Origin of the sequence: Nocardioides sp. zg-DK7169, from assembly GCF_013155365.1 — a bacterium.
Lineage (GTDB): Bacteria > Actinomycetota > Actinomycetes > Propionibacteriales > Nocardioidaceae > Nocardioides.
In genome coordinates, this window is sequence record NZ_JABJRA010000013.1 from 1 (window position 1) to 55,695 (window position 55,695).

Below are 55,695 nucleotides of genomic sequence, written 5' to 3' on the forward strand. Positions count from 1 at the left end.
CGCCTCCTCGGCGGCGGCCCGGGCGGCGCCGGCGGCGGCATCGCGGGCCGCGCGGGCCTGCTCGGCGCTGGCGCTGGCGCGGTCCTCGGCCTCCGCGGCGCGCCCGGCGCTGACCTCGGCGACCGTGGCCGTGGCGGCGTAGGCCTCGGCGCGCTGGTCGAGCGCCTCCTGGGCGTTGCGGACCACGGTGGTGGTCTCGAGCACCGAGGCGATGCCGTCGGACTCCGTGAGCGCCGCGAGGGCGCTCAGCTCGGGGGCGAGCTGGTAGGAGGAGACCAGCGCGTCGGCGTACACGCGGCGCTGGCGCTCGCTGAGGGCCTCGGCCTGCCCGGCCTGGCGCCGCGCCTCGCGCAGCTCGCGCCGTGCCTCTCCCGCGGCCCAGCGCGCGCCGTTGTAGGCCTCGGACGCCTGCGCGGCCGCATCCGCCGCGCTGCGCAGCCGGGCGTCGGCCAGCGCGAGCTGCGCGCGGGTGGCGGCGAGGTCGCCGACCCGGTCGCGTACGGCGGCCTGCGCCCGGTCGACCTGCTCGCGGCTGACCTCCGGCGCGCCGGGGCGCGACGGGGTCGCCTCGTCGGCGACGGCGAGGGGTGAGGAGCCCGGCACGGCGAGGCAGGCGAGCGCAAGGGACACGGCCACCGGTCCGAGCAGCCTGCGGCGCCCCTGGGGACGGATCGTGGTGCGCACAAGCTGCCTCTCGCCGGCCGACAACGCGACACCCCGGGCGTCTTCCTCTCCGTCCGGGGCGTCTCAGCCGTCACGCTAGACAACTTTGGTCACAAGCGCCACATCTTCGTTGACTTTTTCCGAACCGGGCGGCGTGTCGCCTTGACGAATTACATGCTTGTCATTCACGCCTCGGCGTCCCAGACGCACGACGCCCCCGGTCCCGTCGTGCTGACGGGCCGGGGGCGGCGAGGTGGCCCTGCTCAGTGGGAGGAGGAGGCGGGGACCGCGGAGGAGGGTGCGGAGGTGACCACGTTCGGGCGCAGCCCACCGCGCTCGAAGCGCTGGCCGGTCGCGAGCCCGCCCACCCAGAAGGCGACCAGCGCGATCACGATGCCGCCGGCGACGTCGGCGACGTAGTGCCAGCCGAAGTAGATGGTGGCCACGACCGTGACCGCGAAGTTCACCCAGGCGATGATCCGCAGCGCCTTGTTGCGCACCGTGTACTGGATCATCAGCGCCCACAGCAGCGTGACGCCGGTGTGCAGGCTGGCGAAGCCGGCGACGCCCTGGGCCTCGCCGGTCCCCCACCGCACGCCCTGGCGCGCGTTGACCAGCGAGATCATCAGGTCGGTCGTGCCGGTGCGGGTCAGGTCGGTGTAGAGGAACGGGTACTCCAGGCCCGGCCCGATGGTGGGCAGCAGGTAGTAGGTGACCGTGCCGAGCGCCCAGATGATGCCCTGGGAGGTCACGAACCACCACCCGAAGGAGATGTTGCGTGACCACACCAGCCACACGGTCACGAGGATCGCGACCAGCGGGATGAACCACAGGTAGATCGTGGACAGGAAGTGCGCCGTGAAGAAGGTGCCGAGCACCTCGTGGAGGACCGGCCCGGGCTCGTGGCCGAAGAACAGCACGCGGTCCAGCATGTGCAGCTCGCGGTCGTACATCGCCGGGTTGACCTCGGGCAGGAACGACTTCAGGTTGCGGTAGCAGACGTAGATCACGTAGAAGCACACGATGCCGACGCCCACCAGGGTGAGCCGCTCGCGGGTCCAGTGGGTGCGCCAGCGCTCGCGGAAGATCGCGGGCATCTGGGCGGGCTTGCCCTTGGAGACCCACACCGTGCGCGGCAGCAGGTCGAGCAGGAGCGCGCCGCCGAGCAGCAGCGGCAGCCGCAGCCAGGAGGGTCCCAGGAAGCTGCCCTCGGGGTCGATGAGCGGCCGGTCCAGTGACACCGCGGTGACCACCGCCCAGGCGCCCATGAAGACGGCGATCACGACGAGCAGGAGATAGGAGCGGCGATACACGCCCGCAGTCTAGGAGACACCGCCCCATGGCGGCCCGTCCGGCTCAGCCGGGGATCGCCGCGACCCGGCCCGGGTCGACACGCAGGCGCACCGCCTCCCCCGGAGCGGGGGGCCGCTCCAGACCGGCCACCGCGTCGACCTCGCCCACGCCCGCGACGTCGACGACGAGACGCACCTGCCCCGGGGTGTCGCGGGCGGCGCGCACGGTGCCGGCGAGCGCACCGGCGGGGTCGACGCTCAGCGCGGAGCGGCGTACGGCGAGCGCGGGCGCGTCCGGCAGGCCTGCGGCCTCGACCACCAGCGCCGCCGCCGGCCCGGTGAGCACCCGGGCGTAGCCGAGGAAGAGCGCGGTGGCGGTGTCCGCGGGCGAGCGCCAGACCTGGCCGATCGCGCCCTCCTGGACCAGGCGGCCCTCGCGCAGCACCGCCAGCCGGTCGGCGACCGCGAAGGCCTCCTCGTGGTCGTGGGTGACCAGCAGCGCCGTGGTGCCGGCGGCGCGCAGGATCTCGCGCAGGTCGCCGGCCAGCCGCTCGCGCAGGCCGGCGTCGAGGGCGGAGAGCGGCTCGTCGAGCAGCAGCAGCCGCGGCTCGACGGCCAGCGAGCGGGCCAGCGCGACCCGTTGCCGCTCGCCGCCCGAGAGGGTGCCGGGGAGCCGCTCGCCGTACCCGCTCAGGCCGACGAGCTCGAGCAGCTCCTCGACCCGGCGGGCCGCCTGGGCGCGCGGGACCCGGCGCAGCCGCAGCGCGTAGCCGACGTTGCGCGCGACGCTGAGGTGGTGGAAGAGCTGGCCGTCTTGGAACATCAGCGCGAAACCGCGCCGGTGGGTGGGCACACCGGCCAGGTCGCGGCCGTCCCAGACCACCGCGCCGCCGGTGACGTCCTCGAGGCCGGCGACGGCGCGCAGCAGCGTCGACTTGCCGCTCCCGGAGGGGCCGAGCACGGCCAGGACCTGGCCGTCGGGCAGGTCGAGGGACACCTCCTCCACGGCGGGCACGCCGTCGTAGGAGATGGAGACCTCACGCAGGGACAGCACTAGAACGCTCCTACCGAGCCCACGCGCAGCCGTTCGACGGCCAGCATCACCAGGGCGGTGGTGGCGGCCAGGACGACGGAGGCGGCGAGGGCCATGCCGTAGTTCATCGCACCCGGGTGGCCGATGAGGCGGAAGATCACGACCGGCACCGTGGGCCGGTCCTCGCGGGCCAGGAAGGAGGTCGCACCGAACTCCCCCAGCGAGACCGCGAAGGCGAAGCCGGCCGCGGCGAGCAGCGGCTTCCACACGACGGGCAGGTCGACGGTGACCAGGGTGCGCAGCGGCCCGGCGCCGAGCGAGGCGGCGGCCTGGCGCTGCCGGTCGTCGATGCCCGCGAGCACCGGCGCCAGCGTGCGCACCACCAGCGGCAGCGCGACCAGTGCCTGGGCGATCGGCACCAGCAGCGCCGAGTCGCGCAGGTCGACCGGCCCGCGCCCGAGGGTCACCAGGAAGCCGAAGCCGACGGTCACCGCCGAGACGCCCAGCGGCAGCATGAAGAAGGCGTCCAGGGCGCCGCGCACGCGCCGCTCCGCGCGGCCTCGCGAGCGGCGGGTCACCACCAGGGCGACCAGCCCGCCCAGGAGCAGCGCCATCCAGGTGGCGTCGACCGCGACCCGCACCGAGTTGGCCAGTGCCTCGGTGACCGGCACCAGCAGCGCCTGCTCGGACCCGGCGGTCCCCAGCGCACGGTAGTTGCCCAGGCTCCAGGCGCCGTCCACGCGCAGCGAGCCGGCGACCAAGGTGGCGATCGGCGCCCCGACGTACACCAGCAGCACGGCGGTGGCGCCGAGCCACGGCCAGTCGCCGCGCCGGACCGGGCGCGGACGGGCGACGACGCGCGACGCGCCGCCGGGCACCGCGCGCAGCCGGGCCGAGAGCGCGAGCAGCACGCTCACGACCACCAGCTGGAGGATCGACAGCGCCGCCGCCGCCTGGAGGTCGAGCAGGTTGGTGGTGAGCAGGTAGATCTCCGTCTCCACCGTCGACCAGCGCAGCCCGCCGAGGGTGAGCACCACCCCGAAGCCGGAGGCGCAGAACAGGAAGACGACGCTGGCCGCCGAGACGATCGCCGGGCGCAGCGCGGGCAGGGTGACGGTGCGGAACACCTGGCGCGGGCTGGCGCCCAGCGCCGCCGCGGCCTCACCGGGGCGCGGGTCGAGGGACTCCCAGGCCCCGCCGACGACCCGGATCACCACCGAGACGTTGAAGAACGCCAGACCGAGCACGATCGCGACCGCGCTCTCCTCCAGGCCGAGGAAGCCGAGCGGCCCGCTCTCGCGGAGCAGCTGCTTGAACGCCACGCCCACGACCACCGTCGGCAGCACGAACGGCACCAGCAGCAGCGCCCGCAGGAGCCGGCGCAGCGGGAGGTCGAGGCGGTACAGGACGTACGCCGCGGGGAGGCCGAGCAGCACCGCGAGGGCGGTCGCGGCGCTCGCCGACCACGCGGTGAACCAGAGCACCCGGTGCACCCGCGGGCGCCCGAGCACCTCCAGCACCGCCCCGGGGTCGACGACGCCGTCCACGACCAGGCCGCGCGCCAGCATGCCGCTGACCGGCACCACGAAGAACAGCCCGAGGGCCAGCACCGGCACGACGGCCAGCGCCGCGAGGGTCAGCAGCCGACCGAGGCCGGCGCGGCCCCGCGGGGCTTGCCGGCCCCGCGGGGCGCCCGGGCCGCTCGGGACACGCACGACGCCCACCTCAGCGGGAGACGAGGTCGTTCCAGTCCCGCAGCCAGTCGTCGCGGTTCGCGTCGATGTCCGCCGGGTCGACCTCCCAGGTCTGCTCCGGGCGCGGCGCGTGCTTCGCCCAGGCGGCGGGGAGCTCGACCTGGGAGGAGACCGGGAAGACGTACATGCTCTCGGGCAGCGCGGCCTGCACCTCGTCGCTGAGCAGGAAGTCGACGACCTGCTCGGCCCCCTCGGGGTTGTCCGCGCCGGCCAGCACCCCGGCGTACTCCACCTGCTCGAAGCAGGTGTCGAGCAGCGCGCTGGTCGAGGACGTGCCGCCGGAGACCGTGAACGCCGGCGAGGAGTCGTAGGACAGCACGATCGGCCGGTCGCCCTTGCCGCCGCCCTGGGTGAACTCCGCCTGGTAGGCGTCCGACCAGCCGCCGGTCAGCCGGGCGCCGTTGCCCAGCAGCTCACGCCAGTAGTCGGGCCACTCCTCGCCGAAGCGCGCGATCGTGGTCAGCAGGAAGGCCATCCCCGGCGAGCTGGTGGCGGCGCCGGGCAGCACCAGCTGGTCGCGGTAGGCCGGCCTGGTCAGGTCCTCGAGGGTGCGCGGCGGGGCCTGGTCGCGCTCGGCGTACCAGGTGTCGTCGACGTTGAGGCAGACCGCGCCGGTGTCGACCGGGGTGAGCAGGTCGTCCTCGTCGCCGGGCAGCTCGTGGGCCTCGGCGCCCTCCGGCAGCTCGGGGGCGTAGGAGGCGAAGACGCCCTCGGCCAGCGCGCGCGAGGCGAACGTGTTGTCGACGCCGAACGCGACGTCGCCGGTGGGGTCGTCCTTGGTGAGGACGAGCTTGTTGGTGAGCGTGCCCGCGTCGCCGGAGGGGCGGACCTCCAGGCTCAGCCCGGTGCGCTCCTCGAAGTCGGACACGAGCTCGTCGGGCAGGCTGAAGGAGTCGTGCGTGACGAGCACGACCGGGTCGTTCCCCGCGGACGCCTCGTCCTCGGAGGAGGACCCGGTCAGCGAGCAGCCGCCGAGCACGGAGGTCGCGAGGACGGCCAGTCCCGTGAGGACGGCCGAGCGGGCATGGGTGGACAGCACCATCGGTGACTCCCTTCGCCGGTGTTAACCGGAGCAGGTTCGGAGGGTCTGCGGCTGGTCCGCACTCTCAGCACGCTCCCGGTCGGGACGTGCTCCCCTGTCTTCTCGCCGCCACCCTAGCCCGGTCCGCGTCCCGGCCGCGTGGACGGTCCGGCGAGCGGTGCGGAGCCCCGGCCGGACGGGCGGGCGTCTGTGTGAGACTCGAAGGCGTGGAGATCCGCTCGTTCGGCATCGACGACCTCGACCCGCGCACGGCGTACGCCGTGTGGCGTCTGCGCCAGGACGTCTTCGTGGTCGAGCAGGAGTGCCCCTACCCCGACCTCGACGGCCGCGACCTCGAGCCCGGGACCCGGCACGTGCTGCTGCTCGAGGAGGGCCCCGGCGCGACCGGGCGCCTCGTCGGCTACCTGCGCCTGCTCGACGACGGCGCCCACGCCCGGATCGGGCGGGTGGTGCTCACCCCGGAGGTCCGCGGTCGCGGCCTCGCCGACGGGCTGATGCGCGCCGCGCTCGAGGAGGTCGGCGACCGACCCTGCGTCCTGGACGCCCAGTCCCCGCTCGCCGGCTGGTACGCCACCTTCGGCTTCGCCGTCAGCGGCCCGGAGTTCCTCGAGGACGACATCCCCCACACCCCCATGCGCCGCGAGCCCCCGCCCGCCACCTGACCGCGACTCGGCGGGTCAGGAGGGCACGGCGGTGAAGCGGACGCCGTCGGGGTCCTCGGAGACGGTCGCGGTGGCCTGGCCGCGGGCGACGAGCAGGTCGAGGTGCGCCTTGGTCTCCATGGCGGCCATCCCCCGGCTGAAGCCGTCGAGGGTCTCGAACTGGTGCTCGTGGCGGGTCCAGGGCAGCTCGGCGGCGACCTGGCGCGCGGTGCGCGGGCCGGTCGCGAGCGCGGCCAGGCTCGCGGCGAGGCGCTCCTCGTGGTGCTCGAGCAGCTCGTCCACCCGGGCATGGGTGGACGGCGCGACCGGGCCGTGCGCGGGCAGCAGCTGCAGGTCCGGCAGCGCGCGGACCTTGGCGAGGGAGGCCATGAAGTCCCCCAACGGCTGGTCCGCGGGCGGCACCGTGAAGCCGATGGACGGGGTGATCGTGGGCAGCACGTGGTCGCCGGCGAACAGCATCCCGGCGCCGGTCTCGGCGAACACGAAGTGCCCGGGCGTGTGCCCGGGCGTGTGGACGGCGCGGACGCTGCGGGTGCCGAGGTCGATGTCGTGGTCGCCGTCGAGCCAGGTGTCGGGGTAGCGCCACAGGCCCAGGTCGAGGTCGGGCCGCTCGCCGTCCCCGACGTTCCACTCCTCGGCGATGTCCTGCGCCCCGGCGGTCCTGAGCACGGCGAGGAAGGGGCTCTCCTCGAGGTCGGGGTCGTTCAGCAGGTCCAGCGCCGGCTTCTCCCCGGCGCCGAGCGACACGTGCGCACCGTGCTCGGCACCCAGCACCGAGGCCATCGTGTAGTGGTCGCGGTGCACGTGGGTCACCAGGAACCGGCTGATGTCGCCGAAGCCGTAGCCGACCTCGCGCAGGCACCGCTCGAGCAACTCGCGCGCGACCGGGATCGCCCAGCCGCCGTCGATGAGGGTGAGGCCGTCGCCGCTCTCCACGACGTACACGTTGACGGCCTTGAGCCCGTCCATCGGCAGGGGCAGCGGGATCCGGTGGATCCCGTCCGCGACGCGCCACGCCCCCTCGGCGGACCAGTGGGTCCCGGAGTCCGGGGAGATCGCACGGGCGGTGGGGGTGGAGGAGGAGGTCACGTTCCGCACCCTAGGAGAGTCCCGTCGATTCCAGGTCGGGCAGTCCCAGATCCAGGTTCGGCTCCTGGATGCCGCCGTCGACCTCGAGGAGCTTGCCGGTGACGTACTGCCCGGCGCGCGAGGCGAGGTAGAGCACCGCCGCCGCGATGTCCTCGGGGTCGCCGACCCGGCCCAGCGGCGTCCGGGTCTCCAGCTGCTCCATCAGCTCGGGCTGGCCGGCGACGTAGTCCAGGGCGCTGGTGTGGATCGAACCCACGAAGATCCCGTTGACCCGCACCCGCGGCGCGAGGTCGGTGGCGGCCAGCCGGGTCCAGTGCGCGAGCGCGGCCTTGGCGGTGCCGTAGGCGAGGTAGCCGCGTCCGGCGGTGCGCCCCAGCATCGAGGAGATGGTCACGATCGACTGCTGCCCGTGGCGCTCGCTGGGGCCACCGGGCTCGCCGGAGCGCAGCATCAGCGGCACCGCCGCCCGGCTGAGGGCGTGCGCGGTGGCGACGTTGAACCGGAAGGCGTCCTCCAGGAACCGCTCGCTGGTCTCCAGGAATCCGCGCGGGAAGGTGCCGCCGACGTTGTTGACGACCGTGTCGAGGCGGCCCAGCTCGTCGTACGCCGTCTGCGCGAGCCCGGCCACGGCGTCGAGGTCGCTGAGGTCGGCGGCCACGACGACGCAGCGGCGCCCGGTGGCGCGAACCGCCGCGGCGACCTCGTCGAGCTGGCTCTCGGTGCGCGCGGAGATCAGCACGTCGGCCCCGGCCTCGGCGAGGGCGACGGCCGTGGCGGCGCCCAGGCCGCGCCCGGCGCCGGTGACGATCGCGACCTGGTCGGTGACCGCGAAACGGTCCAGGATGCTCATGCCGGGCACCCTAGTGGCGCAGATCACTCGCCGTCCCGGCTCTCGCCCAATGCCTCCGAGCGGCCCGGCTCAGCCGCGGACGGCGACGATCTGCTCGTGCAGCCGGCGCGGCCACTCCCCCGCCTGGGCCGGCGTGGCCGCCACGACCAGCTCGCTCCCGGCGACCAGCGACGCGATCCGCTCCGCGGTCTCCAGCGGGTGCGACGGGTCCTCGGTCCACGCCAGCACCGTCGTCGGTACGCCGACCTCCGCGACCGCCTCCGGCGCCGGCAGGTCGCTCAGCGCGGCGCCCCGCAGCAGCGAGGGCAGCAGGTCCGCGCGCACGTCCGGCACCGTCTCCGGCGCGTCCACGGTGGCGGGCGGCCGCGGTGCGGCGCGGCCGGCCTCGACGAACGCCACCATCCCCTCGCGCTCCACCAGCTCGGCGGCGGCGCGGTAGTCGGCCGCCTTCGCGACCCGGGTCTCCCAGGCCGTCGGCGGCACCACCAGCGTCAGCGCGGAGAAGCGCTGCGGCTCGCGGGTGATCGCGTGCAGCAGCGTGGCGCAGCCCATCGAGGGGCCGACACCGTGCACCGGCTCGCCCGGGAACACCTCCTCGAGGATCCGCAGCAGGTCGTCGGCGAGCACCTCCCAGCGGTAGTCCTCCGGCACCGCGCGCCCGGTGGAGCGGCCGTGCCCGCGGGCGTCGTAGCGCAGCAACCGGGTGCCGCTCAGCCCGACACCGAGGTCGAGGTCGAGCAGCCGGTCGCGGTACCGGCTCGAGGTCAGCCCGTGCAGCTGGACCACGGGCTCGCCGCCCTCGTCGCTGAGCTCCCAGTCCAGCGCGGCGCCGGGGACGGTGAAGGTGGGCAACGCGGCGGCTCCTGGCTGGGGACGGGCCCCTAGAGTACGGCCATGCGGCTGACGAACGTGGCGCACCTGAGACTCCCGTTCGGCCGCCTTCTGGGTTACGACCTCGGCGTCGAACCGCAGCCACGCGCGCTGCCGATCTCCTTCGACCAGCGCCGGCACGTCGGCGAGGGCGACCGCGCCGGCTCGTGGATGGCGCTCTCCTTCCGCCTGCCCGGCCCGCGCGACCTCGCCGACGTGGAGGCCGCCTGGCGTGCGGTCCTGCACCGACACGGGACCCTGCGCTCGGTCTTCTCCGCCGGCCCCGACGGCCCGCACCTGCACGCGGCGAGGCTCGGGCAGGGCCGATGGGTGGAGCACCCGATCGCCCCCGGCCAGGCGGTCAACGACGCACTGCGCGAGGTGCTGGACGCCGCCTGCACGCCGTACGCCGCCCCGGCGCACCGGCTCTGCCTGCTGGAGACCGCCGACGGCCCCACGGTGGTCGTCGGCGCCGACCACTCCCACGTCGACATGTGGTCGATGCTGGTGGTCGCCCGCGACCTGCTCGCCGCACTCGACGCCCGCCGGCGCGGCACGGAGCCCTTCGCGGGCTGGCCGGACGCCCCGCCGTTCGCCGAGCACACCGCGGCGCTGCGGGCCGGCCCCCGGGCCCCGCAGGAGATACGCCGCCGCTGGGCCGAGGTGCTCGAGGCCGGCGGCGGGGTGATGCCGCGGTTCCCGATGTCGCTGGGTGAGGGCGAGGGGCCCCAGCGCGAGCGGGTCGAGGTGCGCGACGTCCTCGACGTCGACGACGCGGCCGCGTTCGGGGTGTCGGCCGCCGAGACCGGCGTCTCCACGCTGGGCCTGGTGGTCTCGGCGATGACCCAGGTGACCCGGGTGCTCGCTGATGAGCCGCTGCGCGCGGTGTTCCCGGTGCACAGCCGCTACGACCCGACCTGGCACGACTCGGTCGGCTGGTTCATCACCAACTCCGTCCTCACCTGCGAGGACCCGCACCCGAAGGCCGCCGCCGCGGCGGTCAAGGAGGCGGTCTCGCTCGGCTCGTGGCCGCTGGAGGACGTGCTCGCCCCCTGGGGCGGGATGCCGGAGGCACCCGGCATGTTCGCGATCTCCTGGCTCGACCTGCGCCGACTGCCGGTCCGGGTGGACGCGAAGGGCCTCGAGGCGCAGTACGTCGGGGCGTCGATCCTCACCGACGGCGTGATGCTGTGGTTCGTCCTGGACGAGTCGGGCCTGCACCTGCGCTGCCGCTACCCCGACACCGACGAGGCCCGCCGCAACGTCGGGCGGTGGCTGGACCGCCTCGTCGCCGAGCTGCGCAGCCGGGCCCGGGAGTCGGTGGGCGGGGTGCTGCGGGTCTCCGGGCGCCGGTTCCGGGTGCAGCGAGCCGGGCGCGGCGACGTCGCGGCACTGGTCGCGCTGCTGGCCGACGACCCGATCGGCGCCACCCGCGAGAGCGGCGACCCGGTGGACTACGAGGCGGCCTTCGACGCGATCGCGCGCGACCCCGCGCAGTACCTCGCGGTGGTCCGCGACGACGAGGACGCGGTGGTCGCCACCATGCAGCTCAGCATCGTGCCGGGCCTGTCGCGCTCCGGCGCTACCCGGCTGCAGGTCGAGGGCGTGCGGGTGGGCGCCACGGCGCAGGGGCTCGGGCTCGGCACCGCGATGCTCGAGTGGGCCCACGACCACGGCCGCGCCCGCGGGGCGACCCTGGCCCAGCTGACGAGCGACGCCGAGCGCGACGGCGCCCGGCGCTTCTACGAGCGGATGGGTTACCTACCCAGCCACGTGGGGTTCAAGAGAGAGCTGTGAGCCCGGCGCCCCGGGGTCGCGGACCGTGCAGCGGGTGCCGCCCGGCGCGTAGATCGTGGGCATGCACTGGTTGCAGTGGATGCAGATGCCCGCGGCGGCGTCCCCGGCTTGGATCCGGTTGACCAGGTCGGGCTCGCGCAGGACCGCGCGGCCCATCGCGACGTACTCGAAGCCCAGCTCCATCGCGCGCTGCATCGTGTCGCGGCGGTTGATCCCGCCGAGCAGCATCAGCGGCGTGGACAGCGCCTCGCGGAAGCGCAGCGCCTTGTCCAGGAAGTAGGCCTCCTGGAACGGGATCTGCTTGAGGAACGCGCGCCCGACCGGCGTCTGCATGCCCAGGCGCACCGGCAGCGGCATCGTCGCGGCGAACTCCCGGAGCGGGACGTCGCCGCGGAACAGGTACATCGGGTTCATCAGCGAGCTGCCGCCGCTGAGCTGCATCGCATCCAGGGTGCCGTCGGACTCCAGCAGCTGCGCGACCTCCAGCCCCGTGTCCAGGGTGACCCCGCCCTTGAAGCCGTCGGAGAGGCTGAGCTTGGCGGTGACCGCGACCTCGTCGCCGACCTCCTCGCGCACCGCGCGGGCCACCTGGCGCGCGAGCCGGGCGCGATTCTCCAGCATGCCGCCCCAGCGGTCCTTGCGGCGGTTCAGCCCGGGCGCGAGGAAGGAGGAGATCAGGTAGCTGTGCGCCATGTGCAGCTCGAGGACGTCGAACCCGGCGCGCACCAGGGTCCGCGCGGCGGTGACGTACGCCCCCGTGACCCGGGTCAGGTCGGCCTCGCTGGCCGCGCGCACCATCTGCATCGACAGCGGGCTGGGCATCGGGCTCGCGGCGATCGCGTGCACCTTGTTGGAGCGCCCGTTGGCGACCGGGCCGGCGTGGCCGACCTGGGCGGCGATCGCGGCGCCGGTCTCGTGGACCGCGTCGGTCAGCCTCCTCAGGCCGGCCAGCGTGTCCGGCCCGACCACGATCTGCTCGTGGTGGGTGCGCCCCTCGGGGGCGACGGCGAGGTAGGCGACGGTCGTCAGCCCGATCCCCCCGCGCGCCGGGGCGAGGTGGTAGTCGATCAGCTCGTCGGTGACCTGGCCGTGGGGCGTACGCCCCTCGAAGGTCGCCGCCTTGACCGTACGGTTGCGGAGGGTGACCGGCCCCAGGGTGGCCGGTGCGAAGACGTCGGGAGCACTCACGATCGTGAACGATAACGTGTTCTAGTGCTGGTGGAGAGGCTCCGCGCGGCCGGATGCGTGTACGCCGAGGAGGAGGCCGCCGTCCTGCGGGAGGCCGCCGCCGGTGACGACGCCGCGCTGGAGCGGATGCTGGCCGAGCGGCTGGCCGGGCGCCCGCTGGAGACCGTGGTCGGCTGGACCGAGTTCGACGGGGTCCACGTGGCACTCGACCCGGGCGTGTTCGTCCCCCGCCGTCGCACGTCGTACGTCGCGCGTCTCGGCGCCGCGGGGCTGCCGACGGGCGCGCTCGTGGTGGACCTGTGCTGCGGCTCGGGCGCCCTCGGCGCGGCGATCGCGCGCCGGGTGCCCGCCGCGGTGGTGCACGCCGCCGACCTCGACCCGGTCGCGGTGGCCTGCGCCCGGCGCAACCTGCCGGCGCAGCGGGTCCACCACGGGGACCTGTACGCCGCCCTCCCCGACGCCCTGCGCGGCCGAGTCGACCTGCTCGCGGTGAACGCGCCGTACGTGCCGAGCGACCAGATCGGGCTGATGCCGCCGGAGGCGCGCCTGCACGAGCCGCGCACCGCCCTGGACGGCGGCCCCGACGGGCTCGACCTGCACCGGCGCGTCGCCGGGGGCGCACCGGCCTGGCTCGCGCCCGGGGGCCGGGTGCTGCTGGAGACGAGCACCGCGCAGGCGCCGCGCACCGCCGCGCTGCTCACCGCCGCCGGGCTGACCACCCAGGTGCGCACCGACGACGCGCTGGGCGCGGTGGTCGCCGAGGGCCGCCTGCCGGACTGACCCGGGCGGCTCGGCACTCCGCGCTCAGCGGGCCAGGTGCGGCGCCGCGCGCCCCGCGATCAGCGGGAGGTCGAGGTAGGTGCGGATGCCGGGCTCCGCGGCGCAGACGTAGGGGATCGCGCTGACGCAGTGGTGGGCCGTGGAGACCACGCCGGGGTTGCGGACCAGGCCCGCGGCCACCGACTCGGGCTGGAGCCCGTGCAGGGTCATCCGCACCGCGGGGTCGCCGGAGACCTCGATCTCGAAGCGCTCGCCCTCGGGCCCGAAGCCCCAGGGTCCGTCGGGGCCCTCGAGGTGCTCCTCCCCCATCAGCCAGTTGACCGCGGCGGTGACGACCGGCTCGCCGTCGACCACGGCCTCCCAGCGGAACCGGCGTCCCGCGACCCGACCGGGGTCGATCCTGCCGATCGGGCTGTCGATCGGCGCGGTCGCGACGGCGTTCTCCACCGTCGTGCGGACCTCGTCGGCGCGGAAGCCGAGCTCCGCCACGACCATGCGCACCGAGGACTTGAAGCCGCCGCCGAGCAGCTTGGCCATCGGGCTGGACTCGGCCTCCTCGACGGTGCCGCCGAAGCCCATCACGTGGCGCACCACGTCGGGGGCGTCGTAGGTGCGGATGTCGCTGAACTCCTCGGCGCGCACGTGGGTGACCGACCCGGTGACGGCGGAGAGCATCAGCGGGAACCGCTCGGTGATGCCGCCGGGGTGGATGCCGGTGCCGTGCAGGGTGCTGCCGCCCGCGGCGCAGGCCTCGCGCAGGGTGCCGGTGCGCGCGGGGTCGGGGTAGACCCAGCCGACCGGGGTGACGACGTCGGCCCCCGAGCGCAGCAGCGCGGCGACCTCCGCCTCGTCGGGGACCAGCGGGGCGTAGACGACGCAGTCGGCCCCGATCGCGAGCACCTCCTCGAGCGTGGCCACCGCCGTCACGCCGACCGGGTCCAGCCCGGCGAGCTCGCCGACGTCGCGCCCGGCCTTGTCCGGGCTGTGCACCCAGGCGCCGGCCAGCTCCAGCTCGGGATGGGCGAGCACCCCCTGGATGGCGGCGCGGCCGACGCCGCCGGTGGCCCACTGCACGACACGGAGGCGGCGCTGCTGTCCCATGGGCGCTCAGTCAGTCAGCACCGCGTGCGCGTGTCAACGGTGCCGGGTGAGAGGCTGGGGCCCGTGGACCTCCCCACCGCATCCGACGTCGACCAGGCCGCGACCCGCATCGCCGGCGTGGTCACCCGCACCCCTCTCCAGCACAGCGCCCGGCTGTCCGCGCTGCTCGGCCTCGAGGTCTGGCTCAAGCGCGAGGACCTCCAGCCGGTCCGCTCCTACAAGCTGCGTGGCGCCTACAACCTCATCGAGCAGCTCTCCGACGAGGCGCGCGCCCGCGGCGTCACCTGTGCCAGCGCCGGCAACCACGCCCAGGGCGTCGCCCTCGCGTGCGCCCGCGCCGGCGTCCACGCCCGCGTGCACCTGCCCCGCACCACGCCGCGCCAGAAGCGCGAGCGGATCAAGGTGCTCGGCGGCAGCCACGTCGAGATCGTGATCGTCGGCGACAGCTACGACGACGCCGCCGCGGCCAGCGCGGCGTACGCCGAGGCGACGGGGGCGACCCAGGTCCCCGCCTTCGACGACCCGCGCACCATCGCCGGGCAGGGCACCGTCGCCCGCGAGATCCTCGAGCAGCTCGGCGGCGAACCGGACGCGGTCGTCGTCCCGGTCGGCGGCGGCGGGCTGCTGGCCGGCATGCTGACCTACCTGGCCGACCGCGCCCCCGGCGTCCGCGTCATCGGCGCCGAGCCCGCCGCCGCGGCCTGCGTCGCCGCGGCGCTGGCGGCCGGCGAGCCGGTCGAGCTGGACGCGGCGGGCCTGGACGGCTTCGTCGACGGCGCCGCGGTGCGCCGCTCCGGTGAGTGGACGTTCGAGGTCGTGCGGCAGATCGGCCCGGAGCTGGTCCGAGTGCCCGAAGGGCTCGTGGCGGTCGAGATGCTCGACCTCTACCAGTCCGACGGGATCATCGCCGAGCCCGCCGGCGCGCTCTCCTCGGCCACGCTGCGACTTTCCGAGTCCGACGGCGGCGTGCGCCTCGAGCCCGGCTCGACGGTCGTGGTCATCGTCTCGGGCGGCAACAACGACGTCTCGCGCTACGCCGAGGTCGTCGAGCGGGCGCTGGTCTACGAGGGCCTCAAGCACTACTTCCTGGTGGAGTTCCCCCAGGAGCCCGGCGCGCTGCGCCGTTTCCTCGACGAGGTGCTCGGCCCCGACGACGACATCACGCTGTTCGAGTACGTCAAGCGCTCCAACCGCGAGACCGGTCCGGCGCTCGTCGGCATCGAGCTCCAGCACGCCGCCGACCTCGCCGGCCTGCTCGCCCGCATGGAGCGCTCCCCGATCCGCTTCGAGGTCGTCGAGCCCGACAGCCCGCTCTTCCGCTTCGTCCAGTAGCCCGCGACCCGCCGACTCGGCTCTTGTGGCGCGCCGAGTCGGCGCTCGTGGCGCGCCGAGTCGGCGCTCGTGGCGCGCCGAGTCGGCGCTCGTGGCGCGGAACCGGCCCCGCCGTCCGCACGGTACGACGGGGCCGGGGCGTGCCTCAGCGGGTGGGCAGCAGGGCGCCCAGGTCGCCGAGCGCGGCGCTGGAGCCGCCGAGGGTGGTGGAGAGCTGCTTGCCCCACAGGAAGAACCGGTGCACGGGGTAGTCCACGTCCACGCCGATCCCGCCGTGCAGGTGCTGCACCCGGTGCACGACGTCGAGGCCGGCCTGGGTGCGCCACCAGGTGGCCACCATCGCGGAGCGGTCGGCGAGCATCCGCACCGCGTCGTCGCCGCCTCCCCCGGCCGGCCCGGTCGCCTCGGCGAGGTCACCCAGGTCCGAGAGCGCCTGCCACAGCGTCACGCGCATCGCGTCGACGTCGATCCAGCAGTCGGCGAGCTGGTGCTGCACCGCCTGGAAGGTGCCGAGCGGTCGGCCGAACTGCTCGCGCTCGGAGAGGTACGACGCGGCGAGGTGCATCGCGCCCTGCGCGACACCCAGCTGGACCGCAGCCAGCGCCACGCGGGTCAGGCGCAGCAGGTCGGCCAGCGCCGTCCCCCCGGGGGTCCCGACCGGCTCGGCGACCGCGCCGTCGAGGGTGAGCTCGGCGGCCAGGTCGTGGGAGGTGACCGCGGACAGCTCGATGCCGACGCCGGCGCCGTCGAGCGGCACCAGGAACAGCCCCGGGCCCTGCGGCGTCGCGGCCGAGACCAGCACGGCCTCGGCGCCCTGCACGCTGGGCACGACGGCCTTGGTGCCGGTCAGCGTCCAGCTGCCGTCAGCGCCGCCAGCGCCGGGAGTGGCGGCACACGCGGGCGCGGCCGGGTCCCCGGCGTACTCCTCCAGGGCGACGGTGAGGCGCGACGCGCCCTCGCAGAACCCGGGGAGCAGGCGCTTGCGCTGCTCCTCGGTGCCGTGCTCGGCGATCGCGAGCGCCGCCACGCCGGCGGCCCACAGCGGGACCGGGGCGACGGTGCGGCCCTGCTCCTCGAGCAGCAGCGCGAGCGCCCACGGGCCCATGCCCGCGCCGCCGTGCTCCTCGGGCAGCGCGATGCCGAGCAGGCCGGTCTCGGCCAGCGCGGCCCAGAGCTCCTCGTCGACGCGCGTCGGGGCGGTCTCGATCTCGCGGACGCGGTCCGTGCTCGCCTTGCCGGCGAACACGGTGCTCGCCAGCTCGGCCACGGTGGCCAGGTCCTCGTCGAGGTTGAAGTCCATGTCTGTGCTCCTGTCCTGGTCCGGGTCTCAGCGCTTCGCGCGCGGCATGCCGAGGCCCTGCATGGCGACCATGTCGCGCAGCACCTCGTTGACCCCGCCGCCGAAGGTGTTCACGATGCCTTGGCGCGAGAGCTGCTCGACCTGGCCGGAGAGCACGGCCGCGGGCTGCCCGGGACGCACCCGGCCGGCCGCGCCGAGCACCTGGCTCAGGGTGCGCTGGACGTCGATGTGGGTCTCGGTGCCGTAGGCCTTGGCCGCGCCGGCGGTGGCGCCACTGAGGGTGCCGTCCTCGACCGCGGCGGTCATCCGCCAGTTCATCAGGCGCATCGCCTCGAGCCGGGCCCAGGTGCGCGCCATCTCCGAGCGCACCCACGCGACCTCGCTGAGGCCGTTGTCCTGCGCCCAGCCCCAGACGTCCTCCCAGAGCTGGATCATCCGGCCGCCGAGGGCGGCCAGCGCCACGCGCTCGTGGTTGAGCTGGGCGGTGATCAGGCGCCAGCCGCCGTTGACCTCGCCCACCACCTCGGTGTCGGGGACCCGGATGCCGGAGTAGTACGTCGCGGTGACGCTCATCCCGCCGACCGCGCGGATCGGGCTCCAGGTGTAGCCCGGGTCGTCGCACGGCGTGATCAGGATCGAGATGCCGCGGTGCTTGGGCGCCTCGGGGTCGGTGCGGCAGGCCAGCCACACGTAGTCGGCGGTGTTGCCGCCGGTGGTGAAGATCTTCTGCCCGTCGACGACCCACTCGCCGGTCGCGTCGTCGCGCAGCGCGCGGGTGCGCACCGAGGCGAGGTCGGTGCCGGCCTCGGGCTCGGTGTAGCCGATCGCGAAGACGATGTCGCCGGTGAGCATGCCCGGCAGGTACTTCGCCTTCTGCTCCTCGGTGCCGAACGCCATCAGCGTCGGGCCGACGGTGTTGATCGTGACCAGGGGGAACGGCACGCCGGCGCGCTGCACCTCGTCGTAGAAGATGAACTGCTCCTCGGCGCCCAGACCGCGCCCGCCGTACTCGGTGGGCCAGCCGACGCCCAGCCAGCCGTCGCGGCCGAGCATCCGGACCACCTCGCGGAAGCGCGGGCCGCCGGCGCCGGCCTCGCCGACCTCGCGGCGCTCGTCGGCGGGGAGCAGCTGGGCGAAGTACGCCCGCAACTCGCGGCGCAGCTCGGTCTGCGCCGGGGTCTCGCGCAGGTCCATGGGACTCCTCCTGGGGTGCGAACGGCTCGGTCCCCCGATACTGACGCTGCGATAGACACGTGTCAACCATTTATCTACTCAGCAGGATGACACGCGTCTCAACCGCCCCTTAGACTCCCGCCCATGGAGCAGCGGGGACAGGTCGTACGCCGGGTGCTCTCCCCCGCGCGAGCCGCGACCCGGGAGCGCCTCATCGAGGCCGCGATCGACCTCGCCACCGAGGGCGGGTACGACGCGGTGGGCATCCGCGCGGTCGCCGCGCATGCGGGGGTGTCCGTGCCGACGGCGTACCAGCACGTGAGCTCCAAGGACGAGCTGCTGACCGAGGCACTGCTCGCACTGGGCGCCCGCTCCACCGCCGACGTCCGCGAGCGGACCCCGGCCGGGCGCAGCCCCGCCGACCGGCTCACCCTGGTCTTCCGCCGGATCCTGCGCGAGGCGGCCGCCAAGCCGCTGCTCTACCAGGCGCTCTACCGCGCCTACCTCGCCAGCGCGCCGACCCTGCTCACGATCGAGGGGCAGGCCGGCTTCGGCCCCGAGAAGGCCGCCTGGATCGGTGCGACCCTGCGCGCGGGCGACACCGCCGGACACGACGAGGAGGCCATCGAGTCCGCGTCGCGGATCCTCTCGATGCTCTTCCTCGGCGCGATGACGAGCGTCGCGGCCGGGCGCGACGCCGGCGAGGCGGGCGACGTCCTCGAGGACGCCACCCGGCGCCTGCTGCCCTGAGACTGCTGCCCTGAGACTGCGGCCCTGAGCCTGCGGCCGGGAGCTCAGCCGAGCTGCTCGACCACCCGCGCGGCGCGGACCACCGTCCCCAGGTGGGCATCGGCCGCCGGGCTGGTGGCCAGCCAGGCGATCACCCGACCGGCGGCGTCCTCGGCCACGGTGTCCACCCCGTGCGCCGCGATCCGGTCGGTGCCGCCGCGGGCCGCAGCCGCCTCGGTCACCACGAACCCCGGGTCGACGTTGAACGCGCGCACCCCGGCCTCCCGGTACTCCGCGTTGATCGCGCCGGCGATCCGCCCGAAGGCGGCCTTGGCGGAGGAGTAGGCCAGACCCCAGCCGCCCTCGCCGGGCGGCGCGGGCGGGTCGTTGCGGATCGAGCCGGACCACAGGTCGACGACCGTGCCGCCGCCCTGCGCGACCATCGCCGGCACCACCTCCTGCACCAGCGCGAGCTGGTGCACGTGGTTGGCGGTGAGGCTGCGACCGAGGTCCTCGAGGTCGAGCTCGAGCAGCCGCGCGTGCGGCACGTGCAGGATCGCGTTGTTGACGAGCACGTCGATGCGACCCCAGGCCTCCAGCACGGCGCGGGCCGTGGCCCGCACGCTGGCCAGGTCGGTGAGGTCCATCGGCACCGGCAGCGCGCGCACCCCGAGCGCCGCCACCTCCGCGGCGGTGCTGTCCAGGCTGCCGGGCACCGCGATCGCTCGGTCCCCCTCGCGCTGGGTGCGCGGCGGCACGACGCCCTCGCCCTCGCGCACGGTCCGTGCGGTGAAGGCGACGTCGAAGCCCGCTCGGGCCAGCGCGAGCGCCACCTGCTTGCCGATGCCGCGGCTGGCGCCGGTCACCAGGGCGGTACGCCGCGGTGCCCCGGCCGTCGTCATCGCGCGGCGTTCCCGGCGCCTGACTCCACGGCCGCGGCCATCTCGGCGAGCATCGGGCGCACGTCGTCGCAGCGGTAGCCCAGCAGCGCCACGACCTGCGGGTCCGGCTCGTAGGCGATCACCGCGCCGCGGCCCGGCACGATCATCGAGTCCGGCAGGAACGGGTGCGGCTCGTCGCGCTCCTCGAGCACCCGCCCGCCCCCGCTGAGGTCGAAGATGATCTGGAAGTAGTCGCGGTAGCTCAGGTTGACGTCGCCGATGAGGTACGCCGCGCCGGGCTCGGCACGCTCCAGCGCCCCGCCGACGGCCTCGGCCAGCGAGCGCACCGACATGTAGTTGGTGCCGCCCGCGGGAGCGTGGTCGGGCACCTTCGCGGTCAGCTCGCCGCGGCCCCAGGCCAGCTGCTTGGCGAAGCGGCGCACCGCGACGCCGGGGATCATCCCGACGATGGACGGCGGGTTGAGCGTGGAGACGTTGAAGTCGGCGTCGGCGAGCTCGCGCGAGCGGTCGTCGGCGAGCTGGCGGGCCCGCACGTAGGGGTTCGTGTCGATCAGGTCGGGGCGCACCATGTGGTAGTAGCTGCCGACCTGCACCGCACGCCGTACGCCGGCCTTCTTGGCGCGCTGCATCAGCAGCGGGACGCCGTCGCTCTGGTAGCGCGACCAGAACTCCTCGTCGCCGCCCTCGGGACCCACGTGGCGCACGTCCTGGCCGGCGGCGAAGACCACCGCGTCGAAGCCCTCGAGCTCGGCCTCGGTGAACCCGCCGTCGCCGTAGTCGCCCACCACGAAGGGCAGGGACTCCACCATCGAGCCCGGCTCCGGCGCCGAGCGGCCGCCCACGGTCACCTCGTGGCCGCGCGCCGTCAGCAGGGTCGCCACGTGGCTGCCGATCATGCCGGCGCCACCGATCACCAATGTCTTCATGCCACTCCTCAACGTGGGGGTCCCGGCCGGTACGGCGCGGGGTGGAGGCTCGGCCGGCGATCGTGCGACCGCCGGCCGAGCTCAGGCGCGCCCTCGAGCGAGCCTCAGGCAAACACCGCGAGGCCGCCGTCGATGACGGCTCCGCGCTCGGAGGCGACCTCGAAGGCGCCGTCGTCCCAGCCGGAGACCGCGAGGGTCTCGCCGGGGAAGACGGGTGCCGCGAAGCGGCCCTCGAGGCGGGTCAGGTCGGCGGGGTGCGCGCCGGCCCGGTCGGCCGCGACCAGCGTGGAGGCGGCCAGGGTGGCCAGCCCGTGCAGGATCGGGCGCGGCTGCCCGATGCCCGCCGCGGCCTCGGGGTCGACGTGGATGTGGTGCCGGTCGCCGAGCAGCCGGTAGAGCACCGCGGCGTTCTCGGCCAGCGGCAGGTCGCGGCCCCAGGTGGGGGCGTCGGTGCGCGCCGCGGGCCGGCTCGGGCCCCGATCGCCGCCGAAGCCGCCGCAGCCGGGGGCGAAGATCGACCAGGTCGCGACGAAGCAGTCGCTCTCCACCGTCACCTCGAACACCGCGGCGCCGCCCTTGTCCCAGACCTCGCCGACCCGCGCCGACATGGTCAGCTCACCGGCCGCCGGCAGCGGCGCGAGCACCTCGAGGCGCTGCGAGCCGTGCACGGCGGTGCCGACGTGGAACGCCCCGGCGGAGCCGAGCACGTCGGGGGCCCACTGCGCGAGGGTCAGCGCGAAGGGCGGCAGCACCCGCAGCCGGTCCTCGAAGACCAGGTCCAGCTGGTCGGGGCGGGCGCCCACGGCGAGCGCGAACAGGATCGGGTCGCGGTCGGTCCAGCCGACGGTGCGGTCGCCGAGGTGGCGGCCCTTCCAGTCGCCGGCGCCGCTCATGCGCCGTACACGGGCTCGGGGGTCTGCGCCTTGCCGAGCAGCGAGCGCAGCTCGGCGCCGACGGCGCCGGCCTCCCAGCGCGAGCCCAGGTCGGTGGCCGGGCCGTGGCGCCAACCCTCCTCCACGCAGATCCGGCCGCCCTCGACCTCGATCACGCGACCGGTGACGTCGGCGGCCTCCTCGCTGGCCAGCCAGGCGACGACCGGCGAGACGTTGCCCGGGTGCATGACGTCGAAGCCGCCCTCGGGGGCGGCCATCTTGTCCGCGAAGGGACCCTCGGTCATGCGGGTGCGCGCGGACGGCGCGATCGCGTTGACGGTCACGCCGTAGCGGCCCATCTCGGCGGCGGCGACCAGGGTCATCGCGGCGATGCCGGCCTTCGCGGCCGAGTACGTCGTCTGCCCGATGCTGCCCTGCAGGCCGGCGCCGGAGGAGGTGTTGATGACGCGGGCGGCACGGGTGCGCCCGGCCTTGCCCTCGGCGCGCCAGTAGGCGCCGGCGTGGCGCAGCGGCGCGAAGTGGCCCTTGAGGTGGACCCGGATGACGGCGTCCCACTCCTCCTCGGAGGTGTTCACGAGCATCCGGTCACGCACGAAACCGGCGTTGTTGACCAGGATGTCGAGACCGCCGAAGGTGTCGATCGCCTGCTGGACCATGTCGGCCGCCTGCTGGAAGTCCGCGACGTCGGCGGGGTTCGCCACCGCCTGGCCTCCCGCGGCGACGATCTCGGCCACCACGGACTCGGCGGGGGTCTCGCCGGTCCCCTCACCAGCCAGGGAGACGCCGTAGTCGTTGACCACGACCGCCGCTCCCTGACGCGCGAGCTCCAGCGCGTGCTCGCGTCCGAGCCCACGGCCCGCCCCGGTCACGATCGCGACCCGCCCTTGAAGGATTCCAGCCATCGGTTCCGTCACTCCCTGCTCATGGTTAGTTCGATTTCGAGCATTCCAGCCAAACCAAGCGGGTGCTAGGGTACCAAGCAATCGCTAGGTTAGGAACCGCACATGACAGTCTCCACGTCGATCGTCGACGCGAACATCGCCGTCGTCACGATGAGCTACCCGCCCGTGAACGCCCTGCCCGTCGCCGGGTGGTTCGATGTCGCGAGCGCCGTCACCGACGCGGCGAACGCCGGCCACCACGTCGTGGTGCTGCGCGCCGAGGGGCGCGGCTTCAACGCCGGCGTGGACATCAAGGAGATGCAGCACACCGACGGCTTCGAGGCGATCCTCGGCGCCAACCGGGGCTGCTACGCCGCGTTCAAGGCGATCTACGAGTGCCCGGTGCCGGTCATCGCGGCGGTCAACGGCTTCTGCGTCGGCGGCGGCGTCGGCCTGGTCGGCAACTCCGACATCGTCGTCGCCAGCGAGGACGCCTACTTCGGCGTGCCCGAGGTCAACCAGGGCGCGCTCGGCGCGGCCACCCACATGGCCCGCCTGGTCCCGCAGCACCTGATGCGCTCGCTGTACTTCACCGCGCGCACCATCAAGGCCGCCGAGCTCGTGCAGCACGGCTCCGTGCTCGAGGTCGTGCCCCGCGAGCAGCTCGACGACGCCGCGCTCGCCGTCGCCCGCGAGATCGCCGCGAAGGACACCCGGGTGATCCGCGCCGCCAAGGAGGCGCTGAACGGCATCGACCCGATCGACGTGAACAAGTCCTACCGTTTCGAGCAGGGCTTCACCTACGAGCTGAACCTCGCCGGTGTCGCCGACGAGCTGCGCGACGACTTCGCCGGCACCGACAAGGCCTCCCGCAGCTGATCGCGTCGGCCTCGCCGGCCTGCGCTCCCCCATCCCCACCCGCCACGACACGGAAGGTGTCCCCCGCATGACGACGCCGCAGCGCCTGCGCACCCCGCTCACCGAGCTGACCGGGGTCGACCACCCCATCGTGCAGACCGGCATGGGCTGGGTCGCCGGCCCCCGCCTGGTCTCCGCGACCGCCAACGCCGGCGCCCTGGGCATCCTGGCCTCGGCCACGATGACCTACGAGGAGCTCGAGAAGGCGATCATCGAGGTCAAGGAGCGCACCGACAAGCCGTTCGGCGTGAACCTGCGCGCCGACGCCGGCGACGCCGGCAAGCGCGTCGACCTGCTGATCCGCCACGGCGTGACGGTCGCCTCGTTCGCCCTCGCCCCGAAGCAGGAGCTCATCGCCCGCCTCAAGGAGCACGACATCGTCGTGATGCCCTCCGTCGGCGCGGCCCGCCACGCCGAGAAGGTCGCCTCGTGGGGCGCCGACGCGGTGATGATCCAGGGCGGCGAGGGCGGTGGCCACACCGGCCCGACCCCCACCACCCTGCTGCTCCCGAGCGTCCTGGACGCCGTCGACATCCCCGTCGTCGCCGCCGGCGGCTTCTTCGACGGCCGCGGCCTCGCCGCCGCGCTGTCGTACGGCGCCGTCGGCATCGGCATGGGTACCCGCTTCCTGCTCACCAGCGACAGCGCGGTGCCCGAGGCGATCCGCCGCCAGTACCTCACCTTCGGCCTCGACGGCACCGTCGTCACCACCAAGGCCGACGGCATGCCGCACCGCCTGCTGCGTACGTCGTTCGTCAAGGGCCTCGAGGAGACCAGCGCAGCCAAGCGCGCCGTCCCCACCGCCCGCCGGATGCTGGAGTTCAAGAAGCTCAGCGGCGCCGGCTGGCGCGACTTCGTCGGCGACGGCTGGCGGATGAAGCGCAGCAGCGACCGCTCCTGGGTGCAGATGACGATGGCCGCCAACACCCCGATGCTGCTCAAGGCCGGACTCGTGGACGGGGACACCGAGGCCGGCATGCTGGCCTCCGGCCAGGTCGTCGGCATGATCGACGACCTGCCCAGCTGCGAGGAGCTGGTCGACCGGATCATCGCCCAGGCGGTCGAGCGGCTCGGCTCGCTGGCCGGCAACCTCGTCTGAGCCTCATCCGAGCATCCCCGGCGCCGGGCGCCGTTCATCGGCGCCCGGCGTGCGTCGTCTCAGGCCGCCCAGGTCTCGGCGAGCAGCCCGTAGACCGCCACGTCGCGACGCTCCTCGCCGACCCACTTGGCCGATCGCAGGGTGCCCTCGTGGGTGAAGCCGAGGCGCTGCGCCAAGGCACGGCTGCGCGCGTTGTCGACGTCGGTGCGGATCTCCACGCGGGCGACCTCTCGCTCCTCGAAGAGCATCTCGATCAGCGTCCTGACCGCGCGCGACGCCGCACCTCGCCCCTCGTGCTCGCCATCGATCCAGCAGTCGAGGTCGGCGGTGCCGATGTAGTGGTCGATGCGCGCGCCGGCGGCGCCGACGACCGTCTCGCCGGCCAGGATCACGCACGGGACGGCACGACCCTCGACCCACTCGGCGAGCAGCCCCCGCACATACGCGCGCTGGCCGTCCTCGGTCAGGTCCTCCTCGTGGGCCCAGTGCTCCCAGCGGCGCAACCGCTCGCGGTTCGTCAGCGCCAGCCGGTGGATCGCGGGCACCGAGGACTCATCCAGGAGCGCGAGCACGTAGCCGGCACCGAGGTCGCGGGTGAAGAAGGGGCTCGGCATGCACCGAGTCTACGAACGACAGCCCCGGGCTCCCGTCTCGTGCAACAAGGGTTCTGCGATCCCCCGTTCGGCGCTACGGTGCGGAGCACCACGGAGCCGGGACCGTCGGGCCCGCCAGACCCAGGGAGAGCCACATGCTCGGTTTCCTCATCGGCACCGGCGTCGTCGTGAGCGGCGTGTTGGCCTGGGACTGGCGCCGGAGCGAGAAGCTGAAGAAGGCCCTCGCCACCCCGGTCCCCTACCCGAACAGCCCCGGCGCGGACGGGGACACCCCCGAGGCCACCGCCCGGGCCAAGCGCAGCGGCGCGGGCAAGGACCCCGCCCGGCAGTGGCCGGCGTACCACCCCGACCTCAACAACGGCGGCGGGGGCGGCGGCGCCTTCTGACTCGGCACGCCCACCCAGCACCGAGCCCCGGCTCCCCGACCCGCGCGTGTCTACGTCCGCCGAGCGAACCGAAGGTCGCCGTTCGGCAGCCGCTCATGCAGATAACGGTCGTCATGGACCAGATGATGGTGATGACTGCAGAGCAGCAACCCATTCTCGAGATCGGTCTTCCCACCCTCCGACCACGGCCGCAGATGATGCGCCTCGCACCACGTCGCGGGAATCGAACAGCCGCTCGCCCGGCATTCCCCGTCCCGAATTGCCAGAGCTTTTCTCTGGCCCGGACTGAAGAGCCGGGTCGCGCGACCCAGGTCCAGCGGGACCGAACGGGTGTCGAGCACGGCCGGCACCAGGTTGGCGGCGCACGCGAGGCGCCGAGCCTCTCCCGCGGTGATGCGGGAGCCATCGGCCAGCGTCGCGGATCCCAGTCCCTCGACCAGTGCCGCCAGATCCATCGTGATCACCACCGTGGTGGCATCGCCGCCGTGCAGCGGCAGCCGGGACGGGTCCAGTGACTCCAACAAGCTGCAGAACGCCTCACCCAGCCGCCGCTCATAGGGCACCCGCCGCCCATCGGCACCGGGCTCCGCGGTCTCGGCGTCCTCACGGCGCGGGTTGGCGAATGACTCCAGCAACGTGGTCAACCGCAACGCCACCGACTCCGGCACCCGCGCCTTGATGAGCGCCGTCCCATCGCCGAGGCGCTGCACCTTCAAGGTCGTACGCCGGCGCGCCGCCCGCTCCGCATCACGCAGCCGACGCTCCTCCAACTCGTCCACCCACTCCGGTGCCACCACCTCGAGCAGTCGCTCACCCAACCGCTGCAGCGCCCGCGGCCCGAAGTCGACCGCCTGTTCCACCAGGTAGGCCTCCGCGCGGACCAGCACGTCGGCCCACTCCGCGGCGGTCGCCTCGAGCAGTCGGCCGGCGCAGCAGACCTCGTCCAGGGACGCGACAACGACATGGCCCTGGTCGATGCTCATTCGGCCCTCGCCCAGCGCGGCCCCGACCCGGTGCCAGCGCTGCTCGCAGGCGAGGCCGAGCCGCTGCGCGCGTCGCACCGAGGTGCTCGAGGCGTGCGCGCGATGAGCCAGCCACGCGGCCGCATCTCGGAACCCCTCGGCGTCCGCCACGTCCTCGGCGCACGCGATCACCCGCGACTCGAGAGCCTGCGCCCGCGAGGACACCCGTGCCATCGACAACAGCGCCTGCCGTTTGTCGGCCAGCGACAAGAACCCCGGATCCAGGCCCGCGAGCTCATCCAGCTCGGCCTCCACGCGCTCCACACCGGCGACGTAGGGATGAGCCAGGTCGGCCATCGACGCCTCCCGAGAAAGGTGGAGCGGCGTCCTTCACCGCTACGCCAATGATACCTCTGTTCGAATGGGTGCCACACAGCCAAAACTGGTGAGGTATGAATGTGGACAACTTATCCACAGGTTAATGTCTACACGTGACGCGTGGAATTCAGGCTCGCCCCCCAGCTCTTGAAACTCCTGAACCCGTCGCTGTGCGACCGCCTCCATGCGGCCACGCCAGGCCTGGACAACAGGCTGACCGCACACCCAGTGAGAACGGATACTCGCCGTCATGACGACGTTCGGGCACGTCCGCGAGTGGTACGACGCGGAGGGCTGGGGCGTCCTCGACGCCGAGGCGACGCCGGGCGGGTGCTGGGTGCACTACTCGTCCGTGCTCGCGGCCGGACGCCGCTCGATGCGGGCGGGTCAGGCCGTGAGCTTCACCTTCGAGGTCGCCGACCAGGACGGCTTCCGGTTCCGGGCGATCGAGGCGTGGCCGGCCGACCAGGCTCCCGTCCGCGCCTCGCCCGAGGTCGCGGGGGCCGAGCGCTCCCCGGCGTACCGTTCCGCCCTGACGCTCGCCCAGGGGCATGACGAGGCGGCCCACCGTCGCTACCGTGGCCCGATGGCGGCGGCGCGCGAGTTCCAGGTCACCTTCGACTGTGCGGACCCGGAGCGGGTCGCCCGCTTCTGGTGCGAGGTGCTGGGCTACGTCGTGCCACCGCCCCCGCCCGGCTTCGACAGCTGGGAGGAGTTCGACCGCACGCTCCAGCCGGAGCAGCGCGGCTCGGCGTTCGCGTGCGTGGACCCCGCCGGGGTCGGCCCACGCCTGTACTTCCAGCGCGTGCCCGAGGGCAAGGTCGTCAAGAACCGGCTCCACCTCGACGTGCGGGTCGGCACCGGCCTCGTGGGCGAGGAGCGCCTGGCCGCGCTCGAGGCCGAGTGCGCGCGACTGCTCCCGCTCGGCGCGACCCGCGTGCGCCTGCTGGAGGCCGACGAGGAGAACGAGTCGTGCCTGGTCATGCAGGACGTCGAGGGCAACGAGTTCTGCCTCGACTGAGGAACGCCGCAGGGCGGCCACCCCCGTGGGATGACCGCCCTGTGTGGTCTCGACGGCCTCGGCCGACGGAACCGACCCTCAGAGGCGCTCGATGATCGTCACGTTCGCCTGACCGCCGCCCTCGCACATCGTCTGCAGGCCGAAGCGGCCGCCGGTGCGCTCGAGCTCGTGGAGCATGGTCGTCATCAGCCGGGTGCCGGTGGCGCCGATCGGGTGACCCAGCGCGATGCCGCCGCCGTTGACGTTGACCTTCTCGTGCGGCGCGCCGGTCTCCTTCATCCAGGCCAGCACGACCGAGGCGAACGCCTCGTTGCACTCGAAGAGGTCGATGTCCTCGATGCTCATGCCGGTCTTGGCCAGCGCGTGCTTGGTGGCGCCGATCGGGCCGGTGAGCATCCAGATCGGGTCGTCGCCGCGCACCGAGAGGTGGTGGATGCGGGCGCGCGGGGTGAGGTTGTGGTCCTTCACGCCCTGCTCGGAGGCGATGAGCATCGCCGAGGCGCCGTCGCAGATCTGCGAGGCGACACCGGCGGTGATCCGGCCGCCGGGGGCGAGCGGGTTGAGCCCGGCCATCTTCTCCAGCGAGGTCTCGCGCGGGCACTCGTCGGTGGTGAACACCGTGCCGTCGGCCAGGGTGACCGGGGCGATCTCGCGCTCGAAGCGGCCCTCGGCGATCGCGGCCTTGGCCCGCTGGTGCGAGGCCAGCGCGTAGCGCTCCATCTCCTCGCGGCTGCAGTCCCACTTCTCCGCGATCATCTCGGCGGAGTTGAACTGGCTGACCTCGACGTCGCCGTAGCGCGCCCGCCAGCCCGGCGACTCCGCGAACGGCGTGGTGAAGCCGTACTGCTGCGCCACCAGCATCGCAGCCGAGATCGGGATGGCGGACATGTTCTGCAGCCCGCCGGCGACCACCAGGTCCTGGGTGCCGGACATGACGCCCTGGGCCGCGAAGTGCACGGCCTGCTGGGAGGAGCCGCATTGCCGGTCGATGGTCACGCCGGGCACGTGGTCGGGCAGCCCGGCGACCAGCCACGCGGTGCGCGCGACGTCGCCGGCCTGCGAGCCGATGGTGTCGCAGCAGCCCATGATCACGTCGTCCACCGCGCCGGCGTCGACACCGGTGCGCTCGACCAGGGACTTCAGCACGTGCCCACCGAGGTCGGCGGAGTGCATGGACGCGAGCGAGCCGCCGCGCTTGCCGACCGGGGTCCGGACGGCGTCGACGATGTAGGCCTCAGCCATGTCAGTTCTCCTCGTGCTCGGGGTGCTCGATGTCAGGCGTGCTGGCTGGACACGGCGAGGACCTCGCCGGTCATGTAGCTGGAGTAGTCGCTGGCCAAGAAGACCATGACGTTGGCGATCTCCCACGGCGCCGCGGCGCGGCCGAAGGCCTCCTTGCCCTTGAGCTCGGCGAGCAGCTCGGGCGTGGTGACCTTCTCCAGGAACGGGTGCATCGCCAGGCTCGGCGAGACCGCGTTGACCCGGATGCCGTACGCCGCGAGGTCGGCGGCCGCCGACCGAGTCAGCGCCTTCACGCCGGCCTTCGCGGCGGCGTAGTGGGACTGGCCCTCCTGGAAGCGCCACCCGATCACCGAGGAGTTGTTGACGATGACGCCCTTCTTGCCGGCCGCCACGAAGCGCTTGCCGGCCTCGCGGATGCAGCGCATCGTGCCGGTCAGGGTGATGTCGAGGACCAGGTTCCAGGTCTCGTCGGGCATCTCCAGGATGTCGTCGGTGCCGCCGAGACCGGCGTTGTTGATCATCACGTCGACGCCGCCGAACGGCTCGGCCGCGTCGAGCAGCGCGACGACGTCGTCCTGCTTGGTCACGTTGCACACGATCGAGGCGACGCGGTCCGCGCCGAACTCCTTGGCCAGCAGCTCGTGGGCCTCGCCGAGGCGGCGCTCGTGGGTGTCGGAGATGACAACCGCCTTGGCGCCCTCCTCCAGCACCTTGCGGGCCACCGCGGCGCCGATGCCGGCACCGGCCGCAGCGGTCACCACGACGACCCGACCGGCCAGCAGGTCGTGACCGGGGACGTAGTCGGGGGTGGGCTGCTCGGGCTTGGTCATCCGCGGGGCTCCTTCGGTAGGCCGAGCACGCGCTCGGCGATGATGTTGCGCTGGATCTCATCCGAGCCGCCGTAGATCGTGTCGGCGCGGCTGAACAGGAAGTTGGTCTGCTGGTCGTCGAGCTCGTACGGCGCGCCGGCGACGGTGAGCGCCTCGGGGCCGCGCACCGCCATGGCGAGCTCGCCCAGGTCGCGGTGCCAGCGCGCCCACAGCAGCTTCGAGACCGAGGCCTCGGGGCCGCTGGAGCCGGAGTCGTAGGCGCTCAGGGTGCGCAGCGCGTGGATGCGCATGACCTCGAGCTCGACGCGGGCCTGCGCGATCCGGTCGGCGATCGCCGGGTCGTCGATGGTGCCGACGCGGCGCGCGGTCTCCACGACGCCGTCGAGCTCGCGGGCGAAGCCGACCTGCTGGCCGATCGTGGACACGCCGCGCTCGAAGCCGAGGGTGGCCATCGCCACCTTCCAGCCCGCGCCGGGCTCGCCGACGACCAGGCCCGCCTCGGTGCGGGCGTCGTCGAAGAAGACCTCGTTGAACTCCGAGGTGCCGGTGAGCTGCAGGATCGGGCGGACCTCAACCCCGGGCTGGTCCATCGGCACCAGGAGGTAGGACAGCCCGGCGTGGCGCTGCGAGCCCGGCTCGGTGCGCACGACGGCGAAGCACCAGTCGGAGTGGTGGGCCAGCGAGGTCCACACCTTCTGGCCGTTGATCACCCACTCGTCCCCGCGCAGCTCGGCGCGCGAGCGCACCGCGGCCAGGTCGGAGCCGGCGCCCGGCTCGGAGTAGCCCTGGCACCACAGCTCGGTCACGTTCACGATGCCGGGCAGGAAGCGGCGCTTCTGCTCCTCGGTGCCATGCGCGATCAGCGTGGGACCGAGCAGCTGCTCGCCGAGGTGGTTGACGCCCGCGGGCGCGTTCGCCCGGGCGTACTCCTCATGGAAGATCACCTGCTGGAACAGGGGCAGGTCGCGCCCGCCGTGCTCGACGGGCCAGCCCAGGCAGGTCCAGCCGTGCTTGGCCAGGTGCTGGTTCCAGGCGACCCGCTCCTCGTGGAACTCGTGCTCGCGCCCGGATCCGCCACGGCCCTTGATGGCGGCGAAGTCGCCGACGAGGTTGTCGGCGAGCCATTCGCGCACCTCGGTGCGGAACTGCTCGTCCTCCGCGGAATAGCTCAGGTCCACTCGATGCCCTCCGGTTCACCCGGCGCGACCGCCGGAATGTGTGCCACTGACGTTACCAAACCAAGCACTTGTTTGGTAGTGTGCCTCGCGACAGGCCGACCGCGGAGGAGAAGCAAGTGAGCGACGAAGAGAGCCACGACGAAGCACCCGTCGTCACCTACGAGGTGCGCGGCAGCGTCGCGGTCGTGACCCTGAACCGCCCCGAGTACACCAACGCCCAGAACTCGAAGATGACCTACGCGCTCGACGCGGCTTTCGTGCGTGCGGTGAACGACGACGCGGTCAAGGCCATCGTCCTCGCGGGCGCCGGCAAGCACTTCAGCGGTGGCCACGACATCGGCACGCCCGGCCGCGACATCGACCAGTCCTTCGACCGCTTGGCCGTCATCCACTGGGACCACGTCGACACCGAGGGCGTCGAGTCTCGCTTCGCACGTGAGTCCGAGGTCTACCTCGGCATGTGTCGGCGCTGGGCCGAGATCCCCAAGCCGATGATCGCGATGGTGCAGGGCGCCTGCATCGCCGGCGGACTGATGCTCGCCTGGTCCTGCGACTTCATCATCGCCTCCGAGGACGCCTTCTTCGCCGACCCCGTCGTGCGCATGGGCATCCCGGGCGTCGAGTACTTCGCCCACCCGTGGGTGATGAACCCGCGCGCGGCCAAGGAGTTCCTCTACACCGCCGACCGCTTCGGCGCCCAGCGCGCCAAGGAGCTCGGCATGGTCAACCACGTGGTGCCGCGCGAGGAGCTCGAGGAGTTCACCTTCGCGATGGCCGACCGGATCGCGGCGATGCCGCGCCTCGGCCTCGCGCTGACCAAGAAGGCGGTCAACCAGGCCGAGGACCTGATGGGCCTGCGGGCCGGCATGGACTCGGTCTTCGGCCTGCACCACGCCGCCCACGCCCACAACGCCGAGGTCGGCCGCGACTCCCTCGCGGGGCTGGACAGCCGCGCGATGGCCAAGGCCGGCAAGGAGGCCGCAGCCCAGGCTGCGGGAAAGGACACGGTGCGCCACCCATGAGCCACATCCACCCCGAGGGCCCCGAGCTCACCGACTCCGAGCGGGCCTTCCGCGCGGAGGCGCATGAGTGGCTGGCCGCCCACAACCCCGGCCGGCTGCCCTCGATGGACACCGAGAAGGGCGCCGCGCTCCACCGCGAGTGGGAGGCGAAGCTCGCCGAGGGCCGCTGGTCGGTCGTCAGCTGGCCCGAGCAGTACGGCGGGCGCGAGGCGTCGCTGACCGAGTGGGTCATCTTCGAGGAGGAGTACTACCTCGCCGGAGCCCCCACCCGCATCGCGCAGAACGGCATCTCGCTGCTCGCGCCGATCATCTTCGAGCACGGCACCCCCGAGCAGCTCGAGCGCTGGCTGCGCCCGATGACCGACGGCTCGCTAATCTGGGCGCAGGCCTGGTCCGAGCCCGAGGCCGGGTCCGACCTGGCCGGCATCCGCTCGCGCGCCACCCGCGACGACGAGCGCGGCGGCTGGGTGCTGAACGGGCAGAAGACCTGGAGCTCGCGCGCGCCGTACGCCGACCGCGGGTTCGGGCTGTTCCGCACCGACCCGGAGGCCCAGCGCCACCGCGGCCTCACCTACATGACCTTCCCGCTGGACTCCCCCGGCATCACGGTGCGCCCGGTGCACCAGCTCGACGGCGACGCCGGGTTCGCGGAGATCTTCTTCGACGACGTCTTCGTCGCCGACGCCGACGTCCTCGGTGGCGTCGGGGACGGCTGGCGGGTCGCGATGAGCACCGCCGGCAACGAGCGCGGCCTGTCCCTGCGCGCGCCCGGCCGCTTCATGGCCGCCGCCGACCGGCTCCTGGACCTGTGGAACGAGCGCGGCGCGGACGCCCCGCACCTGCGCGACCGCGTGGTCGACGCCTGGATCGGTGCCGAGGCCTACCGCCTCTACACCTGGGGCACCGTGGACAAGCTCACCGGCGGCGGCGACATGGGCGCCGACGGCTCGGTCAACAAGCTGTTCTGGTCCGAGCTCGACCTCGAGCTGCACGAGACCGCGCTCGACCTGCTCGGCCCCGAGGCCGAGCTGCGGGGCCCCGGCGCCCCCTCCGACGGCCACTGGGTCGACGACCACCTCTTCTCGCTGGCCGGTCCGATCTACGCGGGCACCAACGAGATCCAGCGCAACATCGTGGCGGAGCGGATCCTCGGACTGCCCCGCGGCGAGAACAGGAGGGCATGAGCATGAGGTTCTCCCTGGACGACGAGCAGCGCTCGTTCGCCACCGCCATCGACGGCCTGCTCACCAGCGCCGACGTGCCCGCGGTCACCCGCGCCTGGGGCACCGGCGACACCGCGCCCGGCCTCGCCCTGTGGGGCCGCCTGGCCGAGCTCGGCGTACCCGCCCTGACCGTGCCCGAGGAGGCCGGCGGCATCGGTGCCAGCCCCCTCGACCTGGTCGTGGCCTTCGAGCTCCTGGGCCGCCACGGCGTCCCGGGCCCGTGGATCGAGTCGGTCGCCCTGGCCCCCGCCCTGCTGGCCGGCACCTCGCACGAAGCGCTGCTCGCCGACCTCGCCGAGGGCACCGCCCGGGTGAGCGTCGCGGTCGACACCGTCGCGCCGTACGCCCTGGACGCCGACAGCGCCACGCACGTCTTCCACGCCGGCCCCTCCGGACTGTCGGTCGCCGAGGTGGGCGGCGCGCTGGAGTCGGTCGACCCCTCGCGCCGGCTGTTCACCGTCACCCCCGGCGAGGCGACCCCGCTGGCCGAGGGTGCGCTCGACCGGGCCCTCGACCTGGCCGCGCTGGCCACCGCCGCAGCCCAGGTCGGTGCCGCCGACCGGATGCTGCGCACCGCCGTCGAGTACGTCGGGCAGCGGCGCCAGTTCGGTCGCGTGATCGGCGAGTACCAGGCCGTCAAGCACCGCCTGGCCGACATCAAGGTCGCGCTCGACTTCGCCCGCCCGCTGGTGCACGGCGCCGCCCTCGAGCTCCAGGACCAGGCCGCCACCGCCCCGCGCGCGGTCTCCGCGGCGAAGGTCTTCGCCACCGAGACCGCCCACCGCGCCGGGCGCGCGGCGCTCCAGGTGCACGGCGCCATCGGCTACACCCTCGAGTGCGACCTGAGCATCTGGCTGCTGCGCTCGCGCGCGCTGCACGGTGCCTGGGGCACGGTCGCGGCCCACCGCGCCCGGGTGCTCGACCACCTGACCACCGCGCGATGAGGAGCTGACGTGCGTTTCGCCCTGACCGAGGAACAGATCGAGCTGGCCCGCGCCGTGCGCGGGCTGGTCGAGAGGCGCGCCGGCAGCGTCGACGTCCGGGCCGCCTCGGAGTCCGAGCGCGGCTACGACACCGAGCTCTGGGAGGCGCTCGCCGGCCAGATCGGCGTCGCCGCCCTCGCCGTCCCGGAGGAGTACGGCGGGGCCGGGTTCAGCTCCTTCGAGACCCACGTGGTGCTCGAGGAGCTCGGCCGCTCGCTGTCGCCCTCCCCCCTGCTCGGCTCCGGCGTGCTGGCCACCCAGGCGCTGCTGCTCGGCGCCCCGGCGCAGGACTGCGAGCGGCTGCTCCCCGACCTGGCGGAGGGCTCGGCGATCGCCGCGCTCGCCTGGGCCGGTCGCGACGGCCGCTGGCGCACCGACGGCTCCGACGTGGCCGCCACCGGCACGGGTGCGGAGCGGACGTTGTCCGGCACCGCCACCCTGGTCCTCGACGGCGCCCACGCGGACCTGCTCCTCGTGGTCGCGACGACCGACGAGGGCGTCGGCCTCTTCGAGGTCGCCACGGACGCCGCGGGCCTGACCCGCACGCCGGCCGCGGCGATCGACCAGACGCTGCGCTTCGCCACCCTCGAGCTCGCCGGCACCCCGGCCCGCACCCTGTCGGCCGATCTCGGCGACACCCTCGAGCGGCTGCACGCCGTGGCCGCGACCGCCGTGACGGCGCTCCAGGTCGGCGGCGCGCAGGCGGCGATGGACCGCACGGTCGCCTACCTCAAGGAGCGCGAGCAGTTCGGCCGCCAGCTGGGCTCCTTCCAGGCGCTCAAGCACCGCGTCGCCGACATGCTGGTCAAGGTCGAGACCGCGCGCTCGATGTCGTGGGCCGCCGGCTTCGCCGCCAGCCAGGGCGCCGAGGACCTGCCGCTGCAGGCGGCGCACGCGAAGGCCTGGTGCTCCGATGCGTTCTCCCACGTCGCCGGCGACATGATCCAGCTGCACGGCGGCATCGCGATCACCTGGGAGCACGACGCGCACCTGTTCTTCAAGCGGGCGCACGCGACCGCGCAGCTCTTCGGCCAGGCCCACGAGCACCGTCGCCGGGTCCTCGCCAGCGTCTGAGGACCACCCGGTCCACGGCCGCCGTACGGGCCGCACCGCCACTCGCAGCACACAATCGCTAGGTTTCAGAATGGAGTCTCGTATGGGCGACAAGACCATGCCGCTGGAGGACCTCACCCAGCACGTCGAGTCCGGCATGACGATCGGCATCGGCGGATGGGGTTCTCGGCGCAAGCCGATGGCGATGGTCCGCCAGCTCTTGCGCAGCGACGTCACCGACCTCACGGTCGTGACCCTCGGCGGTCCCGACGTCGGGCTGCTGTGCGCGGCCGGCAAGGTGCGCAAGCTGATCTACGGGTTCGTCTCGCTGGACAGCATCGCGCTGGACCCGCACTTCCAGGCGATCCGCGAGAGCGGCGGCATCGAGACCTGGGAGTACGACGAGGGCATGTTCGTCGCCGCCCTCAAGGCCGGCGCCAGCCGCCTCTCGTTCCTGCCCAGCCGCGCCGGCCTCGGCAGCGACGTGCTGGAGATGAACCCGCACCTGCGCACCGTCGCCTCGCCGTACGACGACGAGGTGTACGTCGCGGTGCCGGGCGTGCGGATGGACGTCTCGCTGATCCACCTCAACCGCGCCGACGCCACGGGCAACGCGCAGTACCTGGGTCCGGACCCGTACTTCGACGACCTCTACGCGATGGCCTCGACCAAGACCATCGTGTCGACCGAGAAGGTCGTCCCCACCGCCGAGCTGGGCGCGTCCGCGCCGCAGACGCTGCTGGTGAGCCGGATCTTCACCGACGGCGTGATCGAGGCGCCCAACGGCGCCCACTTCACCACCTGCGAGCCCGACTACGGCCGCGACGAGGCCTTCCAGAAGCACTACGCCGCGAGCGCCAAGGACCCGGACGCCTGGCAGGCGTTCACCGAGCGCTTCCTCACCGGCGACGAGGCCGCCTACCAGGCGGCCGTCCAGCAGTTCCACGCGGAGAGCAAGGAGCAGGCATGAGCACCGACATCACCCGCGCCGAGGTCTGCGTCGCCGCATGCAGCGACGCCTGGAAGGGCTCCGGCGAGGTCCTGGCGCACGCCGTGGGCCTGGTCCCCACGATCAGCGCCCGGCTGGCCAAGCTGACCCACTCCCCCGACCTGGTCCTCACCGACGGTGAGTGCTTCTTGATGTCGGAGCCCCCGCCGCTGGGCCGCAGCGCCGCCGCGGGCGGGACCATCGAGAGCTGGGCGCCGTTCCGCCTGATCTTCGACATCCTGGCCACCGGCAAGCGCCACAGCATGATGGGCGCCAGCCAGGTGGACCGCTTCGGCAACCAGAACATCTCCTCGATCGGCGACTGGCGCAAGCCCAAGCGGCAGCTGATCGGCGTGCGCGGCGCGCCGGGCAACACCGCCAACCACCGCACCGACTACTGGATCGCGAAGCACACCTCGCGGGTCTTCGTGGAGTCGGTCGACGTGGTCTCGGGTGTCGGCAACGACCGGGCCCGCGCCCACGAGACGCCGTCGCTGCGCTTCCACGACCTCGGCGTGGTGATCACCGACCTCGCCGTCCTGGACTACGACGACGAGGGCAGGCTGAAGGTCCGCTCGCTGCACCCCGGCGTCACGGCCGAGCAGGTGCAGGAGGCGACCGGGTTCGACATCGACGTCTCCTCGGCGACCACCACCCGCGTCCCCGACGCGGAGGAGCTGCGCCTGATCCGCGAGGTCCTCGACCCGCGCAGCCTGCGCGACCGCGAGGTCCGCAGCTGAGCTGAGCACCGAAGAAGGGCCGGGGCGCGTGCGCCCCGGCCCTTCTTGGCTCGGTCTCGGACCGGTGGTCTCAGCCCGGGGTGTCCCAGGCGGGTGTCTCAGGCCAGCAGGCCGGAGTGGATGAGCTCGAGGTACTGCTCGGCGAGCTTCTCGTGGCGCAGCTTGCCGCGCGGGTTGTACCAGCGCACGGTGGACCACATCGCGTCGCGCAGCAGCCGGTAGACGATCTTCATCTCCAGGTTGGGGCGGAAGTCGCCACTTTGCCGGCCGGCCTCCAGCACCTCGAGCCACACCGCCTCGATGGAGCGGCTGGTGCGGGTCACGAAGTCGAAGCCCGGCAGGTTCGCCGTCACGGCGTACTCGTTCTGGTAGAGCGCGACGGCGTGCTGCTGCTCGTGCATCGTGCGGAACGAGGAGCGCACCAGGCCGTCGAACTTCTCCCGGGCCGTCACGTCCTGCCCCACGACCTCGGCGTACTGCGCGTAGAGGCCCTCCAGGAAGCCCTGCAGGATCTCACCGAGCATCGCCTCCTTGGAGTCGAAGTGGTGGTAGAGGCTTCCCGACAAGATGCCCGCCTCGTCCGCGATGTCGCGGACGGTGGTCTGGGAGTAGCCGCGGGTGGCGAAGAGCTGGGCGGCGATCGCCAGCAGCTCCGAGCGGCGGTTGGAGCCGTTGGCGCCGGCGCCCTTCCGCGGCTGCTTCGCAGCTTCCTTGGGGGTCATGGGTGGTCCCTTCCTGCAACGAGCGTCGCGGACGCCGATGACGACATTCGACTCGCAAGACGCGTGACGCGACACATCGGTCTGACGTAGGTTACCTAACAAGCACTTGGTTAGTAAGGAGCTTTCGTGGACATCCCCCGCACGATCCCGGCACTCCTGGACGACGGAGCCCGACGCTTCGGCCCCCGTCCGGCGATCGTCGATGGTGCACACCGCCTGACCTACGCCGATCTTCTCGACGCGGCCCGCACGGCCGCACGAGCCTACGCCGCGCGCGGCGTCCGCCTCGGCGACCGGGTGGCCATCTGGGCCCCCAACCGCACGGAGTACGCCGTGGCGCTGCTGGGTGCCCAGCTCATCGGCGCGGCCGTCGTGCCGCTCAACACCCGCTACCGCGGCCACGAGGCCCGCGTGGTGCTCGACCGCTCGCGCGCGAGCACGCTGGTGGTCAGCAACGGCTTCCTCGGCACCGACTTCGTCGCGCTGGTCGCCGACGCCGCCGCCGACGGCGAGACGGGCTCCGGGCCGATCCCCGGGCTGCCGCACCTGCACACCGTCATCGACCTCGGCGACGGCCCGTACCGCGCCGACACCGTGTCGTGGGCGGACTTCCTGGCCGGCGCCGAGGGCGTGTCCGAGGACGAGCTCACCGCGATGGTCGAGGCGGTCACGCCGGACACCGTGTGCGACATCCTCTACACCTCCGGCACCACCGGGGTCCCGAAGGGCGTCATGAGCGCCCACCGCCAGACCGTCGGGGTGGCCCAGGTCTGGTCGCGCGGCGCCTCGCTGACCGAGTCCGACCGCTACGCGATCGTGAACCCGTTCTTCCACTCCTTCGGCTACAAGGCCGGGATGATCGCCGCCTTCACCCGCGGCACGAGCATCTACCCCCTCGCGACGTTCGACGCGGAGGGCCTGATGGGCCTCATCGAGCGGGAGCGGATCACCGTGCTCCCCGGGGCCCCGACGATCTTCACCACGCTGATCAACCACCCGCGACGCGAGGACTTCGACCTGTCCTCGCTGCGCTTCTCGATCGCCGGCGCCGCCTCGGTGCCGGAGCGGCTCTTCGCGGAGATGCAGGAGATCCTCGGCATCGACGCCGTGGCGCAGGCCTACGGGCTCACCGAGTGCGTGGTGGCGACCCAGTCGCGCCCGAACGAGGACCCGCTGCACGTCGCGGAGACCACCGGCCCGGGCGTGCCCGGCATCGAGGTGCGCGTCGTCGACGCCCAGGGCCTGGACCAGCCGGTCGGCGTCGACGGGGAGATCTGGCTGCGCGGCGACAACGTCATGCTCGGCTACTTCGAGGATCCCGCGGCGACGGCCGAGGCCATCGACGCAGACGGCTGGCTGCACACCGGCGACGTCGGACGCCTCGACGAGCACGGCTGCCTGAAGATCACCGACCGGATCAAGGACATGTTCATCGTCGGCGGGTTCAACGTCTACCCCGCCGAGGTCGAGAACGTCCTGGCCGCCCACCCGGCCGTGCTCGAGGCGGCCGTCGTCGGCATCCCCGACGACCGCATGGGCAGCGTGGGCCGCGCGTACGTCGTGACCCGGCCGGGCGCCGAGGTGGACGCCGCCGAGCTCACGACGTGGTGCCGCGAGCGGCTGGCCAACTTCAAGGTCCCGCGCGAGATCGTCGCCGTCGGCGAGTTCCCCCGCAACGCCAGCGGCAAGATCCTCAAGCGCGACCTGCGCACCGACGCCTGACCCATCGGGGCCGCGCCTGTCGCGACCCCCGGCCGCAGACGAAAGGACGGCGCCGCCCCCTACCGGGGAGCGGCGCCGTCCTTCGTGCGGGGCTGGGTCAGCTGAGGCGCTCGAGGACCAGGGCCATGCCCTGGCCGCCGGCGGCGCACATGGTCTCGAGACCGAACTGCACGTCGCGCTCCTGCATGCCGTGGATCAGCGTGGTGGCCATCCGGGCGCCGGTGGAGCCGAACGGGTGGCCCAGCGCGATCGCGCCGCCGTTGACGTTGACCCGGTCGATGTCCAGGCCGAGCTGGTCGATGCTCGGGAGCACCTGGGCGGCGAACGCCTCGTTCATCTCCACGAGGCCGACGTCGCTGGCCGAGAGGCCGGCGCGGGCGAGCGCCTGGCGGCTGGCCTCGACCGGGCCGAGGCCCATGATCTCCGGGCTGAGCGCGGAGACGCCGGAGGACACGATCCGCGCGAGCGGGGTCAGGCCCAGCTCGGCGGCGCGGGTGTCGCTCATGACCACGAGCGCCGCGGCGCCGTCGTTGAGCGGGCAGCAGTTGGCGGCCGTGACCGTGCCGTCGGGGCGGAAGACCGGCTGCATCGACTGCACCTTCTCCAGCGTGACGCCGCGGCGCGGGCCGTCGTCGGTGCTCACCACGGTGCCGTCGGCGAGGGTCACCGGCGTGACGTCACGCTCCCAGAAGCCACGGTCCGCGGCCTGCTCGGCGAGGTTCTGGCTGCGCACGGCGTACTCGTCCTGGGCCTCGCGGGAGACCTTGCAGTGCTCGGCGACGTTCTCCGCGGTCTCGCCCATGGCGAGGTAGGCGTCGGGCAGCTGGCCGAGCTCGCGCGGGTCGACCCACGGCTCGCCGGCGGCGATGCGTGCCTTGGTGCGCTCGGCGGCCTCGTCGTAGATCGGGTTCTTGGTGTCCGGCATGCCGTCGGACTTGCCCTGCGCGAAGCGCGAGACGCACTCGACGCCGGCCGAGACGAAGACGTCGCCCTCACCGGCGCGGATGGCGTGCATCGCCATCCGGGTGGTCTGCAGCGAGGAGGCGCAGTAGCGGTGCACGGTGGTGCCCGGCAGGCCGTCGAGGCCCAGGCGCATCGCGACCATGCGGCCGAGGTTGTAGGCCTGCTCGCCGGCCGGCTGCGCGCAGCCGAGCATCAGGTCGTCGATCTCGGTGCGGTCCAGCGCGGGCAGGGCCGCGAGCGCGGCCTCGACCATCTGGGCGGCGAGGTCGTCGGGGCGCACGTCCTTGAGGGAGCCCTTGAAGGCACGCCCGATCGGGGACCGGGCGACGGAGACGATGACTGCTTCAGGCATGGCATTCCTTCGTTCGTGGAGCGGTGGGACGGGCTGCCGGCCGGGTCGACCGGGGCCGCCGGAGGCGAATGGTCAGGAGTTCGGGGTGTGCGCGAGGAACGCCGGCCACTCGCCGCCGCCGTCGACGTTGAGCACGGCGCCAGTGATGTGGCTCGACAGCGGTGAGGCCAGCATCAGGCAGGCGTTGCCGACCTCCTGCGGGGTCGCGAACACGCCCCGCGGGATGGTGGCCGCGACCCGCGCCGCCTGCTCCTCGTCGCCGTAGTGGTCGACCGAGCCGGGCGTCGCGACGAGGCCGCAGCTGACGGCGTTGACCCGCACCGCGGGTGCCCACTCGACCGCGAGGCTCGTGGTCAGGCTCTCCACGGCCGCCTTCGCCGCGCCGTACACCGCCGTGCCCGGGCTGGGCCGGCGCGCGGAGATCGAGGTGATGTTGAGCAGCACTCCCTCCCCGGCGTCCACGAGGTGGCGGTGCGCGGCGTGCGCGACGTTGACCGTGGCCATGAAGTTGAGGTCGGTGATCTTCTGGTGGAAGCGCACCGAGGCGTCGCGGAAGCCGGCGTACGGCGCGCCGCCGGCGTTGTTGACCGCCACGTCGAGGCGACCGTGGCGTTCCACGATGTCCTCGACCCAGCGCACCACCTGGTCGGCCTCGCGGACGTCGACGGAGGTGAACCGCGCCTGGCGGCCGTCGACCTCGCGCAACGTCTCGGGCGTGCTGCGCCCGCAGATCTCGACCTCGGCTCCAGCACGCAGGAAGGTCTCGACGATGCCGTCACCGACGCCGCGGGCTCCCCCGGTCACCAGCACGACCTGTCCGGTCATGTCGATCGTGAACGACACGGTGATCCTCTCTCTCGTTTGCGAGCAGCATAGGTCAGTTCCCAAGCAAGTGCTAGGTTGCCATGCGTGACGGAGCAGCGAGCGGACCGAGTCAGCATCGTGACCGGCGGGGCCCACGGGATCGGCGGCGCGACCTCACGCCTGCTGGCCTCGCGCGGCGACCTGGTGGTCCTCAACGACCTCGACGCCGACGGCGCGGAGGCGGCCCGGGCGGAGATCGAGGCCGCCGGCGGCCGCTGCGTGACGGTGGTCGGCGACATCGTCGAGACCTCCGTCGTCGAGCGCGTGGTCGCCGCAGCGCTCGAGGCCGGCGGGCGCATCGACGTGCTGGTCAACAACGTGGGCGACTTCCGGCCCGCGTCCAAGGACTTCGCCCGGAGCAAGCCGGAGCAGTGGCAGCGCCTCCACGAGCTCAACCTCTTGCACGTCCTGCACCTGACCCACGCCGTCCTGCCGCACATGCAGGCGCAGGGCAGCGGCGCCATCGTCAACAACTCGACCGTGGAGGCGTTCCGCGGCATCCCGGGGCACGCCGTCTACTCCGCCTACAACGCCGGCGTGTCGGCCTTCACCAAGAGCCTCGCCGTCGAGGTCGGCGCCCACGGGATCCGGGTCAACGCGATCGCCCCCGACCTGGCCGACAGCCAGCAGACCCCCGCCGAGCTGATGCTCAAGGGCAAGGACCCCGAGCGGGTCGGCACCTGGGTGCCCCTGGGCCGCTTCGGCCACGTCGCCGAGTACGCCCGGGTGATCGAGTTCCTCACCTCCGACGCCGCCTCCTACGTCACCGGCCACACCATCCCCGTCGACGGCGGCACCCTGGCCGCCTCGGGCTGGTACGCCCGGGTGGACGGCAAGGGCTGGACCAACTTCCCCCAGCACACCTGAGAGCGGAGCGATCCCGATGAGCGCCGAGACCCCCTCCCCCGAGTCCACCGGGCCCCGCGTGCCGAGGTCGGTGGCCCTGCGCCCGGCGCTGTCGGACCTCGTGCACCGCTACGCCGCGCTGGGCGACCTGCGCCGGCCCGGCCAGCTCGCCGCCCTGTTCGCCGCCGACGGCCAGCTCGTGGTCCCGACACCCCCGGACCGGCTCGACCCGCACCGGGTGCTCGCCGGCCCGCGCCAGATCGGCGAGCACCTGGCCGTGCTGGAGGAGCTCACCCTGACCGTCCACCAGATCGTCGGCGAGGTGTACGACGTACCGGCGTCGGCGGAGCCGGCGAGCACCGCCGCCGGGCGGGTCGCGTGCGTCGCCAACCATCTCTCCGGGGAGCGCAACGTAGTCTGGCACCTGCACTACGACGACCGCTACGTCCGCGAGGGCGAGCGCTGGCTCTTCGCCCGTCGCGAGCTGCACATCGACTTCATCGAGACCCGCCAGGTGCGCCGCCACCGCTGACCCCGACGGCCCTCCAGGCCCCGTCTGGTCGAGCTCTGCAGGATCGCCCACTGAGTGGGAATGGCGCCGATCACACTCCGCCCGCCACGCCTACCGTGACGCACCGCACAAGAACTGCGACCCGCAGGCTCGGGCCTTGTCGGTGCGAACTTTCTGGAGGAGCAACAGTGAAGACGACCAACCATCTGCGCACCCGCATCGCGGCCGTGCTGTGTGCGAGCGCCCTGCTCGCCACCGGCTGCGCGAGCGACGGGTCCGACGACGACGAGAAGGGATCGGACTCCGCGCTCAGCCTGGAGGAGATCTACCGGACCGGGCTCGTCGACGTGCCGGAGGCCGACGGGGACCCGGTGCAGGGCGGCACGCTGACGGTTGCGGAGTATGCCGAGGCGGTCTCGCTCAACCCGGTGCAGACCTACGCGACCGGCCCGACCGGCATGAACGTGCTCGCGGCGATCTACGACACGCTGATGCGCTACGACGTGGAGTCGAAGACCTTCGAGCCCCGCCTCGCCGAGTCCCTCGAGACCGCTGACAACGTCACCTGGACGCTGAAGCTGCGCGACGGGGTGACGTTCAGCGACGGCACCCCTCTCGACGCCGACGCCGTCGTGGGCAGCATCGAGTACTACATGGCCAACTACGGCTTCCAGGGCACCCTGATCCAGGCGAACCTGAAGTCGATGAAGGCGACCGACAAGAGCACCGTCGAGTTCACCTTCAAGACCCCGTGGGCGAGCTTCCCGAACCTGCTGTCCAGCGGTCCCGGCCTGATCATGGCCCCCGCGGCGTACAAGAACCCCGAGAAGTTCCAGCCCATCGGTGCCGGCCCGTTCGTCTTGAAGTCGCAGGCCCAGGGCGAGAAGACGATCGTGGCCGCCAACGAGGACTACGTCGACGGCCGCCCGTACCTCGACCAGATCGAGTTCGTGCTGGTCGGCGCCGACCAGGCCAAGTGGGAGTCGCTGCGCGCGGGCGAGGTCGACATGGCCTACATCCGCCAGGACGACATCGTCCAGGACGTGCGCCAGGCGGGTTACCCCGCGATGGTCAACGCCCAGAGCGGCGTGCGCATCCTGACCCTGAACGCCCGCGAGGGCCGGCCCAGCGCCGACGTCCGCGTGCGCCAGGCGATCAACTACGCCATCGACGCCGAGACCTACATGGAGCGCACGACCGGCCAGGGCGAGCTCGCCGACCGCGGCCTCATCGCGGGCTTCTCGGAGTGGGCCAGCGACGCGGAGCCGGTCGAGACCGACACCGAGAAGGCCAAGGAGCTGCTCGAGGAGGCGAAGGCCGACGGCTACGACGGCAAGATCACCTACCTCGGCCAGTCCGACGCCACCTCGAAGGACGCCGCAGTCGCCGTCAAGGCGATGCTCGACGCGGTCGGCTTCGAGGTCGAGCTGGACCTGGTGAACAACGTGGCCGAGCAGACCAAGAAGGTCTACATCGACGGTGACTTCGACATGGCGATCGGCGCCACGTCGATCCCCGACGAGGACGTCTACTCGCGCCTGTACGCCGCCCTCGGCAGCGCCTCGATGTCCAACCCGGGCCGCTACGCCAACCCCAAGATGGACGAGCTGCTGATCGACGTCCAGGCCGCCGCCAACCCCGAGGAGGGCGCCGAGGCCATGGCCGCCGTCGAGGAGCTGTTCCGCGAGGACGTCCCCTACGTCTCCATTGCCGGTGGCGCCTTCATCAACGCCTGGGGCGAGAACGTCCACGGCGTCGTCCCCACCGCCGAGACCAGCATCCTGTTCGACAAGGTCTGGATCGAGGACTGATCCACACACTCCCCGGGCGTGAGTGACGCCCGAGCCGGGGCCCGGCACCGCACGCGCGGTGCCGGGCCTCGGTGCATGTGGGGCCCCCCGCGCCAGGCGTGCCGAACCGGACGGAGGATGTCGCAGGTGGCATCCCGGCCGACGGGTGTCACCGACGTGGCCAGGGCTTTCTCGACAAGCCCGGACAGGGGTATGGCCCCGCCGGCGGGGTGCGGGCGGGGTCCGGGGCCCGGGATCTACTCGTCGGGCGGGTGTGCGGTGACGAGGCGAGTGGTGGCGCGGTCCTTCACGAGGTGCAGCCCGTGTGGGGAGCGCCAGAGATAGGTCGCGGCGTCGGTCTTGTCGTAGGTCCACGCGGTGTGGGTCTTGGCCCGATGGTGGCGGCGACAGAGCGGCGCCAGGTTGCAGGAGCAGGTGGGGCCACCGGCACCGTGAGCGACCACGTGGTCGGTGTCGCAACGCCGGGCGGGGCGCTCGCACCACGGGAACGCGCAGACCGACTGCGCGAGACGCGTCTGGTCAACGGCCCGCTCGGGGATGGCGTAGGCGTCGGTGTGGTGGTGGGCCTCGAGGTCGATGACCGGCTTGATGGTCACCTGGGCGTCGGGGTTGGCGCACCAGTCGCGAACCTGGTCGGTCGACACGATCGACCGGGTCTCCTCCACGTGGGCGATGCCGGCCTCATCCCGGCTGATCGCGGCGTGGGAGAGGTGGACGTGGATGACCACCTGCCGCGGCTTGACCCCCGCGGCGGCACCCTCGCAGTCACCGGCCTCGGCGCGGAGGTCGAAGGCCAGCTGGCGCCGAGCGAGCTCGCCGGCCGCCATCGAGCGGCGCACACCCAACGACTCGGCGGACCCGAGCGCGGCCAGCTCTTCGGCGCCCTGGGAGATCGCAGCGTTGAGGTCGAGTGCGTCGGCGAGGTCGAGGACTCCCTCCACGTGGACGGTGCCGTGGTGGTTGGCCTCGTCGGTGCGCACGTCGAACCGGCGTGTGTCGCCTGCGGCGAGGCGTTCCTTCTCCGCACCCTCGGGGTCGAAGGCGACGCGGGCCTGGTCGACGAGCCGCTCGATCGCAGCCCAGCCGATCCTGCCGACGAAGGCGGCGAGCTGGCGGTCGACGAAGTCCGCACCGTCCAGCGGCAGGGTGGTGGTCAGCTGGGCGAGTCGGCGGGCCTTCCAGAGCGGGACCTGGCCGGCGCGGACCAGCTTCCAGGTGCGCTTGAGGCGGTGCGCGAGCTCGAGGGCGTCACCGACGAGCGCCCGGGCGGAGTCGGTGGACATGCCGAGAGCGGCGCCGAGCTCCATCGGCGCGAACTCCGCCACCAGCGGCGCCCCCTGGCCAGCCAGCGGCACCGCGAGCTCGCCGAAGACCAGCCCGGTGGTCGGCGCCTCGGCGACCGACTCCTCGGGGTGCATCGCGGCCCACACCAGCGCGGCCTCCAGGACGTCGATCTCCGCCCGCTGGGCGGCAGCCCGGCGGCGCTGTGCGAAGGCCAGCACGGCGGCTGGGGTGTCGCAGTCGGGGAGCTCGTGGTCGGCCATGCCTCATCATACTCGAACACACGTTCGAGAGCAATGGTCTCTTCACCGCTGTCTTCAGTTCCGCGGCCGTCGTCTCGACGAGCTCGACCGACGGGGGGCTTCCCACGCAGGCACGGCGCCAAAAGCAGTTGCCGCCACCGCTACCGCCTGACACCGTCGCTCCCGACCGCGAGACCGAGAGAACGGGGAGCTCATGCAGGTGACACAGATCGGTGCGGCATTCGCCTCGACGGATCCGACTGCTGCCGGCGGATGGTTCGCGGAGCACCTCGGCTTCACGATCCTGGTGGATCTCGGCTGGTACGTCAGCACCCAGCACCCGGACCGCGAAGAGTTGCGGGTCGACTTCGTCCAGCACGACCACGAGACGTGGGTCGGGCCCGCACCCCGAGTTCAGGGCGCCATGCTCGCGCTCCTCGTGCACGACGTCGACAGCCAGCACGAGCGCATGGTGGCCAACCGGGTCCCGGTCCTCACACCACTCATCACCGAGCCGTGGGGACAGCGCCGACTTCAGGTGGCCGGACCGGACGGACTCGTCATCGAGCTCGTGCAGCAGGTCGCCCCCGACCCCGAGTGGATGGCAGCCCAGGGCTTGTCCTCCTGACCGCTGCGCCGCCGAGAGGGCCGCACGGACCCCCGGCGCGCTCGACCTACGGGGCGCGGGTGGGCCAGGGCGCCGCCTGCTCGAGCTGGGCGGCGAGGGAGAGCAGGAGCTCCTCGCCGCCGAGGTCGGTGAAGAAGTGCGCACCGATGGGCAGGCCGCGCGAGTCGAGGCCGGCGGGCACCGACATCGCGGGGGCACCGGTGACGTTGCCCGGACTGGTGTACGCCGAGTAGCTCGAGGCGCGCTCGTACATCGCCGCCGGGTCGGTGGTGTCCAGGTAGCCCAGCTGAGGGGTCGGCTGGCACAGCACCGGGGTGAGGACGACGTCGAGGTCGGCGAACATCGCGCCCATCTGGTGCCCCGTGCGCTCGAAGCCCTGCAGCGCTCGGGCGACGTCGGCGGCCGGACGCTCGCGGTAGTGGTCGTACATCCCGCGCGTGAACGGCTCGAGGTCGTCGTCACGCAGCTCGCGGCCGAGGACGGCGAGGCGGGCCTCGACCGTCGCGACCAGCGACGCGCCCATGATCACGCCCGACCACGGCGCCATCTCGGCGTAGCGGAAGGCCAGCGTGACCTCCTCGACCTCGTGGCCGAGGGAGGCGAGCAGGTCGGCGGTACGACGGGTCGCAGCGACGCACTCCGGCGAGGTCGCCGGGCCGTCGGGGACCTCGGTGGCCACGCCGATGCGCAGCCGGCCCGGCTCGCGCCGCGCGGCCTCGAGGAACGACCCGGACGGCGTCGGCGCGTCGAACGGCGCGCCCGGCACGCGGCCGTGGGAGACGTCGAGCAGCAGCGCGGAGTCGCGGACCGTGGTGGTCAGCGCGTGGTGGACGCTGGTGGGGTTCGCCAGCGACGCGAGGTACGGCGCCGCCGGGACCCGGCCGCGGCTCGGCTTGAGCCCGAAGAGACCGCACATCGCCGACGGGATCCGGATCGAGCCACCCCCGTCGTTGCCGTGCGCGACCGGCACCATCCCGGCGGCGACGGCCGCGGCGGAGCCGCCGCTCGACCCGCCCGGCGAGTACGCCGGGTCCCACGGGTTGTGGGCGGGCCCGTGCAGCAGCGGCTCGGTGCTGGCGTTCTTGCCCAGCTCGGGGGTGTTCGTGGTGCCGAGCACGACCATGCCGGCGCGCTTGTAGCGCGCGACCAGCTCGCTGTCCTGCGCCGCGACCGCGTCGGCGAAGAGCCGGCTGCCGTTCGTGGTCGGCAGCCCGGCCACGTCGGCCGACAGCGTCTTCACCAGCGTCGGTACGCCGCGGAGCGGGCCGTCCGGCAGCCCCGCGTCGACCTCGGCCAGGGCCTCGTCGAAGCGGGTCCCGACGACGGCGTTCAGCGCCGGGTTCAGCTCCTCGATGCGCGCGATCGCCGCCTCGACGACCTCGCGCGCGGACACCTCTCCGCGGCGTACGGCCTCGGCGGTGGCGGTGGCGTCGCCCAGCTCCACGGACTCCATGACGCTCGCCCTCAGCCGACCGGGTGGTGGCAGGCGACGAACTGGCCGGGGTGCAGCTCGCGCAGCTCGGGCTCCTCGGCCGCGCAGCGCTCGGTGGCCAGCGGGCACCGGGTGCGGAAGCGGCAGCCCGAGGGCGGGTTGAGCGGCGAGGGCAGCTCGACCGCGGCCGCCGAGCTGGCGACCTCGCGGTCGCCGGCGCCGGGGATCGAGGCCAGCAGCATCCGGGTGTAGGGGTGCGCGGCGCGCGTCTCCATGTCCCCGGAGGGGATGACCTCGCAGGTCTTGCCCAGGTAGAGCACCATCACGCGGTCGCTGATGTTCTTCACCACCGACACGTCGTGGGCGATGAAGATCATGCTGAGGTCGTACTGCTCCTTGGTGCGCTCGAGCAGGTTCAGGATCTGCGCCTGCACCGACACGTCGAGCGCGGAGACCGGCTCGTCGCAGATGAGCACCTTGGGGTTCATCATCAGCGCCCGCGCGATGCACACGCGCTGGCACTGGCCCCCGGAGAGCTCGTGCGGGCGACGGTCCCAGACCACGGTGGGGTCGAGGCCGACCGCGGTGAGGGTCTCGCGGATCCTCGCCTCCTTCTCCTCCGCCGTGCCGTCGAAGCCCCAGATCGCGAGGCCCTCGGCGACCAGGTCCTTGACCTTGCGACGGGGGTTCAGCGAGGAGGTGGGGTCCTGCATGATCATCTGCATCCGGGCCCGTGCCTTGCGCAGGTCGCGGGTCTTGAGACCGGTCAGCTCCCGCTCGCCCAGGTGCACCCGCCCGGACGTCGGCGAGGGCAGCTGCATGACGGCGCGCCCGGCGGTGGACTTGCCGCAGCCGGACTCGCCGAGGATGCCGAGGGTCTCGCCCGGGAGCAGGTCGAGGTTGAGCCCGGAGACGGCGTGCACCTTCTGCTTGCGCCCCACCGGGAACTCGACGACGAGGTCGTCGACGGTCAGGACCGGGGAGTCGGTGGAGCGCATGTGGGCGGTTCCGCTGCCTGCCATCAGTTCTTCTCCTTCACGAGGCCGGCCGGGTCGAGGTCCGGGGGCGTGACCCCGGGCGCCGGCAGCGGGTAGTGGCAGGCCACACGGTGCGGCTCCAGCGCGGTGCCGAGGTCCGCCAGCACGGGCGGGTCGGTGCGGCAGTTGTCCGCGGCGTAGACGCACCGCGGGGCGAAGCGGCAGCCCGACGGCGGGTTCGCCATGTCCGGCGGGGTGCCGTCGATGGCGCGCAGGATGGTGTGCGGCGGGTCGTTCAGCCGCGGGATCGAGGCCAGCAGCGCCTCGGCGTACGGGTGCGAGGGGGCGTTGAAGACCGTCTGGGTCCGCGCGGTCTCCACGACCCGGCCGGCGTACATCACCTGCACGCGGTCGGTGCGGCCCTCGACGGCGCCGAGGTCGTGGCTGATCAGGATCGTCGCCATGTTCAAGGTGGTGCTGAGCGAGGCGAGCAGGTCCAGGATCTGCTTCTGCACCGTCACGTCGAGCGCGGTGGTCGGCTCGTCGGCGATGAGCAGCTCGGGGTCGCAGGAGAGCGCCATCGCGATGACGACGCGCTGGCGCATGCCGCCGGAGAGCTCGTGCGGGTACTGGTTCATCCGGCGGGCAGGCTCGGGGATGCCGACCTTCTTGAGCAGGTCGACGGCGCGCTCGCGCGCCTCCGCCTTGCCGACGCCGAGGTGCAGGCGCAGCGCCTCGGTGATGTGCACGCCGACCTTCTTGACCGGGTTCAGCGAGGTCATCGGGTCCTGGAAGACCATCGCGACCTTGGGGCCCCACAGCTTGCGGCGCTGGCTGGCGGAGATCGCGTGGACGTCCTGACCGGCCAGGCGCACCGTGCCGCTGACCGTCGTCGAGGGGCCGTTGGTGATCAGGCCCATGATCGTGCGCCCGAGCACCGACTTGCCCGACCCGGACTCACCGACGATGCCCAGCGTCTCGCCCGGGCGCAGGGTCAGCGAGACCCCGTCGACCGCGCGGACGAGGCCACGCGAGGTGGCGAACTCGGTGCGGACGTCGTCGACCTCGAGGAGGTAGTCACTCGTCATATCTTCGCGCTCCTTGCGTCCCAACGCTTCTGGGCCTTCTCGCCCAGCAGGTTGAAGGAGAAAACAGTGAGGAACAGGAACGTGCCGGGCACGAGGACCACGTGCGGGAAGTCCTGCATGGTGCCGCCCTCACCCTCGGAGATCATGTTGCCCCAGGTGGGCTCGGGAGCCTGGATGCCGAGCCCGAGGAAGCTGAGCGAGGCCTCGGCGACGATCAGCACCGAGATCATCACGATCATCATCGAGAACACCGGCAGCATGACGTTGGGCGTGAGCTCGCGGACCATCACCCGTAGCCGGGTGGCGCCCATCGCCCGGGCGGCGAGCACGAACTCGCGCTGGGCGAAGGCGATGGTGTTCGCCCGCGCCAGCCGGATCATGCTCGGGATCGTGATCAGCGCCAGCGCCAGGGCGATGTTGCGGATCTTGGGGTCCAGCACCGTGCCGAGGGCGATCAGCAGGATCAGCGGCGGCACGGCGAGGAGGGCGTTGGTGAAGATGCCGACGACGCTGTCGACGCCGGCGCGGAAGTAGCCCGCCACGACGCCGATCGAGCCGCCGACGACGGTGCCGATCGCCACGGCGAGCAGCGAGATCACCAGCGACGTGCGGGCGCCGTAGACGGAGCGCGCCAGCAGGTCGAGGCCGTAGTTGTTGGTGCCCAGCGGGTGCTCGGAGAGCAGCTCCGGGGTCTGGTACGTCGGCGCGGTCAGCGCCGAGGCGACGTCGACGTGCTCGCCGAGCGGCAGCAGCGGAGCCAGCAGCGCCACGGTGATCAGCAGGACCAGCCAGGCCGAGCACAGCCAGACCAGGATGTCGGGGCGGCGGCCGCGCACGGCCCACACCACGCGGGACAGGCCCTGGGAGGTGGTGACGACGCCCGCCAGGACGAGCACCGCCTTGGCGAAGAGCACCAGCGGCGCGGACCAGCCGACGACCAGCAGTGCCAGACCGGCGATCAGGAGGCCGGCGCCGACGGCGCCGAGCTGGGTACGGGTCAGCGAGGACCCCTCGGGGGTCTGCTTCCTAGGCATGAACACGGCGGGTCCTTGGGTCGAGGTAGCCATAGGAGAGGTCGATGCCGGCGTTGACGAGCACGTAGATCGCCGCGATGACGAGCACCGAGCCCTGGACCAGCGGGTAGTCGCCCTGGTTGGCGGCGTTCACGACCACGCCGCCCATGCCGGGCAGCGCGAAGAGGTACTCGACGATCACCGTGCTGCCGACGAGGCGGCCCATGCTGATGCCGAGCAGGGTGATGAGCGAGAACGACGAGGGGCGCAGAGCGTCCACGACGAGGATCCGCCACGGCGGCATCCCCTTCGCCTTCGCGGCGAGGATGTAGTCCTCGTTCAGCGTGCCGATCAGGTCGTTGCGCAGCACCCGTGTGAAGGTCGCGAGCTCCATCAGCGCGATGGTCAGCGCGGGCAGGAAGGAGTGGTAGAGGCTGCCGAGCGGGTCCTCGGTGATGCGCACCCACTGGGCGCGCGGGAACCAGCCGAGGCCGTTGGCGAAGACGGCGATGAGCAGCAGGCCGGCGAGGAACGACGGGACCGAGAGGACCGCGAACATCGAGGCGCCGATGATCCGGTCGACCAGGCCGCCGGGGCGCGAGGCGCTCCACATCGCGAGCGGGATCGCCATCAGCAGGGCCATCAGCAGACCCATCGCGGCCAGCTGCACGCTGACCGGGAGGGCGCCGAGGATGCGGTCGACGACGTCGTTCTGCGGCGGGATCAGCGAGGCGCCGAGGTCACCGCGCAGCGCTCCCCCGAACCAGTCCAGGTAGCGGACGATGACGTTGTCGTCGAGCCCGAGCTCGGCGCGCTTCGCGGCGTACTCCTCAGGGCTGCGCCCGTCGCCCAGGATGGAGACGGCCGGGTCGCCGGGGAGCAGCGAGACCAGCATGAAGACGCCGAAGCTCACGATCATCAGCACGGCGATGAGCTCGCCGATGCGAATCAGTGCTGTGCGCATCAGCGGCCACGTCCGGCCGGTGACACACGAGCTGCGGTTGACATCCAGGGAGTTCCCTTCGGGTGGGCCGGTCTCGAGACCGGCCGGAGAACGTGACGCGGGGGGACGCACGGCCAGGCCGGCGAAGATCAGACGCTAGGCCTGTGTGGTGGAGGCCACATGGGGTTTCTCACTGACCGGGAGGCGGTTTTCGGCAGGGCTCTCGGCTGTGTCGCGGCCGGAGCCCTCAGCCGAAGAGGGCCTGGCCGCCGTCGAGCGGGAGGGTGGCTCCGGTCAGGTAGCGCAGGTCGTCGCCGACCAGGGCCACGACCGCGCGGCCGATGTCGTCCTCGCAGTCGCCGATGCGGCCCGCGGGGATGGTCGCGACGAACTCCGCCGCCTCCTCCGGGAAGGCCTTCGTCCAGGCCTCCAGGCCCGGCGAGAGCGCGTGCGGGGCGATGCAGTTGACGCGGATGCCGTCGCGCGCCCACTCCACCGCGGCGGTGCGGGTCAACGAGCGGACCGCCTGCTTCGCCGCGGCGTACGGGCCGTACGTCGTGGGGTCCCAGCGCACCATCGCGGAGGTGACCAGGTTGACCACGTGGCCGTTGCCGCTGCGGGCCAGGTGGGGGTGGCAGGCCCGCATCATCGCCATCGTCGCGAACGGCCCGGAGACGAAGCCGCGCTGGAACTGCTCGTCGCTCAGCTCGAGGAGGCGGCCGAACGCGCCCGAGTAGGCGTTGTTGACCAGGATGTCGATGCCGCCGAGGCGCTCCGCGACCGCCTCCACCACCCCGGGGACCCCGGCGATGTCGGAGACGTCGAACGCGAACGCCTCGGCCCGTACGCCGCGCTCGCGCAGCAGCGCGCACGTCGTCTCGAGCTTGGCCGGCGTCCGGCCGAGCACCGCGATGTCGGCGCCCTCGGTCGCCAGTGCGGCCGCGATGCCCTGGCCGACGCCCTGACCTGCGCCGGTCACGAGTGCGACCCTGCCCTCGAGCGAACCCACGATGGCCCTCCTCCCGGTCGGCACGGTGCCGACCAACAGCCGCCCATGGAAGGCCGGTCGACCGGTCCACGCCGAGGTGATCCCGATCACCGGAACGGTGTGTGACCCCCGTCCCGGTCATCGGGAAGTGTGGTGTGCGTCGCTTCCGTGCATCGCACACTGACCGACTCCGTCCCACCAGCGATCGAGGGCAGATGACGACCGACCAGCAAGCACACGCCATGCGCGCCATTGCCGGCCTCACCGGTCCCGGCGGGCCCTTCGAGCTCGTCGAGGAGGAGGTCCTCGGGACCCGGCTGCGCGTCCACGCGAACCGGGAGCGCTCGCTGCGTGCGCTGCTGGAGCAGTCCGTCGCCCACGGCGAGCGCGACTACCTGGTCACGATGGAGTCCCGGCTCACCTACGCCGAGCACGCCGAGCAGGTCGCCGCGCTGGCGCACGCGCTGCGCGAGGACCACGGCATCGGCCCCGGCGACCGGGTCGCCATCGCCTCGGCGAACAACCCCGGCTGGATCCTCACCTTCTGGGCCACCGTGTCGATCGGCGCGGTCGCGGTCGCCTACAACGCCTGGTGGACCGAGCGCGAGCTCGCCTACGGCCTGAGCCACACCCGCCCCCAGGTGCTCGTCGTCGACGCCAAGCGCGCGGCGCTCGTGCAGCCCGCCGACGGGCTCACCGTGCTCACGGTCGAGGAGGACCTCCCCCGGCTGGTCGCCAAGCATCGCGGCAGCGCGCTGCCCGAGGCCACGATCGCCGAGGACGACCCGGCGGTGATCATCTACACCTCCGGCACCTCCGGTCGCCCGAAGGGCGCGGTGCACACCCACCGCAACCTGCTCGCCGTCGTGGAGTACCACCGCTACAACGACGCCCTGATGGCGGCCTTCGGCGACCCGACCGACCCCCGCGACCGCAACCACCTGCTGGTGATGCCGCTGTTCCACATCGGCAGCCTGCACAACCTGGTGGTCACCCGCCTCGGGACCGGCAGCAAGATCAGCATGCACCTCGGCGCCTTCGACGTGGACGCCGTGATGCGCCTGGTCGAGCGCGAGCGGGTCACCAACTGGGGCGCGGTGCCGACGATGGCCAAGCGGCTCCTCGAGCACGGCGACCTGGGCCGCTACGACACCTCCTCGCTGACCGCCTTCTCGCTCGCCTCGGCGCCCTCCAGCCCGCAGTTCAAGGACCAGGTGCGCTCGACGCTGCCGTTCGCGGCGTCGCTGGCCGACAGCTACGGCCTCACCGAGTCCTGCACCGCCCTCGCGGTCGCCACCCCGATGGACCTCGCGGAGGCCCCGGGCACCCTTGGGCGCCCGATCATCGGGGTCGAGATCGAGGTCCGCGACCCGATGGGCAACCCGCTGCCGCCCGGTGTCGAGGGCGAGATCTGCGCACGCAGCGTCTACAACATGCTCGGCTACTGGGAGGACCCCGAGGCCACCGCGGCCGCGATCGGTCCGGACCGCTGGCTGCACACCGGCGACCTCGGCCAGCTCGACGAGCAGGGCCGGGTCCGCCTCTCCACGCGGCGCTCGGACCTGATCATCCGCGGCGGTGAGAACGTCTACCCCGCCGAGGTCGAGGGCGTCGTGATGGAGCACCCCGACGTCGCGGAGGCGCTCGTCCTCGGCATCGACCACCACGACCTCGGCCAGGAGGTCGCGGCCGTCGTCGTACGCCGCAGCAAGGACGTCGACGCCGAGACGCTCGAGCAGCAGCTGCGCGAGCACACCGCCACCTCGCTGGCCTACTTCAAGGTGCCGACGCACTGGCGCATCACCGACCAGCCCCTGCCCCGCAACGCGACCGGCAAGGTGGTCCGCGCGCGCGTGCAGGTCTGACCGGGGTCACGACCTCCGGGGTGTCTCGTCGGCTCGGTTGCCCTCGGCGCGAAAGGAACCCTCATGGATCTCCCCCGAATCTTCACCATCCGCGAGAGCGGCCACCGCATCCACGACCCGTTCACCGCGGCCAAGTTCGCCGCCTTGGGCGAGGCGCTCCGCCTACCGGCCGGGTCGAGGGTGCTCGACCTGGCCAGCGGCTCGGGCGAGATGCTCTGCACCTGGGCGCACGACCTGGGCTTCACCGGTACCGGCGTGGACATCAGCACGCTGTTCACCGAACAGGCCCGGGCCCGCGCCGTCGAGCTCGGCGTCGCTGATCAGGTCACCTTCGTCCACGGTGACGCCGCCGGTTACGTCATGGACGAGCCGGTCGATGTGGCCGCATGCGTCGGCGCCACCTGGATCGGGGACGGTGTTGCCGGCACGGTCGAGCTGCTCAGCCGCAGCCTGCGCCCGGGCGGCATCGTGCTGATCGGCGAGCCCTACTGGCGACGGATGCCGGCGAACCAGGCGACCGCAGAGGCCTGCCACGCCACCAGCGTGGCCGACT

53 protein-coding genes and 1 riboswitch (1 of these 54 only partly in view) are annotated in these 55,695 nt (G+C 73.0%); of the genes, 22 read left to right on the forward strand and 31 right to left on the reverse strand.

From position 1 onward, the window contains the following. The 5 genes from HOQ23_RS17755 to HOQ23_RS17775 all read right to left on the reverse strand — a co-directional run. A partial coding sequence (locus HOQ23_RS17755; RefSeq protein ID WP_216654393.1) for a hypothetical protein occupies positions 1–684 on the reverse strand: 684 nt, incomplete at its 3' end. A gap of 242 nt (positions 685–926) precedes the next feature. Next, a complete protein-coding gene (locus tag HOQ23_RS17760) occupies positions 927–1,976 on the reverse strand; it encodes a phosphatase PAP2 family protein (protein WP_172216352.1) in 1,050 nt (349 codons plus the stop codon). A gap of 43 nt (positions 1,977–2,019) precedes the next feature. Next, a complete protein-coding gene (locus HOQ23_RS17765) occupies positions 2,020–3,009 on the reverse strand; it encodes an ABC transporter ATP-binding protein (protein ID WP_172216354.1) in 990 nt (329 codons plus the stop codon). Then, on the reverse strand, positions 3,009–4,703 hold the full coding sequence (locus HOQ23_RS17770; protein WP_367650565.1) for an ABC transporter permease: 1,695 nt from the start codon (positions 4,701–4,703) through the stop codon (positions 3,009–3,011). The genes HOQ23_RS17765 and HOQ23_RS17770 overlap by 1 nt, the downstream gene beginning before the upstream one ends. Before the next feature lie 10 nt (positions 4,704–4,713). Beyond that, positions 4,714–5,784 carry a thiamine ABC transporter substrate binding subunit gene (locus HOQ23_RS17775; RefSeq protein ID WP_172216356.1) on the reverse strand — a complete coding sequence of 357 codons (1,071 nt, stop codon included), beginning with the start codon at positions 5,782–5,784 and terminating at the stop codon, positions 4,714–4,716. Then, positions 5,775–5,890, reverse strand: a riboswitch (TPP riboswitch). Its footprint overlaps the gene before it by 10 nt. A 100-nt stretch (positions 5,891–5,990) precedes the next feature. On the opposite strand from HOQ23_RS17775, the gene HOQ23_RS17780 reads away from it, so the two are divergent. Continuing rightward, on the forward strand, positions 5,991–6,446 hold the full coding sequence (locus tag HOQ23_RS17780; protein WP_172216358.1) for a GNAT family N-acetyltransferase: 456 nt from the start codon (positions 5,991–5,993) through the stop codon (positions 6,444–6,446). A 15-nt stretch (positions 6,447–6,461) separates the two neighbouring features. On the opposite strand, the gene HOQ23_RS17785 is transcribed toward HOQ23_RS17780, so the two are convergent. The 3 genes from HOQ23_RS17785 to HOQ23_RS17795 all read right to left on the reverse strand — a co-directional run bounded on the left by HOQ23_RS17785 (position 6,462) and on the right by HOQ23_RS17795 (position 9,237). Then, positions 6,462–7,535, reverse strand: coding sequence for an MBL fold metallo-hydrolase (locus HOQ23_RS17785; RefSeq protein WP_172216360.1), 1,074 nt, complete (start codon positions 7,533–7,535; stop codon positions 6,462–6,464). A gap of 10 nt (positions 7,536–7,545) precedes the next feature. Continuing rightward, a complete protein-coding gene (locus HOQ23_RS17790; RefSeq protein ID WP_172216362.1) occupies positions 7,546–8,385 on the reverse strand; it encodes an SDR family oxidoreductase in 840 nt (279 codons plus the stop codon). 69 nt (positions 8,386–8,454) lie between these two features. Beyond that, positions 8,455–9,237 (reverse strand): alpha/beta fold hydrolase, encoded by a 783-nt coding sequence (locus HOQ23_RS17795; protein WP_172216364.1) that lies wholly within the window; start codon positions 9,235–9,237, stop codon positions 8,455–8,457. 42 nt (positions 9,238–9,279) lie between these two features. Between HOQ23_RS17795 and HOQ23_RS21030 the strand changes: the two genes are divergently transcribed. After that, complete coding sequence (locus tag HOQ23_RS21030) at positions 9,280–11,052, forward strand: GNAT family N-acetyltransferase (RefSeq protein WP_172216366.1); 1,773 nt, start codon at positions 9,280–9,282, stop codon at positions 11,050–11,052. Here the strand turns inward: HOQ23_RS21030 and HOQ23_RS17805 are convergent. Continuing rightward, the gene (locus HOQ23_RS17805) at positions 11,017–12,240 is read right to left on the reverse strand and encodes an NADH:flavin oxidoreductase (RefSeq protein WP_367650566.1); all 1,224 of its coding nucleotides are present in this window, start codon (positions 12,238–12,240) and stop codon (positions 11,017–11,019) included. The genes HOQ23_RS21030 and HOQ23_RS17805 overlap by 36 nt on opposite strands. A 30-nt stretch (positions 12,241–12,270) precedes the next feature. Here HOQ23_RS17805 and HOQ23_RS17810 point away from each other — a divergent pair, with 30 nt between their 5' ends. Beyond that, positions 12,271–13,020, forward strand: a complete 750-nt coding sequence (locus HOQ23_RS17810) for a putative protein N(5)-glutamine methyltransferase (RefSeq protein WP_367650567.1) — start codon at positions 12,271–12,273, stop codon at positions 13,018–13,020. Positions 13,021–13,044: 24 nt separating this feature from the next. On the opposite strand, the gene HOQ23_RS17815 is transcribed toward HOQ23_RS17810, so the two are convergent. Further along, a complete protein-coding gene (locus HOQ23_RS17815) occupies positions 13,045–14,121 on the reverse strand; it encodes a dihydrodipicolinate reductase (RefSeq protein WP_172216370.1) in 1,077 nt (358 codons plus the stop codon). A gap of 63 nt (positions 14,122–14,184) precedes the next feature. On the opposite strand from HOQ23_RS17815, the gene ilvA reads away from it, so the two are divergent. Further along, positions 14,185–15,453, forward strand: coding sequence for a threonine ammonia-lyase IlvA (ilvA, locus tag HOQ23_RS17820; protein ID WP_367650568.1), 1,269 nt, complete (start codon positions 14,185–14,187; stop codon positions 15,451–15,453). A gap of 145 nt (positions 15,454–15,598) precedes the next feature. Here the strand turns inward: ilvA and HOQ23_RS17825 are convergent, their stop codons facing one another. Beyond that, a complete protein-coding gene (locus HOQ23_RS17825) occupies positions 15,599–16,753 on the reverse strand; it encodes an acyl-CoA dehydrogenase family protein (RefSeq protein ID WP_172216374.1) in 1,155 nt (384 codons plus the stop codon). 27 nt (positions 16,754–16,780) lie between these two features. Then, positions 16,781–17,947, reverse strand: a complete 1,167-nt coding sequence (locus HOQ23_RS17830) for an acyl-CoA dehydrogenase family protein (protein WP_172216376.1) — start codon at positions 17,945–17,947, stop codon at positions 16,781–16,783. Between the two features lie 123 nt (positions 17,948–18,070). Here HOQ23_RS17830 and HOQ23_RS17835 point away from each other — a divergent pair, with 123 nt between their 5' ends. After that, entirely contained in the window at positions 18,071–18,676 is a 606-nt protein-coding gene (locus HOQ23_RS17835) for a TetR/AcrR family transcriptional regulator (protein WP_172216378.1), read from the forward strand. A 44-nt stretch (positions 18,677–18,720) separates the two neighbouring features. On the opposite strand, the gene HOQ23_RS17840 is transcribed toward HOQ23_RS17835, so the two are convergent. The 4 genes from HOQ23_RS17840 to HOQ23_RS17855 all read right to left on the reverse strand — a co-directional run bounded on the left by HOQ23_RS17840 (position 18,721) and on the right by HOQ23_RS17855 (position 22,278). Continuing rightward, complete coding sequence (locus tag HOQ23_RS17840; RefSeq protein ID WP_172216380.1) at positions 18,721–19,557, reverse strand: SDR family oxidoreductase; 837 nt, start codon at positions 19,555–19,557, stop codon at positions 18,721–18,723. Then, on the reverse strand, positions 19,554–20,483 hold the full coding sequence (locus HOQ23_RS17845) for an NAD(P)-dependent oxidoreductase (protein WP_172216382.1): 930 nt from the start codon (positions 20,481–20,483) through the stop codon (positions 19,554–19,556). Before HOQ23_RS17845 ends, HOQ23_RS17840 begins: the two co-directional genes overlap by 4 nt. 104 nt (positions 20,484–20,587) lie before the next feature. Beyond that, positions 20,588–21,376, reverse strand: coding sequence for a MaoC/PaaZ C-terminal domain-containing protein (locus tag HOQ23_RS17850; RefSeq protein ID WP_172216384.1), 789 nt, complete (start codon positions 21,374–21,376; stop codon positions 20,588–20,590). Next, entirely contained in the window at positions 21,373–22,278 is a 906-nt protein-coding gene (locus HOQ23_RS17855) for an SDR family oxidoreductase (protein WP_172216386.1), read from the reverse strand. The genes HOQ23_RS17850 and HOQ23_RS17855 overlap by 4 nt, the downstream gene beginning before the upstream one ends. A 102-nt stretch (positions 22,279–22,380) precedes the next feature. Between HOQ23_RS17855 and HOQ23_RS17860 the strand changes: the two genes are divergently transcribed. Together HOQ23_RS17860 and HOQ23_RS17865 are read left to right on the forward strand one after the other, a co-directional pair. Then, positions 22,381–23,136 (forward strand): enoyl-CoA hydratase family protein, encoded by a 756-nt coding sequence (locus tag HOQ23_RS17860; RefSeq protein ID WP_172216388.1) that lies wholly within the window; start codon positions 22,381–22,383, stop codon positions 23,134–23,136. Positions 23,137–23,203: 67 nt separating this feature from the next. Then, complete coding sequence (locus HOQ23_RS17865; RefSeq protein ID WP_172216399.1) at positions 23,204–24,274, forward strand: nitronate monooxygenase family protein; 1,071 nt, start codon at positions 23,204–23,206, stop codon at positions 24,272–24,274. Between the two features lie 59 nt (positions 24,275–24,333). Here HOQ23_RS17865 and HOQ23_RS17870 read toward each other — a convergent pair whose 3' ends face one another. After that, positions 24,334–24,888, reverse strand: coding sequence for a GNAT family N-acetyltransferase (locus HOQ23_RS17870; RefSeq protein ID WP_172216401.1), 555 nt, complete (start codon positions 24,886–24,888; stop codon positions 24,334–24,336). A gap of 134 nt (positions 24,889–25,022) precedes the next feature. Here HOQ23_RS17870 and HOQ23_RS17875 point away from each other — a divergent pair, with 134 nt between their 5' ends. Then, positions 25,023–25,274 (forward strand): hypothetical protein, encoded by a 252-nt coding sequence (locus HOQ23_RS17875; protein ID WP_172216403.1) that lies wholly within the window; start codon positions 25,023–25,025, stop codon positions 25,272–25,274. A gap of 50 nt (positions 25,275–25,324) precedes the next feature. Here the strand turns inward: HOQ23_RS17875 and HOQ23_RS17880 are convergent, their stop codons facing one another. Next, on the reverse strand, positions 25,325–26,593 hold the full coding sequence (locus tag HOQ23_RS17880; RefSeq protein WP_172216405.1) for an HNH endonuclease signature motif containing protein: 1,269 nt from the start codon (positions 26,591–26,593) through the stop codon (positions 25,325–25,327). A 607-nt stretch (positions 26,594–27,200) separates the two neighbouring features. Between HOQ23_RS17880 and HOQ23_RS17890 the strand changes: the two genes are divergently transcribed. Beyond that, positions 27,201–27,635, forward strand: a complete 435-nt coding sequence (locus HOQ23_RS17890) for a VOC family protein (protein ID WP_172216610.1) — start codon at positions 27,201–27,203, stop codon at positions 27,633–27,635. 78 nt (positions 27,636–27,713) lie between these two features. Here HOQ23_RS17890 and HOQ23_RS17895 read toward each other — a convergent pair whose 3' ends face one another. Genes HOQ23_RS17895 through HOQ23_RS17905 form a run of 3 tightly spaced genes read right to left on the reverse strand, consistent with a single transcriptional unit; the run spans position 27,714 to position 30,885 of the window. Further along, entirely contained in the window at positions 27,714–28,877 is a 1,164-nt protein-coding gene (locus HOQ23_RS17895) for an acetyl-CoA C-acetyltransferase (protein WP_172216407.1), read from the reverse strand. 32 nt (positions 28,878–28,909) lie between these two features. Beyond that, positions 28,910–29,707 (reverse strand): SDR family oxidoreductase, encoded by a 798-nt coding sequence (locus HOQ23_RS17900; protein ID WP_172216409.1) that lies wholly within the window; start codon positions 29,705–29,707, stop codon positions 28,910–28,912. Further along, positions 29,704–30,885, reverse strand: coding sequence for an acyl-CoA dehydrogenase family protein (locus tag HOQ23_RS17905; RefSeq protein WP_172216411.1), 1,182 nt, complete (start codon positions 30,883–30,885; stop codon positions 29,704–29,706). The genes HOQ23_RS17900 and HOQ23_RS17905 overlap by 4 nt, the downstream gene beginning before the upstream one ends. Positions 30,886–31,001: 116 nt before the next feature. On the opposite strand from HOQ23_RS17905, the gene HOQ23_RS17910 reads away from it, so the two are divergent. From HOQ23_RS17910 to HOQ23_RS17935, 6 genes are all read left to right on the forward strand, one after another. Continuing rightward, positions 31,002–31,907, forward strand: coding sequence for an enoyl-CoA hydratase (locus HOQ23_RS17910; RefSeq protein ID WP_172216413.1), 906 nt, complete (start codon positions 31,002–31,004; stop codon positions 31,905–31,907). Next, positions 31,904–33,091 (forward strand): acyl-CoA dehydrogenase family protein, encoded by a 1,188-nt coding sequence (locus HOQ23_RS17915; protein WP_172216415.1) that lies wholly within the window; start codon positions 31,904–31,906, stop codon positions 33,089–33,091. Before HOQ23_RS17910 ends, HOQ23_RS17915 begins: the two co-directional genes overlap by 4 nt. Positions 33,092–33,093: 2 nt before the next feature. Next, entirely contained in the window at positions 33,094–34,074 is a 981-nt protein-coding gene (locus HOQ23_RS17920; RefSeq protein WP_172216417.1) for an acyl-CoA dehydrogenase family protein, read from the forward strand. 9 nt (positions 34,075–34,083) lie between these two features. Continuing rightward, on the forward strand, positions 34,084–35,187 hold the full coding sequence (locus HOQ23_RS17925) for an acyl-CoA dehydrogenase family protein (RefSeq protein WP_172216419.1): 1,104 nt from the start codon (positions 34,084–34,086) through the stop codon (positions 35,185–35,187). Positions 35,188–35,257: 70 nt separating this feature from the next. Next, entirely contained in the window at positions 35,258–36,136 is an 879-nt protein-coding gene (locus HOQ23_RS17930) for a CoA transferase subunit A (protein ID WP_216654396.1), read from the forward strand. Then, positions 36,133–36,894 carry a CoA-transferase subunit beta gene (locus HOQ23_RS17935; RefSeq protein ID WP_172216421.1) on the forward strand — a complete coding sequence of 254 codons (762 nt, stop codon included), beginning with the start codon at positions 36,133–36,135 and terminating at the stop codon, positions 36,892–36,894. The genes HOQ23_RS17930 and HOQ23_RS17935 overlap by 4 nt, the downstream gene beginning before the upstream one ends. Positions 36,895–36,992: 98 nt before the next feature. Here HOQ23_RS17935 and HOQ23_RS17940 read toward each other — a convergent pair whose 3' ends face one another. Further along, entirely contained in the window at positions 36,993–37,616 is a 624-nt protein-coding gene (locus HOQ23_RS17940; protein WP_172216423.1) for a TetR/AcrR family transcriptional regulator, read from the reverse strand. Between the two features lie 126 nt (positions 37,617–37,742). Here HOQ23_RS17940 and HOQ23_RS17945 point away from each other — a divergent pair, with 126 nt between their 5' ends. After that, on the forward strand, positions 37,743–39,338 hold the full coding sequence (locus tag HOQ23_RS17945; RefSeq protein ID WP_172216425.1) for a FadD3 family acyl-CoA ligase: 1,596 nt from the start codon (positions 37,743–37,745) through the stop codon (positions 39,336–39,338). A 97-nt stretch (positions 39,339–39,435) separates the two neighbouring features. On the opposite strand, the gene HOQ23_RS17950 is transcribed toward HOQ23_RS17945, so the two are convergent. Together HOQ23_RS17950 and HOQ23_RS17955 are read right to left on the reverse strand one after the other, a co-directional pair. Further along, the gene (locus HOQ23_RS17950) at positions 39,436–40,653 is read right to left on the reverse strand and encodes an acetyl-CoA C-acetyltransferase (RefSeq protein WP_172216427.1); all 1,218 of its coding nucleotides are present in this window, start codon (positions 40,651–40,653) and stop codon (positions 39,436–39,438) included. Positions 40,654–40,725: 72 nt separating this feature from the next. Then, a complete protein-coding gene (locus HOQ23_RS17955; RefSeq protein ID WP_367650569.1) occupies positions 40,726–41,496 on the reverse strand; it encodes an SDR family oxidoreductase in 771 nt (256 codons plus the stop codon). Between the two features lie 66 nt (positions 41,497–41,562). Between HOQ23_RS17955 and HOQ23_RS17960 the strand changes: the two genes are divergently transcribed. From HOQ23_RS17960 to HOQ23_RS17970, 3 genes are all read left to right on the forward strand, one after another. Then, positions 41,563–42,384 (forward strand): SDR family NAD(P)-dependent oxidoreductase, encoded by an 822-nt coding sequence (locus HOQ23_RS17960; protein ID WP_172216429.1) that lies wholly within the window; start codon positions 41,563–41,565, stop codon positions 42,382–42,384. Positions 42,385–42,400: 16 nt separating this feature from the next. Beyond that, complete coding sequence (locus HOQ23_RS17965) at positions 42,401–42,895, forward strand: nuclear transport factor 2 family protein (protein ID WP_172216431.1); 495 nt, start codon at positions 42,401–42,403, stop codon at positions 42,893–42,895. Positions 42,896–43,062: 167 nt separating this feature from the next. Then, on the forward strand, positions 43,063–44,685 hold the full coding sequence (locus HOQ23_RS17970) for an ABC transporter substrate-binding protein (protein ID WP_172216433.1): 1,623 nt from the start codon (positions 43,063–43,065) through the stop codon (positions 44,683–44,685). Between the two features lie 236 nt (positions 44,686–44,921). Here HOQ23_RS17970 and HOQ23_RS17975 read toward each other — a convergent pair whose 3' ends face one another. Next, on the reverse strand, positions 44,922–46,229 hold the full coding sequence (locus HOQ23_RS17975) for an HNH endonuclease signature motif containing protein (RefSeq protein ID WP_172216435.1): 1,308 nt from the start codon (positions 46,227–46,229) through the stop codon (positions 44,922–44,924). 193 nt (positions 46,230–46,422) lie between these two features. Here HOQ23_RS17975 and HOQ23_RS17980 point away from each other — a divergent pair, with 193 nt between their 5' ends. Continuing rightward, positions 46,423–46,836 carry a VOC family protein gene (locus tag HOQ23_RS17980; protein WP_172216437.1) on the forward strand — a complete coding sequence of 138 codons (414 nt, stop codon included), beginning with the start codon at positions 46,423–46,425 and terminating at the stop codon, positions 46,834–46,836. 46 nt (positions 46,837–46,882) lie between these two features. Here the strand turns inward: HOQ23_RS17980 and HOQ23_RS17985 are convergent, their stop codons facing one another. The 6 genes from HOQ23_RS17985 to HOQ23_RS18010 all read right to left on the reverse strand — a co-directional run bounded on the left by HOQ23_RS17985 (position 46,883) and on the right by HOQ23_RS18010 (position 53,268). Next, a complete protein-coding gene (locus HOQ23_RS17985; protein ID WP_172216439.1) occupies positions 46,883–48,289 on the reverse strand; it encodes an amidase in 1,407 nt (468 codons plus the stop codon). Between the two features lie 11 nt (positions 48,290–48,300). Beyond that, positions 48,301–49,290 carry an ABC transporter ATP-binding protein gene (locus HOQ23_RS17990; RefSeq protein ID WP_172216441.1) on the reverse strand — a complete coding sequence of 330 codons (990 nt, stop codon included), beginning with the start codon at positions 49,288–49,290 and terminating at the stop codon, positions 48,301–48,303. Further along, entirely contained in the window at positions 49,290–50,333 is a 1,044-nt protein-coding gene (locus HOQ23_RS17995) for an ABC transporter ATP-binding protein (RefSeq protein ID WP_172216443.1), read from the reverse strand. The genes HOQ23_RS17990 and HOQ23_RS17995 overlap by 1 nt, the downstream gene beginning before the upstream one ends. Continuing rightward, the gene (locus HOQ23_RS18000) at positions 50,330–51,367 is read right to left on the reverse strand and encodes an ABC transporter permease (protein WP_172216445.1); all 1,038 of its coding nucleotides are present in this window, start codon (positions 51,365–51,367) and stop codon (positions 50,330–50,332) included. The genes HOQ23_RS17995 and HOQ23_RS18000 overlap by 4 nt, the downstream gene beginning before the upstream one ends. Beyond that, positions 51,360–52,310 (reverse strand): ABC transporter permease, encoded by a 951-nt coding sequence (locus HOQ23_RS18005; protein ID WP_216654397.1) that lies wholly within the window; start codon positions 52,308–52,310, stop codon positions 51,360–51,362. The genes HOQ23_RS18000 and HOQ23_RS18005 overlap by 8 nt, the downstream gene beginning before the upstream one ends. A gap of 226 nt (positions 52,311–52,536) precedes the next feature. Continuing rightward, a complete protein-coding gene (locus tag HOQ23_RS18010; RefSeq protein WP_216654398.1) occupies positions 52,537–53,268 on the reverse strand; it encodes an SDR family oxidoreductase in 732 nt (243 codons plus the stop codon). Between the two features lie 251 nt (positions 53,269–53,519). Here HOQ23_RS18010 and HOQ23_RS18015 point away from each other — a divergent pair, with 251 nt between their 5' ends. Together HOQ23_RS18015 and HOQ23_RS18020 are read left to right on the forward strand one after the other, a co-directional pair. Then, positions 53,520–55,142: a class I adenylate-forming enzyme family protein gene (locus tag HOQ23_RS18015; protein WP_216654399.1), complete on the forward strand. Its 1,623-nt coding sequence runs from the start codon at positions 53,520–53,522 to the stop codon at positions 55,140–55,142. Positions 55,143–55,205: 63 nt separating this feature from the next. Next, a protein-coding gene (locus HOQ23_RS18020) for a cyclopropane-fatty-acyl-phospholipid synthase family protein (RefSeq protein WP_172216451.1) crosses the window boundary here: on the forward strand, positions 55,206–55,695 show its 5' portion. Its footprint extends 257 nt past the window's final position; 490 of the gene's 747 nt are visible here — the first part of the coding sequence; it begins with the start codon at positions 55,206–55,208; the stop codon falls past the right edge of the window.

Coding starts and splice junctions, on each gene's coding strand:
- HOQ23_RS17950 (WP_172216427.1), bottom strand. CDS start 40,653: ATGCCTGAAGCAGTCATCGTCTCCGTCGCCCGGTCCCCGATCGGGCGT.
- HOQ23_RS17815 (WP_172216370.1), bottom strand. CDS start 14,121: ATGGGACAGCAGCGCCGCCTCCGTGTCGTGCAGTGGGCCACCGGCGGC.
- HOQ23_RS17790 (WP_172216362.1), bottom strand. CDS start 8,385: ATGAGCATCCTGGACCGTTTCGCGGTCACCGACCAGGTCGCGATCGTC.
- HOQ23_RS17775 (WP_172216356.1), bottom strand. CDS start 5,784: ATGGTGCTGTCCACCCATGCCCGCTCGGCCGTCCTCACGGGACTGGCC.
- HOQ23_RS17985 (WP_172216439.1), bottom strand. CDS start 48,289: ATGGAGTCCGTGGAGCTGGGCGACGCCACCGCCACCGCCGAGGCCGTA.
- HOQ23_RS17830 (WP_172216376.1), bottom strand. CDS start 17,947: ATGGACCTGCGCGAGACCCCGGCGCAGACCGAGCTGCGCCGCGAGTTG.
- HOQ23_RS17915 (WP_172216415.1), top strand. CDS start 31,904: ATGAGCCACATCCACCCCGAGGGCCCCGAGCTCACCGACTCCGAGCGG.
- HOQ23_RS17860 (WP_172216388.1), top strand. CDS start 22,381: ATGACAGTCTCCACGTCGATCGTCGACGCGAACATCGCCGTCGTCACG.
- HOQ23_RS17865 (WP_172216399.1), top strand. CDS start 23,204: ATGACGACGCCGCAGCGCCTGCGCACCCCGCTCACCGAGCTGACCGGG.
- HOQ23_RS17870 (WP_172216401.1), bottom strand. CDS start 24,888: ATGCCGAGCCCCTTCTTCACCCGCGACCTCGGTGCCGGCTACGTGCTC.
- HOQ23_RS17845 (WP_172216382.1), bottom strand. CDS start 20,483: ATGAAGACATTGGTGATCGGTGGCGCCGGCATGATCGGCAGCCACGTG.
- HOQ23_RS17840 (WP_172216380.1), bottom strand. CDS start 19,557: ATGACGACGGCCGGGGCACCGCGGCGTACCGCCCTGGTGACCGGCGCC.
- HOQ23_RS17825 (WP_172216374.1), bottom strand. CDS start 16,753: ATGGACTTCAACCTCGACGAGGACCTGGCCACCGTGGCCGAGCTGGCG.
- HOQ23_RS17880 (WP_172216405.1), bottom strand. CDS start 26,593: ATGGCCGACCTGGCTCATCCCTACGTCGCCGGTGTGGAGCGCGTGGAG.
- HOQ23_RS17835 (WP_172216378.1), top strand. CDS start 18,071: ATGGAGCAGCGGGGACAGGTCGTACGCCGGGTGCTCTCCCCCGCGCGA.
- HOQ23_RS18000 (WP_172216445.1), bottom strand. CDS start 51,367: ATGCCTAGGAAGCAGACCCCCGAGGGGTCCTCGCTGACCCGTACCCAG.
- HOQ23_RS17890 (WP_172216610.1), top strand. CDS start 27,201: ATGGCGGCGGCGCGCGAGTTCCAGGTCACCTTCGACTGTGCGGACCCG.
- HOQ23_RS17920 (WP_172216417.1), top strand. CDS start 33,094: ATGAGGTTCTCCCTGGACGACGAGCAGCGCTCGTTCGCCACCGCCATC.
- HOQ23_RS17940 (WP_172216423.1), bottom strand. CDS start 37,616: ATGACCCCCAAGGAAGCTGCGAAGCAGCCGCGGAAGGGCGCCGGCGCC.
- HOQ23_RS17900 (WP_172216409.1), bottom strand. CDS start 29,707: ATGACCAAGCCCGAGCAGCCCACCCCCGACTACGTCCCCGGTCACGAC.
- HOQ23_RS17850 (WP_172216384.1), bottom strand. CDS start 21,376: ATGAGCGGCGCCGGCGACTGGAAGGGCCGCCACCTCGGCGACCGCACC.
- HOQ23_RS18015 (WP_216654399.1), top strand. CDS start 53,520: ATGCGCGCCATTGCCGGCCTCACCGGTCCCGGCGGGCCCTTCGAGCTC.
- HOQ23_RS17965 (WP_172216431.1), top strand. CDS start 42,401: ATGAGCGCCGAGACCCCCTCCCCCGAGTCCACCGGGCCCCGCGTGCCG.
- HOQ23_RS17980 (WP_172216437.1), top strand. CDS start 46,423: ATGCAGGTGACACAGATCGGTGCGGCATTCGCCTCGACGGATCCGACT.
- HOQ23_RS17895 (WP_172216407.1), bottom strand. CDS start 28,877: ATGGCTGAGGCCTACATCGTCGACGCCGTCCGGACCCCGGTCGGCAAG.
- HOQ23_RS17995 (WP_172216443.1), bottom strand. CDS start 50,333: ATGACGAGTGACTACCTCCTCGAGGTCGACGACGTCCGCACCGAGTTC.
- HOQ23_RS17930 (WP_216654396.1), top strand. CDS start 35,258: ATGGAGTCTCGTATGGGCGACAAGACCATGCCGCTGGAGGACCTCACC.
- HOQ23_RS21030 (WP_172216366.1), top strand. CDS start 9,280: ATGCGGCTGACGAACGTGGCGCACCTGAGACTCCCGTTCGGCCGCCTT.
- HOQ23_RS18005 (WP_216654397.1), bottom strand. CDS start 52,310: ATGCGCACAGCACTGATTCGCATCGGCGAGCTCATCGCCGTGCTGATG.
- HOQ23_RS17875 (WP_172216403.1), top strand. CDS start 25,023: ATGCTCGGTTTCCTCATCGGCACCGGCGTCGTCGTGAGCGGCGTGTTG.
- HOQ23_RS17990 (WP_172216441.1), bottom strand. CDS start 49,290: ATGGCAGGCAGCGGAACCGCCCACATGCGCTCCACCGACTCCCCGGTC.
- HOQ23_RS17975 (WP_172216435.1), bottom strand. CDS start 46,229: ATGGCCGACCACGAGCTCCCCGACTGCGACACCCCAGCCGCCGTGCTG.
- HOQ23_RS17935 (WP_172216421.1), top strand. CDS start 36,133: ATGAGCACCGACATCACCCGCGCCGAGGTCTGCGTCGCCGCATGCAGC.
- HOQ23_RS17855 (WP_172216386.1), bottom strand. CDS start 22,278: ATGGCTGGAATCCTTCAAGGGCGGGTCGCGATCGTGACCGGGGCGGGC.